This window comes from Kushneria sp. AK178, from assembly GCF_053903105.1.
Genome location: NZ_CP096381.1, coordinates 287,156 through 344,826 on the forward strand (window position 1 = coordinate 287,156; position 57,671 = coordinate 344,826).

The following is a 57,671-nucleotide window of genomic DNA, read 5'->3' on the forward strand; positions in this document are numbered from 1 at the left end:
ATTCTGGTGTATGCCGCCGGTCAGGCGCTGGATGCCAACGAGGTGGCGCTGGACGCCCCGGCGGTCGCCATCGAGCTGATTCACGCCTATTCGCTCGTGCATGACGATCTGCCCTGCATGGATGACGATGACCTGCGTCGCGGGCGCCCCACCTGCCACCGCGCCTTTGACGAGGCCACGGCGCTGCTGGCCGGTGATGCCCTGCAGACGCTGGCGTTCGAAGTACTGGCCGATACCGGACAGCCGCGCGCGGCCGAGATGGTGGCAACGCTTGCCCGCTGCGCCGGACGCGCCGGCATGGCCGGCGGCCAGGCGCTGGATCTGGACGCCGTGGGCCGTCAGCTCGATGTCGAGGCACTGATGGCCATTCACCATCACAAGACCGGCGCGCTGATCGAGGCCGCGCTGTCACTGGGGGCGCTGGCCGCCCCGAACGTACAGCCGGTGCAGCTGCAGGCGCTTGGCGAGTACGCCCGCGCCATTGGCCTTGCCTTCCAGATTCAGGACGACATTCTGGATGTGACCGGCTCCACCGAGGTGCTGGGCAAGACCCAGGGGGCCGATGCGCTGCGCGACAAGCCGACCTATCCGGCCCTGCTGGGGCTGGAAGAGGCGCAATACCGGGCGCAGGCGCTGCTCGATCAGGCGCTGGCGGCCCTGGCGCCGCTGGGCGAGCGCGGCGACACGCTGGCAGCCCTTGCCCGCTACATGATCGAGCGCGATCACTGAGACGCCCCCGGCCCGCGCGCCGGAAAGACATTCTCGATGTCCCCGGATACAACAGGACCAGGGACAGGATCCTGACAGGCCATTGAGGCGCTATGAAGCTGTTTGACGATATCCCCACACAAAGACCGGCCACGCCGCTGCTTGATCGCATCGAAGCGCCCTCTGATCTGCGCAGTCTCGATGAGCAGCAGCTCTCGCGTCTGGCCGACGAGCTCAGGGCCTATCTGCTCTACAGTGTCGGCTGCACGGGCGGTCACTTTGGCGCCGGCCTCGGCGTCATCGAGCTGACCGTCGCGCTGCATCAGCAGTACAACACCCCGCACGACCGGCTGGTGTGGGATGTGGGGCACCAGACCTACCCGCACAAGATTCTGACCGGGCGGCGCGAGTCGATGGACTCCATGCGCCGCTATCAGGGGCTGGCGGCCTTCCCGCGTCGCGAGGAGTCGCCCTATGACACCTTTGGCGTGGGCCACTCCAGCACCTCCATTTCGGCGGCACTGGGCATGGCGCTGGCGGCGCGCACCCGCGGCGACAGCCGGCGCGTGTGCGCCATCATCGGCGACGGCGCCCTGACCGCCGGCATGGCGTTCGAAGCGCTGGCCCATGCCGGCCACGTCGATGCCAACATGCTGGTAGTGCTCAACGACAACGAGATGTCGATCTCGGAAAACGTCGGCGGCATGGCCACCTATCTGGCGCGCATCCTCAACAGCGGTCCCTATGTGGCCGCGCGCGAGGGCAGCAAGCGGGTGCTGTCGCATCTGCCCGGCGCGCTGGATATCGCCCGGCGCACCGAAGAGCACGTCAAGGGCATGCTCACGCCCGCCACGCTGTTCGAGGAGATGGGATTCAACTATGTCGGCCCCATCGACGGTCACGATCTGCCGCTTCTGATCCGCACCCTGCGCGAACTGAAAAACCGCAAGGGGCCGCAGTTTTTGCACATCGTCACCCGCAAGGGCAAGGGCTTCGAGCCGGCCGAGGGCGACCCGATCGGCTATCACGCCATCACCAAGCTCGAAAAGGACAAGGTCGAGGCGCCGCCGGTGCCCGCGCCGAAAAAGCTCAAGTTCTGCAACGTCTTCGGTGAGTGGCTGTGCGATACCGCCAGCCTTGATCCGCGCCTGATCGGCATCACGCCGGCCATGCGCGAAGGCTCCGACATGATTCGCTTCTCGAAGGAGTACCCGGAGCGCTACTACGATGTGGCGATCGCCGAGCAGCACGCGGTAACGCTGGCGGCCGGCATGGCCTGTGAGGACGTCAAGCCGGTGGTGGCGATCTACTCCACCTTCCTGCAGCGCGGCTATGACCAACTGATTCATGATGTCGCCGTCCAGGGCCTCGATGTCACCTTTGCCATCGACCGTGCCGGCCTGGTCGGCGAGGATGGCGCGACTCACCACGGCGCGCTGGATCTCTCCTATCTGCGCTGCGTGCCCGGCATGGTGATCATGGCGCCCAGTGACGAACGCGAGTGCTATCGCATGCTGACCACCGCCTATCAGTACGAGGGCCCGGCGGCGGTGCGCTATCCCCGCGGGACCGGTCCGGGCGCCGCCTTCGAGCCGGGGCTCGAACCACTCGAGATCGGCCGCGCCGACCTCCGGCGCGAGGGTCAAACGGGCGATGAGGGTGTGGTTCTGCTGGTCTTTGGCAGCCTGCTGACGCCGGCCCTCGAGGTCGCCGAGCGCCTCGATGCCACGGTCTACGACATGCGCTTTGTGAAGCCGCTGGACAGCGAGGCCGTACTGGCCGCGGCAACAGAGCATGGTCTGGTCGTGACGCTTGAAGAGAACGTGATCGCCGGCGGTGCCGGCAGCGGCGTGGGCGAGCTGCTGGCGGCCTCCGGCATGCGCACGTCCCTTTTGCATCTGGGCATTCCCGATCATTTCATCGAGCACGGCACGCCGGGCGAGCTGCTGGCCGAATGCGGGCTGGATGCCGAGGGCATCGAGGCGTCGATTCGCCGGCGCCTGGATCGCTGACTCCCCCCATCAACCGGAAATAGAACCGCCTCATGCTGATCGTTATCTTCATTGCCGCCATGATCGGCTACGCCGTGGCCCGGCTGCCCGGCCTCCTGATCGGGGGCCTGCTGGGCTATGTGCTGGTGCGCTGGCTGCGCGCCAGGCTGATTGGCAAGCTGGCCGAGCGCCAGACCCGTTTTCTCTCCGCCACCTTCTCGGTCATGGGCGCCATGAGCATGGCCAACGGCGAGGTCTCCGACCGCCAGCGTCAGAGTGCCGAGGCGGTCTTTGACCGGCTCAATCTCAACGATGCCCAGCGTGACAAGGCCCGTGCCGATTTCGAGCGCGGCCAGCGACAGGATTTCGATCTGGAAACCGAGCTGGCCGCCCTGCGCCGGATTGTCGGTGCGCAGCGCGGGCTGTTGCAGGTCTTTTTCCAGGTGCAGCTGGTGGCGCTGGCCGCCGATGGTCAGGTCGAGCAGGCCGAGCGCGACATGCTGCTGCGCGTGGCACAGGGACTGGGCTGCTCACAGGAGGAGCTGTCGCAGCTGGAAGCGATGCTCAACGCCGCTGCCAGCGGCGGCGGGACGCAGGAGAGCGCCCAGCCGCTGGACGAGGCCTATCAGGTGCTGGGGGTGTCGTCCGAGGCCACCGATGCCGAGATCAAGCGCGCCTATCGCAAGCTGATGAGCCAGAACCACCCCGACAAGCTCGCCGGCAAGGGCATGCCCGACAGCATGCGGCGCATGGCCGAGCAGCGTACCAGCGAGATCAGCAACGCCTACGAGCGCATTCAGCAGGCCCGCGGCCAGGGGTGACCCCGGCCGCGCCCCGGCGACGGCCGGGGTTATTGAGCGCTTTTTTGATGTCGTATGTCATGAAAGCGCTGCTCCATCTCACGACGCAGCTCGCGACGCCTCAGCCCCGATTCAAAGCGCTGGCGCTCGACGTCGGTGGCCGGTTCGAGCTGGGGCACCTCGACGGATTTGCCGTCATCATCGACCGCCACCATGGTGAAGTAGCAGCTGTTGGTATGGCGGACCACCCCGGCGCGGATATCCTCGGCGATCACCTTGATGCCGATCTCCATCGACGAGCGTCCGGTGTAGTTGACCGAGCCCAGGAAGGTGACCAGTTCACCGACATGGATGGGCTGGCGAAACATGACCTGATCCACCGACAGCGTCACCACATAGTGGCCGGCCCAGCGGCTGGCGCAGGCGTAGGCCACCTCATCGAGATACTTCAGCAGCGTGCCGCCGTGAACCTTGCCGGAAAAGTTGGCCATGTTCGGGGTCATCAGCACGGTCATGGTGGTCTGGTGGCGCGGTGTGTCCATTCCCTCTCTCGCTTGTGGTCATGTTGTTGTGGTCGACTTATCGGGGCCGAGCATAACGCATCGGCAGCGGTCAGCAGGCCGTGTCGTTATGGGCAATCGCTGTCGGCATGACCAGCATGGCGTGCCGGCTGCCCATCGGGCGCCGGCGATACCGGGCGGCGGCCGGGGGACGTGACGCCGTTACAGGTGGGCTCGAGTGTCGGGGCGCCCTTGCTGGTGCGCTACAGTCTGGACCCGCTTCGGGCGCTGAATCTGGCGGTGGGCATGGCCCTGCCCGGCGCTGTCGGACCGTGTGTCAGCCCCGGTGGCGTGGTCTTCGCTGTCCTTGCCGCGCCATCCCGGCCGGGCCGTTTTTCCCCGGCGCATCGCCGGGGCGTTCGAAGGGGCGAGTCCGGTTCAGGGGCGTTCGCGATCCACGTGGCTGGCGGTCTCGAACTCATCGAGGGCCATCATGTGGCCGAGCTTGCCGGCCTTGGTCGACAGATACTGCTCGTTGTGGGCATTCAGCCCGGTGGTCAGCGGCACGCGCTCGCTGATTTCGATACCTGCCTGCTGCAGGGCAATGACCTTGCGCGGGTTGTTGGTCATCAGTCGCAGCCGGGCGATGCCCAGCTGTTCAAGCATCGGGATGCAGAGGTCATAGCGGCGCATGTCGGCGTCAAAGCCCAGCGCCTCGTTGGCCTCGACCGTATCGGCGCCGCCGTCCTGCAGGTGATAGGCGCGAATCTTGTTCATCAGCCCGATGCCGCGGCCTTCCTGACGCAGGTACAAAAGCGCCCCGCGGCCCTCCTCGGCGATGCGCTTGAGCGCGGTCTGAAGCTGATAGCCGCAGTCACAGCGCATCGAAAACAGGGCATCACCGGTCAGGCACTCGGAGTGCACCCGGCCGAGAACGGGCTCGCCATCGGCCACATCGCCCAGGGTGAGGACAACATGATCCTTGCCGGTCTCGTCATCCTCGAAGCCATGCATGGTAAACGTGGCCCAGGGCATGGGCAGACGAGAACTGGCGATAAATCTGATCGTCACGGTAACCTCATGAAGTATTGGTGAGCCATCCCATGGCTGCCAAAGCGTAGCCTGGCAGGGCAGGTTGCATTTATCTACGCGCAGGACGCGGCGCCCGGTCAGCGCTCGCAGCAGGGGCGTCACCGATTATATTGCACCATGATGACCTCTCCTGCAGCCGTGCTGTCTGAGCTACAATGAAGCGACATTTTGCCGCCGGATGATCTTGTCTGCATGACTCTCGAAAATGATCGCTTTTTGCGCGCCCTGGCGCACCAGGACGTTGACCGTACACCGGTCTGGATGATGCGCCAGGCCGGGCGCTATCTGCCCGAATATCTCAGGGTGCGTCAGCAGGCGGGCAGCTTCATGGATCTGTGTCGCAATCGGGACATGGCCTGTGAGGTGACCCTGCAGCCGCTGGAACGCTTTGACCTGGATGCGGCCATTTTATTCTCCGACATCCTCACCATTCCCGATGCGATGGATCTGGGGCTTTACTTCGAGCCGGGGGAAGGGCCGATGTTCAAGCGCCCGGTCCGGGACGCGGCGGCCATCAATGCCCTGAAGGCGCCCGATGCCGAGCGCGATCTCGACTATGTCATGAACGCCGTCTCGACCATCCGTCGTGAACTCAACGGTCGCGTGCCGCTGATCGGCTTTACGGGCAGCCCCTGGACGCTGGCCACCTACATGGTGGAAGGCGGTCCCAGCAAGGACTTCCGCCACATCAAGGGACTGCTCTACGGCGATCCGGCGGCGCTGCATCAGCTGCTGGACACGCTGGCCACCGCCGTCACCGACTATCTCAACGCCCAGATTCGTGCCGGCGCCCAGGCGGTACAGATCTTTGACACCTGGGGCGGGGCGCTGTCCACGCCGGCCTACAAGGCTTTCTCGCTGGCCTACATGGAGAAGATCGTGCGCGGCCTGATCCGTGAGCACGATGGCCGCCGCGTACCGGTGATCGTCTTTACCAAAAACGGTGGTCAGTGGCTGGAAAGCATCGCCGACATCGGTGCCGACGGCGTGGGGCTGGACTGGACCACCGAGATGGGTGACGCCCGGGCCCGCGTGGGCGACAGGGTCGCGCTGCAGGGCAATCTCGACCCGTCGGCGCTGTTCGGCTCGCCGCAGGTGATCCGCGACGAGGTCGCCCGCATTCTGGAAAGCTATGGCCCGGGCAACGGTCACGTGTTCAATCTGGGCCACGGCATCTCCCAGTTCACGCCGATCGAGAATGTCCAGGCCTTCATCGAGGCACTGCATGAACTCAGCCCCCGGTACCACCAGCAATAGCACCACCGCCCCGCCAGCTGATCCGGACTGGCCGGGTCAGCTGGTGGTGTTTGACGGCGACTGCCCGCTGTGTCGCCGTGCGGTGCACTTTATCATTGCCCGCGAGGCGACGCCGGTGACCGGTCTGGTGACCCTGCAGTCCCCCCTGGGCCATCGGCTGGGCGCGCACTTCGGCGAGGATGCCGATGATCTCGACAGCATGTGGCTGATCCGCGACGGCGCCCTGCATCGCGACAGCGACGGGCTCTGGCGCACGGCGCAGTCGCTGCAGCCCCCCTGGTCGGCAGGAGCCGGCCTGCGCTTCGTGCCGGCGCCCATGCGTGATGGCGTCTATCAGCTGGTGGGGCGCTACCGCAAGCAGCTGGCCAGCGACCCCGGCATGGGCGGCGACGTGCAGTCACGCCTTCTGGAAACACTGACCCGCGCGCAGTGTGAGCGCCTCTCCCTGCCGGCCGGCCTGGCCGAAGACTGATAGCCTGCCGGGTCCCTGGCACCCGGCGGGTCTTTTCCCTCCAGGCATTTCCAGAGGAGCGTGCCCGCTCAAGTGACAGGCCTGTAATGTCGTTAATCAATGAATCTTTTCGGTTCATGATGCAACAGAAGGCCTTTCTCATGCGGCGCTCCATCGGCACCCGTCTTCAATTGATCTGTATTGCCCTGGTGATCACGGCACTGGTGGTCACCGGCGGCACCATCTATGTGGCCAGTCGCGCCGCCCAGCTCGAGGAAACCCGTCACAGCGTGGCGGCGCTGGGCGGCAGTGGCGCCGACGCCATGGCGCAGTGGTTCGAGGCGCGTCGCCGCATTGTCGAGTCGATCGCCCGTCACCTGGACGATGGCGATGCGATGGCCGGGCTGGTCAAGGGCAACGACGCCGGTGGTCTGCTGGCCACCTATGTGGCCTGGCGCGATGGCCGCACCCTGTTTTCCGATCAGTGGGAGGCGCCGGCGGACTATGTCGCCACCGAGCGGGACTGGTATCAAAGCGCTGCGGCGGCCGGGCGTACCGTGGTCACCGAGCCCTATATCGATGCCACCTCCGGGGGACTGGTGGTGACCTTTGCCACGCCGGTCGCGGCAGACGGGCAGACCACGGCGGTGGTGGCGGCGGATGCGGTCATGGATCAGGTCAGTGCGCAGATTTTGAAACTCCGGCCGACCCCATCGAGTCTGGTCTTCATTACCGATGCCGCCGGCCGGGTGATCGTCCACGCCGATGCCGAGCGCATCCTCGAGCCCGCCACCGACATGGCGGCTTCCCTGACGCCGTCGGCACTGGCGGACATGGCGCGTCGCGACGCTCTCACCGAAGTGGACATCGACGGTCATGACTACCTGCTTGCGGCCACCCCCATCCCGGGCATGGACTGGCAGCTCAATATTGCCCTGGATCGCAGTGACGCGCTGGCGGGGCTGGCCTCGATTCGCAACACCACGCTGGCGGCGCTCTTGATCAGTACGCTGGTGGCGGCACTGGTGCTGTGGCTGGCGCTCAAACCGGTGCTGGCCCGCCTGCGTCGCGCGCGCGAGGCGATGGAGAACGTCGCCAGCGGCGAGGGTGATCTGACCCGGCGTCTGCCGGTTGAAGGGCGTGACGAGATTGCCGCCATTGCCACGGCGTTCAACGCCTTTGCCGATCGCATGAACGACACGCTGATCGAGATTCGCGATGCCTCGAGCCAGGTCGAGAACGCCGCCGGCGAAATCTCCTCGGGCGGGCATGATCTCTCCCGGCGCACCGAACAGACGGCGGCCAGTCTGGAAGAGTCGGCCGCCGCCATGGAGGAGCTGACCAGCACCGTCGAGCACTCGGCGACGTCCACGAAAGAGGCCAACGGTCTGGCCCATGAGGCGGCCACCATGGCCCGCGGCGGCGGCGAGCAGATGAATAACGTGGTGGCGACCATGTCGCGCATTCGCGAGACCTCCGGGAAGATCGAGTCGATCGTCGATGTGATCGACGGCATCGCCTTCCAGACCAACCTGCTGGCGCTGAACGCCTCGGTCGAGGCGGCGCGGGCCGGTGAGCAGGGTCGCGGCTTCGCGGTGGTCGCCCAGGAGGTGCGCAATCTGGCCAACCGCAGCGCCCAGGCGGCGACCGACATCAAGGCGCTGATTGCCACCTCGAGTCACGAAACCACCAGCGGCGCCGAGCTGGTAGAAACGACCAGCCAGGCGATGGGCGAGATCGTCGAGCGGGTCGAGCGTGTCAGCACGGTGATCGATGAATTGAGCCGCGCCACCGGTGAACAGTCCACCGGCATCGGTCAGGTGAATCAGGCGATTACCCAGCTCGATGACATGACCCAGCAGAACGCCGCGCTGGTCGAGCAGTCGGCCGCCGCGGCCGAGTCGCTCAATCAGCAGGCGCAGCGACTGGCGACCACGGTGGGCGCCTTCAGGCTGCGCGAGCGCGGCGTGTCCTGAGAGTGTGCCGCGCTCGGACCCCGGTACGGCGACGCCGTATCGGGCATCCTTGATGACGTCCGGTCGGGGTCAAGCGGGAAGCGGTCGGTGCCGTTATGACACGACAGCCGTGCTGTACAGCTTCTCGCCAACGACAAGAGACCCTTCCGTGTTGACTTCCATTCGTACCCGCATTCTGGTGTTCTGTCTGATCATCGTGCTGCTGGCCCTGACGCTGACCGGCGTCGCCACGTACTACGTCACCAGCCAGTACAACACCCAGTCCATGACCCGCTCACAGGCGGAAGTCGCCGAAGGCTATACCATGGCCATCAGTGACTGGAGTCAGTCCAAAAAGGCCGTGGTGGAAGCCGCCGGCCGTCAGGCGCTGACCGAGAATGCCCTGTCGCGGTTTGTCCTGGCCGCTGATGCCGGCGACATGATCACGGTCTATGCCGGCTTCAGCGACGATCGCTATATCACCAGCGACGTGGACTGGGAGATCCCGCCGACTTACCGGCCGACCCAGCGCCCCTGGTATCAGCAGGCCCTGGCCGCCGACCACACCATCGCCACGCTGCCCTACCTGGATGCCTCTTCCGGCCGGATGGTGGTCTCCTTTGCCGCGCCCATCGTGCGGGAGGGCCGGACGGTCGGTGTGGTCAGCTCCGATGTGGGCATGGAAAGCGTCATCAATACCGTCAACGGGGTTGATCCCACGCCGAACAGCTACGCCTTCATGGTCAACGCTGACGGCACCATGATCGCTCATGCCGACAGATCGCTGATTCTGAAGCCGGCCACCGAGCTGGATGCCGGCCTGACGCCCGATGCCCTGTCACGGATGACCGGTTCGGACCGGCTGCGCGAGATGACCCTGCAGGGGCAGGACGTTCTTGTGTCGGCGGCGCCGATCGAGGGCACCCACTGGACGCTGGTCATGGCACTGGATCGTGACGAGGCCATGGCCGGTATGACGAGCCTGGTCAAAACCACCATCGTGGCCCTGGCGGTGGTGGGGATTCTTGCTGCGCTGTTGATCTGGGCGCTGCTGACGCCGATTTTCCGCCGCATGCATGAGGTGCGCGATGCGATGCAGGCCGTCAGCGAGGGCGAGGGGGATCTGACCCAGCGGCTGCCGCTGTCGAGCCGCGATGACGAGGTCAACCAGATTGCCCGCTCGTTCAACCGCTTTGTCGATCGTATCGATCACGTCATGAGCGACGTGCGCGACAGCAGCGAGAACGTGCGCATGGCCTCCTCCGAGATCTCGACCGGCAGCATGGACCTGTCCCGGCGCACCGAGACCACCGCTGCAAGCCTCGAGCAGTCGGCGGCCGCCATGGAGCAGCTGACCAGTACGGTGGCCAATTCCACCGAATCCTCGCGCCATGCCGCACAGCTTACCGCTCAGGCCACGCAGGCGGCCGAGGAGGGCGGGCAGGTCATGAGCGAGGTGGTCGGCACCATGAATGACATCAGCACCTCATCGGGCGAAATGGCCAGCATTATCGAGGTCATCGACTCGATCGCCTTTCAGACCAATCTGCTGGCACTCAATGCCTCCGTCGAGGCCGCGCGGGCCGGTGAGCAGGGGCGCGGCTTTGCGGTGGTGGCGCAGGAGGTGCGAAGCCTGGCCAATCGCAGTACCCAGGCCGCTCGGGACATCAAGCAACTCATCGACGGCTCGGTGGAGAAAACCACCAATGGCCAGGCGCTGGTCCAGAGGGCCGGCGAGCGCATGGAAGATATCGTGCATCAGATCAAGCGGGTCAATGACCTGATCAACGAGGTCACCACCGCGGCCAGCGAGCAGAATACCGGGATCTCCCAGGTCAATCAGGCCGTCACGCAGCTGGATCAGATGACCCAGGAAAACGCCGCTCTGGTCGAGGAGTCCGCGGCCGCTTCGGATTCGCTCTCTCAGGAGGCGCAGCGACTGACACGGATCATCGGTGTGTTCCGGCTCAGCGAACGAACGCCCGCCTGAAGCCATCGTTTTAAAACGGCCCTGCGGGGCCGTTTTTTAATACGGGAAAGCGCACAGGCCTCAAGCCCGATCCCGACCGCGTCGTTAATCTCCTCTCATGGGGCCGTCACATCCGAGGGCTCCCCATCCTTGATCAGCGGCGGTCAGGTGCCCTGGCAGCAGGCCGGCTGACACACCATGGTGGTGCATCGTGATGCAATTCAGGTCCATTCGTAACTTTGTCACCGTCACCGCCGGCGCCTGTCTGCTGGCGGTGGTGGTCGTGCTGGTGCTGTATTCGCTGGTGGCCATGACCCGCGCCCAGCAGCAGACGGCCGATCGTACCCAGACGCAGCTCGAGGATGCCATTGAAGCGCGCCTGCAGGCGCTGGGTCGGGCACAGGCCGGCGACATCAGCGCGCACCTGGAAGGCGCTTTGCAGATCGCCGAAGAGCTGGCGCAGACCAACGCCATGATGGCACCGGGCAGTGAGGGGACAGCAACGCTTGCCATCGATCGTCGCGACATGTCGCGTATCGTGCGCCAGCGCGTGGTGGATAACCCCGAGCTGCTCGATGCGTTTATTGGCTGGGAGCCCAACGCCTTCGACAACGATGCCGACTACCAGGGCCGGACCGAGCTGGGGTATGGCGAGAACGGTCGCTTCATGCCCTGGTGGTATCGCACCGAGTCGGGCAGCGTGGCAGTGCTCGGGCTGGGAGACACCATGGAGAGCACAGCGACCCAGCCCAACGGCATTCGTGAAGGGGAGTACTATCTGTGTCCGCGCGAGACCGGCCGTGCCTGCGTGATCGACCCGGCGCCCTATGACTTCAACGGCACCACCATTCTGGTGACCTCGTTCAATGTGCCGATCATGGTGGACGGCACCTTTCGTGGCAGTGCCGGGGTGGATCTGTCGCTGGCCTTCATTCAGGGCATGCTCGTGGATGCCAACCAGACGCTCTACGACGGGGCGGGCAGCATCGCGCTGGTCTCGACCAACGGCACCATTGTGGGCTATTCGGGCGACGCCCGGTCCCCCGGCCAGCCGGCGGGGCAGATGTTTGATGACGCCACGGCCCGTCGGTTGACCGGCGGCGTGGACAGCGCCGTCATGACCACCAGCGGCGATGATCTGAGCCTGCAGCTGCCGGTCAATATCGGCGACAGCGCCCGCTGGCAGCTGCTGCTGCGCGTGCCCAAAAGCGCGGCCTATGCCGATTTCAATGCGCTGCAGGACGAGCTGGCGGACCAGCAGCGTCAGGCACTTGTCACCATGGCGCTGGTGGGGCTCGTGGTCAGTGCGCTGGGGCTGGCCGCGATCTGGCTGGTGGGCCGACGCATCGCCCGGCCGCTGAAACACCTGGCCGAGCGCATGCGCCAGATTGCCAACGGCGATGGTGATCTGACCCAGCGCCTGCCGGTCATGGGGCGTGACGAGCCGGCGCAGCTGGCGGAAGCCTTCAATCAGTTCGTCGATCGCATGGAGACGGTGCTGATCGACATTCGCGACTCAAGCCATTCGGTGCAGCTGGCGGCGGCCGAAATCTCCTCGGGTGGGCATGATCTCTCCCGGCGCACCGAAACCACGGCGGCCAACCTGGAAGAGTCGGCGGCGGCGATGGAGGAGCTAACCAGTACCGTCGAACACTCGGCGTCCTCCACGAAGGAAGCCAACGGCCTGGCTCACGAAGCGGCGACCATGGCCCGCGGCGGCGGCGAGCAGATGAATAACGTGGTGGCGACCATGTCGCGCATTCGCGAGACCTCCGGGAAGATCGAGTCGATCGTCGATGTGATCGACGGCATCGCCTTCCAGACCAACCTGCTGGCGCTGAACGCCTCGGTCGAGGCGGCGCGGGCCGGTGAGCAGGGTCGCGGCTTCGCGGTGGTGGCTCAGGAGGTGCGCAATCTGGCCAACCGCAGTGCCCAGGCGGCCACCGACATCAAGGCGCTGATCACGACCTCGAGTCACGAAACCACCAGCGGCGCCGAGCTGGTAGAGACCACCAGCCAGGCGATGGGCGAGATCGTCGAGCGGGTCGAGCGTGTCAGCACGGTGATCGATGAATTGAGCCGCGCCACCGGTGAACAGTCCACCGGCATCGGTCAGGTCAACCAGGCGATTACCCAGCTCGATGACATGACCCAGCAGAATGCCGCCCTGGTCGAGCAGTCGGCCGCCGCGGCCGAATCGCTCAATCAGCAGGCGCAGCGACTGGCTACCACGGTGGGTGCCTTCAGGCTGAGCGGGCATACCGCGTCCTGACAGGCGGCAGTGTGGCTGTTGACAGGCCCCGGGCGGTATACCGTCCGGGGCCTTTTCATGGCGGCGTGACCGGCGGTGGCGACACTGATGTCATCTGCAACCTTGGTCGCGCTCCATCAAGATCGGTCCGGTCGGGCCGTTATCTCCTGTAGGCACGACCGGTGGTTCAGCCGCATCACCTGACGGGTCGGACTATCCGGGGGTTGTTATCAGCCATTGAAAGCCATGGTGAGCCATCATGCTGCAGTTCAGATCCATTCGTCATTTTGTCACCGTCACCGCCGGCGCCTGTCTGCTGGCGGTGGTGGTTGTACTGGTGCTGTATTCGCTGGTCGCCATGACCCGCACCCAGCAGCAGACCGCCGACCGTACCGAAGCGCAGCTCAGCGAGGCCATTCAGGCCCGTCTGCAGGCGCTGGGGGAGGCGCAGGCCAGCGATATCAGCGCCCGTCTTGACGGCGCTTTGCAAACGGCCACCGAGCTGGCCAATACCAACGCCATGATGGCGCAGCCGGCCACGGGCGAGGCGCTGTTGCCGATCGACCGGGAGGTGATGTCCAGGATCGTGCGCCAGCGCGTGATCGATAACCCCGACCTGCTCGATGCCTTCATTGGCTGGGAGCCCAACGCCTTCGACAATGATGCCGATTACCAGGGGCAGACAGGGCGGGGCTACGGCGCGGACGGCCGTTTCATGCCCTGGTGGTATCGTACCGAAAGCGGCAGCATCGAGGTGCTGGCATTGGGCGAGGGGATGGAAAGCGAGACCGTGATGGAGAGCGGCATTCGCGAGGGCGAGTACTATCTGTGCACCCGCGAGACCGGCCGCCCCTGCGTGACCGATCCGCACCCCTACGACTACAACGGCCAGACCCTGCTGGTGACCTCATTCAACGTGCCGATCATGGTGAACGGCGCGTTTCGCGGCAGTGCCGGGGTGGATCTGTCGCTGGACTTCATCCAGGGCCTGCTCGTGGAGGCCAATCAGACCCTGTATGACGGCGCAGGCAGCATTGCGCTGGTGTCGGACGTCGGCACCATTGTGGGCTACTCGGGCGATGCGAACAGCCCGAGTCGGCCGGCCGGTCAATTCTTTGACGCCGACACCACACGGCAGCTGGTCAACGGCAGCGACCGCGCCATCATGACCACCGTGGGTGAGGAGCTGAGCCTGCAGCTGCCGGTGGACATCGGCGAGGCCGCCCGCTGGCAACTGCTGCTGCGCGTGCCCAAAAGCGCCGTTTATGCCGACTTCAACGCGCTGCAAAGCGAGCTGGCGGATCAGCAGCATCAGGCGCTCGTCACCATGGCGCTGGTGGGCCTGCTGGTCAGTGCGCTGGGGCTGGCCGCGATCTGGCTGGTGGGCCGACGCATCGCCCGGCCGCTCAAGCATCTGGCCGAGCGCATGCGCCAGATCGCCAATGGTGACGGCGATCTGACCCAGCGCCTGCCGGTGATGGGGCGCGATGAGCCGGCGCAGCTGGCGGAAGGCTTCAATCAGTTCGTTGATCGCATGGAAACCGTGCTGATCGATATTCGCGATTCGAGTCATTCGGTGCAGCTGGCCGCCGCCGAAATCTCGGCCGGCGGGCATGATCTTTCCCGGCGTACCGAAACCACCGCGGCCAATCTGGAAGAGTCGGCGGCAGCGATGGAGGAGCTGACCAGCACCGTCGAGCATTCGGCCACCTCCACGAAGGAGGCCAACGGCCTGGCTCATGAAACCGCCACCATGGCCCGCAGCGGCGGCGAGCAGATGAATAGTGTAGTGGCCACCATGGCGCGCATTCGCGAAACCTCGGGCAAGATCGAGTCGATCGTCGATGTGATCGACGGCATCGCCTTCCAGACCAATCTGCTGGCGCTCAACGCCTCGGTCGAGGCGGCGCGGGCCGGCGAACAGGGTCGCGGCTTTGCGGTGGTGGCGCAGGAGGTGCGCAATCTCGCCAACCGCAGTGCTCAGGCGGCGACCGACATCAAGGCGCTGATCACCACCTCGAGTCACGAAACCACTGGCGGTTCGGAGCTGGTGGATGCTGCCAGCCACGCGATGGGTGAGATCGTCGAGCGGGTCGAGCGGGTGAGCACGGTGATCGATGAATTGAGCCGCGCCACCGGTGAGCAGTCCACCGGTATCGGTCAGGTGAATCAGGCGATCACCCAGCTGGATGACATGACCCAGCAGAACGCGGCGCTGGTCGAACAGTCGGCGGCGGCGGCCGAGTCGCTCAATCAGCAGGCGCATCGGCTGGCGACCACGGTCGGGGCATTCCGTCTGAGCCAATAGCGCTGCTGCAAAAGGGTCCGGGGCCACATTTCGATGTGGCCCCTTTTGGTTTGGCCCCTTTTATTGGTGGGCTCATCGACCCCGTTCACTGGTGTCAAAGGCGCGCGCGTGCCGTGACGCCCGCGGGCGCAATGTCTAGAATGGGCGCACTGATCCATTGCAAATGCGACCCATTGTCAGGGAGTTCTCCAACGTGTCCAGCAAGTTTGCTACCACCGAAGTCCTGAGCGTTCATCACTGGAACGATTCGCTGTTCAGCTTTTGCACCACCCGCGAGGACAGCCTGCGTTTCAAGAACGGCCAGTTCGTGATGATCGGGCTCGAGGTCGATGGCAAGCCGCTGACGCGCGCCTACTCGATCGCCAGCCCCAACTGGGAAGAGCATCTGGAGTTCTTTTCGATCAAGGTGCAGGACGGCCCGCTGACCTCGAGGCTTCAGCACCTGCAGGTGGGCGATTCGCTGCTGGTCAGCCGCAAGCCGACCGGCACGCTGGTGCTCGATGACCTGAAGGAAGGGCGCCATCTCTACATGCTCTCCACCGGCACAGGGCTGGCGCCATTTCTAAGCCTGATTCAGGACCCGGAAGCCTACGAGCGCTTTGACAAGGTGATCCTGATTCACGGCGTGCGCACCGTCAGCGAGCTGGCCTATCAGGAATTCATTACCCGTGACCTGCCCAATCACGAGTTTCTGGGCGAGGAGATCAGCGACAAGCTGATCTACTACCCGACCGTCACCCGTGAGGACTTCCACACCATGGGCCGACTAACCGATCACATCCGCTCCGGCAAGCTGGCCGCCGATATTGGTCTGCCGCAGCTGGACCCCGAGCACGACCGCGCCATGATCTGCGGCAGCCCGGCGATGCTCGAGGAGAGCAGCCAGGTGCTGGACGAGCTGGGCTTTACCATCTCGCCGCGCATGGGCGAGCCGGGCGACTACGTCATCGAGCGCGCCTTCGTCGAGAAGTAGGCAACGGGGCGCAAAAGGCGCGGCCTTGATGGTCGCGCCATTCGATTAAAACGAATGCAAAACGGCAATGTTTGCGCTTCACAGTCGATTTGATGAGCCTGTAAAGTCACGCCACTCGCCTTTTGGGCGCCACTTTTCCGGATGAACGCATGTCAAACGCACTGATTCTCAAATCCAGCATTCTTGGTGAACACTCCCAGTCCAGCCAGCTGGCGGACTATCTGATGGATCGTTTCGAAAGCCGTCACGGCGCCGGCAGCGCCACCGTGCGTGACCTGGCCGCCACGCCCGTCGAGGTGCTGGACGCCGAGCTGATGGCCGCCCTGCGTGGCAGCGTGGCCGAGCCGACACCGGCTCAGGAGGACGCGCTGGCGCTGTCGGATACGCTGGTCGAGGAGTTGAAGAATCATGACACCATCGTCATCACGGCGCCGATGTATAACTTCAATATCCCGACCCAGCTCAAGACCTGGTGTGACTTCGTGGCACGGGCCGGGGTCACCTTTCGCTACACCGAGCAGGGCCCCGAAGGCTTTATCACCGGCAAGCGCGTCATCGTTTTGACCACGCGGGGCGGGCTGCACCGCGATACCGAACAGGACCTGGTCACGCCCTATCTGCGCACTTTCCTGGGCTTTCTCGGCATGACCGACATCGAGTTCATCTACGCCGAGGGGCTGGGCATGGGCGAGGAGGCGGTCAGCACGGCGCGCAGTTCGGCGCGTGCGGACATCGACGCCCTGTCGCTGTAAGCCGCGTCACATGATCATGAAAAAAACCCGCCGATCGGCGGGTTTTTTCATGGCCGTACCCCGGGCGACGATCAGACGGCGTCCTGACCGGTCTCGCCGGTACGGATACGGATGACCTGCTCCAGCGGCGCCACGAAGATCTTGCCATCACCGATCTTGCCGGTGTTGGCCACCGAGGTGATGGCGTCGATGATCTGATCGACCATGGCATCGTCCACGGCCACCTCGATCTTGACCTTGGGCAGGAAGTCGACCACGTACTCCGCGCCGCGATAGAGCTCGGTATGGCCCTTCTGACGACCGAAGCCCTTGACTTCCGTGACGGTAATCCCCTGTACGCCGACCTCCGAGAGGGACTCACGCACGTCGTCAAGCTTGAAGGGTTTGATGATGGCAGATACCAGTTTCATCTTTCGTGTCCTCACCTGATCGTCTTTGATTTGGGCAGGGCCGGCGCCCCTGTCGCTCAAGCATACAGTGCCGGTTGCCGGTTTGAAAAAGCATGATTGCACCCGGAGACCAGATCCTGCTGCCATGTGACCATGGTGGCGGCGGCCTTCATGCGCCAGCCCATGGCAGGGGCACCCGCAGGGGTGCCCGAGCCGTACAGCGCCTAGCGCTTGCCGCCGGTGAATTCAGGATAGGCCTCCAGGCCGCATTCAGCGACATCCACGCCTTCATACTCTTCCTCCTCGCTGACGCGCAGCCCCATGACCAGCCGGATGACCAGCCAGACGGCAAGGCTTGCCCCGAAGGTCCAGATGAAGATCACCGCCATGCCCAGCAGCTGCGCACTAAAACCGGCGGCATCATCGGTCAGCGGCACGGCCAGCAGTCCCCAGATACCGACGACGCCGTGCACCGAGATGGCGCCGACCGGATCATCGATGCGCAGCTTGTCGAGCGCCACGATGGCGAACACCACCAGCAGCCCGCCGACGGCGCCGACCAGGGTGGCGGCCAGGATGCTCGGAGCCGAGGGGCCGGCGGTGATGGCCACAAGACCGGCCAGCGCGCCGTTGAGGCCCATGGTGAGATCGGCCTTGCGAAACCACAGACGGGCCAGGATCAGCGCGGCAATCACGCCGCCGCTGGCCGCGGCATTGGTATTGGCAAAGACCTGGGCGACGGCATTGGCGCTGCTGATGTCGGAGAGCTTGAGTTCCGAGCCGCCGTTAAAGCCCAGCCAGCCCAGCCACAGGATGAAGGTGCCCAGCGTGGCCAGCGGCATGTTGGCGCCGGGAATGGCGTTGATGGCGCCGTTCTTGCCGTATTTGCCCTTGCGGGGGCCCAGTACCAGTACGCCGGCCAGTGCCGCGGCCGCACCGCACAGATGCACGATGCCGGAACCGGCGTAATCGCTGAAACCGGCTTCATCCAGAAAGCCGCCGCCCCAGGACCAGTAGGCCTGAACCGGGTAGATCAGACCGGTCATGAACACCGCAAACAGCAGAAAGGACCAGAGCTTCATGCGCTCGGCCACGGCCCCGGAGACGATCGACATGGCGGTGGCCACGAACACCACCTGAAAGAAGAAGTCCGAGCGGGCGGCATAATAGGTATCGCCCCCGCTCGAGAGCACGCCGTCCACGCTGTTTTCGGCACCGATCAGAAAGCCGAAATCGGGCAGGATGCTGCCGCCATCGCCCAGATAGACGATGTGGTAGCCGATGAGCATGTACATGGTGCTGGCAATCGCAAACAGCGCCATGTTCTTGGTCAGGATCTCGGTGGTGTTCTTGGCCCGGACCATGCCGGCTTCCAGCATCGAGAAGCCGGCGGCCATCCACAGCACCAGCGCACCGCAGATCAGAAAGTAAAAGGTATCAAGTGCGTACTGCACTTCTACAAGTTCGTTCATGTGTTTATATCCTTGCAGCCGGGGTCTGGACGGCGTCAGTACCACGCGCCGGTACGAAGTCGGATGACACGGGACATGTCATGAAAGGCGTCCCATCAGGGGGCACGGCCGCCGTGATGCGCGCTGCGCCCTGGTCCTGATCAGGCTGACCGACGCCTCCCATGGCATGGCAGGCAGTGTGCCAGTCTCTCGTCATGGCTTTTAAAACAGCGGGTTACGAAGAGTGCAAGGTGTCGGTAACGTTGTGTAAGCACCATCATTGCGCATAAGGGCACCCGGAGCGCACTAAAATGGCATGGCCGCCACCCCGAAGCGCCCACTTTTGGTGCGATGCGGTTTTTGGGCGTTTCGCCGTCATGTTGCGTATCCTGTAGGCAGGTACTGTCGGCATGCCTAGCGGGGTGCGGTGTGGCCGACCCTCTCATTTCGGGAACGCAGACAATCAAAGGAAGGGCAGACATGGCAAAGCACGATATTTTTGGACGCATGGCGCAGCAGGTGGGCGAGCGGCTGCAGGACGTCTCCCGCGGGCCTGAAGAGATCCAGCGCACGGTACAAAGCGCCATGCGCAGCGCCTTCGATCGCATGGAACTGGTCTCGCGCGAGGATTTCGATGTCATGATGGAGGTGCTGCAGCGCACCCGCTCGCGCGTGGAGGATCTTGAAAAGCAGGTGGCCCGACTGGAAGCCGCGCTCGACGAGCGTGATGGTCAGTCCACTGCCGGCGCCACGCCCTCCGAGATGAGTGCCGCGGCTGCCCCCGGCGGTGCCAATACGGCCGCCGAAGCCGAGCGTCTGGCCGGTGAACACGACGCGCCGGCTGCCGCAGTCGATTCGACCGACAAGGCCGCCGACAGCGATGATGCGCCGACAAGCGCCGCCGGCAAGACGACCGCCGGCGCTGCGGCGTCAAAATCGACCGGCAAGACCACCCGCGGCAGCGGCAAGCGCGCCTCCGGTGCCGACGACCAGAGCGGTCAGGGCACGGCGGACTGATAACGCTCGATAAGCCCGGTTTGCCAGCACCGCCCCCGGGCGGTGCTGTTGTGTCATGCGATGGCGCGATGCATTGGTCACGGCCTCACATGACCGTCGGGGCTCGGCGCAGGCCCTGCCAATGAAGTGACCCCCTCCTTACGACATGTCTCAAGGCCTGAAAAGTTTTCCGGGCACCGTCACGGTGCGCGCCAGTGATGACGGCGATACTCCTGCGAAACGGCCCGCCTGTCGGTACTGGTGCCGGGGAGCCGGGGATAGTGGCTGTGGTCTGTATTGCCTTTTATCGACGCATTGTGGCTGCCCGCGCGTAACCCGGCCGGCGGCGATCACCGCAGTGCTGCCGGGCGTCGGCGGCGCTGGCCTGGCCCAGCCTTATCGCGTCAGGACAGTAGTATGCGACTTCTGGATGATGCGCGGTTCGTTCGTCCGCTATCCTTTCGGGGCCGTAGCCGATTACAAGAGTCGTGACCCATGCTCCACCTGATGACTGCTCTGCCCTGGTGTATTGTCGTTCTTCGCTGTCTGGCGCCGCTGACGGCGCCCCTCTGGATCAAGCTGGCGCTGGCGCTGGTACTGCTGGCCGTGGCCGAACAGCATCTGATCAGCCGCTGGGTCACCGGCTCGATCTTCTCGCCCGAGGTGCCCCGGCCCCTGTCGATGGTGCTGAACGTCCTGTTCGGGGCGCTGATTTTGCTGGCGGTCTTTCAGCTGCTGCTGGACCTGGTCATGCTCATCACCATGCTGGTCAAACAGCAGCGCCTGGCCGCACCGGATACGGTGCGCTACGTGTTGGCGGCCGTGGCACTGGGGCTGGGCATCCTGGGCGTGCAGCAGGCCACCCGCGTGCCGCCGGTCAAGGATATCGAAGTGACGATCCCCGGGCTGGCGCCGGCCTTCGAGGGCTACCGGATCGTGCAGCTCACCGATCTGCACATCAGCGGACTGTTCCCCGAGTCCTGGGCCCGGGCGGTAGTCGAGCGCACCAATACGCTGGACGCCGACGCCATCCTGATCAGCGGGGATCTGATGGACGGCACCCTGGACAACCGCCGCGTTGATGTGGCGCCGCTGGCCGGGCTGCAGGCCCGCGACGGGGTCTTCGTCAGTCCCGGCAACCACGAATACTATTTCGGCTACGAGCAGTGGATGCAGCACTACGTCTCGCTGGGCATGACCCGGCTCTCCAACGCCCATGCTCTCATCGAGCGCGACGGCGCGCGGCTGGCCGTGGCCGGCGTCAATGACCCGGCCGGTACCAGCCGCGGCCTGCCGGGCCCGGATGTGGCGGCCGCCGTCGAGGGCGTGCCCGGGGACGTGCCGATCATTTTGCTCGATCACCAGCCCAAAAACGCCCGGGAAGCGGCGCGCGAAGGCGTGGCCCTGCAGCTCTCCGGGCATACGCACGGCGGCATGATTGTCGGCATGGATCGGATCGTGGCGCGCGCCAACGAAGGCTTCGTGTCGGGGCGCTATGACGTGGACGGCATGACGCTTTACGTCAGCAACGGCACGGCGCTGTGGATGGGCTTTGCCCTGCGCCTGGGCAAGCCTTCCGAGATTACTCGCATTACGCTGCGCGGGGAGATGTGAGGCGCTGCCCGGGACCTGCCTCGGGTCTTGCATCAGAGAGCGGTATCACGCCCCGGTCTGCGTTTCGCGGCGTGCGGTCTGACGGCTGACGTAGACAAAGGCCACGATGAACACGAGCGTGTAAAGCAATACGATGGTGGGCGCCGGCGCGCTGTCGATAAAAAACGACAGATAGACGCCGAGAAAGGCAATGACCACCGACAGCGCCACGGCGAGCAGCAGCATGGCGGCAAAGCGTCGGGTCAGCAGAAAGGCGACCGCCCCCGGTGCGATCAGAAGCGCGATGGCCAGAATAATCCCCGCCGCCTTCAGTGCCCCCACGATGGTCAGAGAGATCAGACACAGCAAACCGTAGTGCAGCCAGCCGGTACGCAACCCGGCGGCGCGCGCCTGGGCCGGATCAAAGGCGTGCAGCAGCAGATCCTTCCACTTGAGGGCGATAACGCCGGTGGTCACCAGCGCAATCAGGGCGGATTCGATCATGTCCCGGGATGTGGTGCCGAGAATGTCGCCGAACAGGATATGGTCGAGATGCAGCGAAGAGTCGATCTTCAGATAGAGCACCAGCCCCAGCCCGAACATGCCCGAATAGACGATGCCCATGACCGTGTCCTGCTTGATGCGGCTGTTCTCCTTGAGAAAGCCGGCGGCGACGGCAAAGAGCATGCCGGCGCTGAAGGCGCCCACGGCGAAGGGAATGCCGATGACATGGGAGATCACCACGCCGGGGAAGACCGCGTGCGAGATCGCATCGCCCATCAGCGCCCAGCCCTTGAGAACCAGAAAGCACGACAAAAGCGCCATGGGCACGGCCACCAGCACCGCGATGACCATGGCGTTGATCATGAAGTCGAACTGAAAGGGAAACAGCAGCCAGTCGGTGACGCTCATGCGGTGTCCTCCCGGGCCTCGGCGTTACCGTCCGGTTGCAGTGCCCGGGCGGCGCGCCGGCGCGCCGCCAGCATGCCGTGCTTTGGCGCCAGCAAAAACGCGATCAGAAAGATCAGCGTCTGCAGCACCACGATCACGCCGCCGGTGGCGCCGTCCAGGAAATAGCTGATGTAGGCGCCCACAAGGCTGGTCAGCGAGCCGATCGCCACGGCCAGCATCAAAAGCCTCGGGAAACGATCAGAGAGCAGGTAGGCGGTGGCGCCCGGGGTTACCACCATGCAGATCACCAGAAAGGCGCCCACGGTCTGCAGCGCCGCCACCGTCGAGGCCGACAGCAGGGTGAAAAACAAAATCTTGAGCGCCGTGGGGTTGAGCCCGATGGAGCGGGCGTGGTGCTCGTCAAAAAAGGTCACCATCAGATCCTTCCACTTGACGATCAACACCGCCAGCGACACGACGCCGATGATCACCAGCTGCAGCGTGTCGGCGGGCGTGATGGCCAGCACGTTGCCCAGCACGATGGACTGAATGTTCACCGAGGCCGGCGACAGCGACACCATGAAAAGCCCCAGGCCGAAAAAGCTGGTAAAGATCAGCCCGATGATCACATCCTCTTTCAGCTTGCTGCGCTGATTGAGAAAAAGCATCACGGCCGAGGCCAGCGCGCCGGAGAAAAAGGCGCCCAGCGAGAAGGGCAGGCCCAGCATGTAGGCGCCGGCCACCCCCGGCACGATGGAGTGCGACAGCGCATCGCCGATCAGCGACCAGCCCTTGAGCATCAGATAGCAGGAGAGAAAGGCGCACACGCCGCCCACCAGCGCCGAGACCCACATGGCGTTGCGCATGTAGCCGTAGGCGAAGGGTTCCAGCAGCAGCTCCAGCATCACCGCTCTCCGGCGTCACTGACGGCGACCGGGGTGTCCTCGACTGCCGCGCCTTTCCCGGCGGGCGGCTCGAACATGACATGGCGCAGCACGCCGCCGAAGGCCTGCTCCAGGTGCGTGCGGGTAAACACGTCTTCGGTGGGGCCGCTGGCCAGTACGGTGCCCTTGATCAGCACGGTGCGATCGCAGAACTCGGGGACCGAGCCCAGATTGTGGGTCGATACCAGCATGACCCGGCCCTCGTCGCGCAGTTCGCGCAGCAGCGCGATGATCTGCTCCTCGGTCTTGATGTCCACGCCGGTAAAGGGCTCGTCGAGCAGGATGACGCGGCTGTCCTGCGCCAGCGCGCGGGCGAGAAAGATGCGCTTGCGCTGGCCGCCGGAGAGTTCACCGATCTGGCGCTTGCGAAACTCGCTCATGTTGACGCGCGACAGTGCCGCATCGACCGCCTCATGGTCCTGCCGGCGGGGGCGGCGCAAGATGCCCATGTGGCCGTAGCGGCCCATCATCACCACGTCCTCGACCAGCACCGGAAAGTTCCAGTCGACCTCCTCGGACTGGGGCACATAGGCCACCAGATGGCGCTTGAGCGCGGTGTTGACCGGCAGGCCCAGAATGCGGATATCGCCCCGCGCCAGGCGCACAAAGCCCATGAGCGCCTTGAACAGCGTCGACTTGCCCGACCCGTTGACGCCCACTAGCGCCGTGATGGTGCCGGTGGGCGTGTCAAAGGTGGCATCGCGCAGGGCGGTGTGGCCGTTGCGATAGGTCACCGTGGCAGCGGTCACGGTGATCCCGCTTTCCCGGTCACGGTGAGGGTCATGCGCTGGCGCGTCGCTGGTCGTCATTGCCTGACTCCTTCTGCGAGCCCCTCGGCGATGGTGCCGGCGGTCACCCTGATCAGGTCGAGATAGGTGGGCACCGGGCCGTCCGGGCCGCTCAGGGAGTCCACATACAGTTCCCCGCCATAGTGAGCACCGGTCTCGCGGGCGACCTGACGCGCCGGCTTGTCGGAGACGGTGCTCTCGCTGAACACGGCCGGGATGTCATGCTCGCGGACGGTGTCGATGACGTGGCGTACCTGACGCGGCGTACCTTGCTGGTCGGCATTGATCGGCCACAGATAGAGTTCCCTCAGGTCGAAGTCCCGGGCCAGATAGGAGAAGGCGCCTTCGCTGGTAACCAGCCAGCGGCGATCGTCGGGAATGGCGGCCAGCGACTCGCGAATCGGCGCGATCTCGGCTTCGATCTGTGCCTTGTAGCGCTCAGCGTTGTCGCGGTAGACGTCGGCGTTGTCAGGATCGTGCTCGATGAAGGCGTCGCGAATGTTGTCAACGTAGATCAGGGCATTTCGCGGCGACATCCAGGCGTGTGGGTTGGGCGTGCCGTCGTAGGGCCCGGCGGTAATGCCGATCGGCTCGATGCCCTCGGAGGCCACTACGCCGGGCACGTCATCCAGATGCTGAAAGAAGCGCCTGAACCAGCGCTCCAGGTCCAGGCCGTTCCAGATGACCAGATCCGCCCCCTGGGCGCGCCTGATATCGCCCGGGGTGGGCGAGTAGTCGTGAATCTCGGCGCCGGGACGGGTGATGGAGGTTACGGTCGCCGCATCGCCTGCCACGTTCTGCGCCATGTCGGCAATCACCGTAAAGGTGGTGACGGCCTTGAATTTCTCCCCGGCCGTGGCCGGCAGTGCCAGCAGCAGGGTGCTCAGGAGTGCACCGATTACCGCAAGCCGACTCCGGCGCCGAAGACTGCGACTGATCATGGTCCCTCTCCCTGAAAGCCGTTTTTAACCACGGTTTAACTATGTTCCATGAGGTTCTTTTTATAACACTGCGATAAAAGGATGTGAAGCAGCCCCTTCAGGCTCGACTCAACCGCGCCGCGTGCCCGGGATCGTGCGCCGGGCCGAACCGGGCCGGGCTTGAATCAAGGCCCTTGACCACCGAGGATGGGCCCGCCCCGCCACCCGATGGTCCCACCGCCGAGCGAATCGACCGTCGATCCCGGACGTGTGGCTACCGACCTGCCGGAAACACCCCGGGAATTTCAACCCCGCGTGGCGGCCGATGGCCGCTGCGCGGCGATATTGTGGAGATTGAACGGCATGACGACCTGGCGCCAGACCCTGGAGATGCAGCCCGCGGACACGCCCGAGCGCGAGGATTTTATCGCCCGGCTTGAAACCATCGTGGGCCGGGACTTTGTCCTCGGTGACGACATCAGCACGAGGCGCTATCGCACCGGCTTTCGCAGCGGTGGCGGTCGGGCACTGGCCGTGGTGCGCCCGGGCACCCTGGTCGAGCAGTGGCAGGTGCTGAAGGCCTGCATGGCCACCGATCGCATCGTCATCACCCAGGCGGCCAATACCGGTCTGACCGGCGGCTCGACCCCGGATGGCGATGACTACGACCGCGAGATCGTGATTGTCAGCACGATGCGTTTGAACATCATCCGGCCGGTCGACGAGGGCCGCCAGGTGATCTGCCTGCCCGGCGCCACGCTGGATCAGCTGGAGAAGGCGCTGGCCCCGATGGGGCGTGAGCCGCACTCGTTGATCGGCTCCTCCTGCATCGGCGCCTCGGTGTTCGGTGGCGTGTGCAACAACTCCGGCGGCTCGCTGATCAAGCGCGGCCCGGCCTATACCGAGATGGCACTCTATGCGCGCATGAACGACGCCGGCGAGCTCGAGCTGGTCAATCATCTGGGCGTGCGGCTGGGTGATGACCCCGACGCCATTCTCGAGCGGCTGCAGCGCGGCGATTACAGTGACGCCGAGATCGACCACACCGGAGCGGCCGGCTCGGACCCGGACTACGACCGGCACGTGCGCGATGTCGATGCCGAGACCCCGGCGCGCTTCAACGCCAATCCGGACCGGCTGTATGAAGCCTCAGGCTCCGCCGGCCGGCTGATGGTGTTCGCCCTGCGGCTGGACACCTTCGAGCAGGAGAACAATCCGAGGGTGTTCTACATCGGCACCAATGAGGCCGCCGAGCTGACCGACCTGCGCCGGCGGATTCTGACCGAGTTCGAGACGCTGCCGATCGCCGGCGAGTACATGCATCGCGGCGCCTTCGACATGGCCAAACGCTACGGCAAGGACACCTTCCTCACCATCCACCATCTGGGCTCCCATCGGCTGCCGGCGCTGTGGGATCGCAAGAACCGGGTGGATGACCTCTGTGACCGGCTGGGCTTTCTGCCCACCTACACCTCCGACCGTCTGCTGCAGGGGCTGGGCCGGCTGTTGCCCGACCATCTGCCCAAACGGATGAACGACTACCGTGACCGTTTCGAGCACCATCTGATGATCAAGGTGGGCGAGGAGAACGTGGCACATGCCCGGACGCTGCTCGAAGAGTACTTCGCCACGTGCGAGGGCGAGTACTTCGAGTGCAGCGACGAGGAGGGCCAGAAGGCCTTTCTGCACCGCTTTGTTGCCGCCGGCGCCTCCATGCGGTATCGCCTTCTGCACGAGGACGAGGTCGAGGACATCGTCGCCCTCGATGTGGCGCTCAAGCGCAATGAGCGCGACTGGTTCGAGACGCTGCCCGAGGACGTGGACGCCCAGTTGAGCCACAAGCTCTACTGCGGCCACTTCTTCTGCCACGTCATGCATCAGGACTACATCGTCAAAAAGGGCACCGACTGTCAGGCGCTCGAACACCGCATGTGGGCACTGCTGGATGCGCGCGGCGCCGAATACCCGGCCGAGCACAACGTGGGGCACCTCTATAAGGCCAAGCCGGCGCTGCGCGAGTTCTATCAGCAGCTTGACCCATGCAACTGCTTCAACCCCGGCATCGGCCAGACCAGCAAGCAGCGCCACTGGGGCGCGCAGGCGTCCCGAGAACCGATCCCTTCCTCGGGGCGCTGATCCATCGTGGCGGATCGGCGCCGCGTGCCCTGCATCAGCAACTGGCAATGGGATGATATCGCTTTCACAATGATCGTCTGATGTAGCGCCGACACCCGCATGACAGGCCAGCCCATCCTGTTGTCCGATGTTCTCGCCCTTGTTCGATCAATCGATAACCTGGTGCGTCGAGACCCGGCTCATGGCGTGCGGTGGCCGGCCTGCCGGAAACACGTTGATGATTCAGTCCCGTGGGGCGGCCGGTGGCCGCTTCGACGGGGTGATATTGCGGAGAGTGATTGTCATGACGACCTGGTACCAGACCCTTGAAATGCAGTCCGCCGACAGCCCCGAGCGCGGGGCATTTGTCCATCGGCTTGAAACGATCGTGGGGCGGGATTTCGTGCTCAGTGACGAGGTCAGTACCCGACGCTATCGCACCGGCTTTCGCTTTGGCACCGGCCGGGCGCTGGCGGTGGTGCGCCCGGGCACGCTGCTGGAGCAGTGGCAGGTACTGAAGGCGTGCATGGAAAGTGATCGCATTGTCATCACCCAGGCGGCCAATACCGGTCTGACCGGCGGCTCGACTCCGGATGGCGATGACTACGACCGCGAGATCGTGATTGTCAGCACGCTGCGCATGAACATCATCCAGCCCATCGACGAGGGGCGTCAGGTCATCTGTCTGCCCGGCGCCACGCTGGATCAGCTCGAAAAGACACTGGCCCCCATGGGGCGCGAGCCGCACTCGGTGATCGGCTCATCGTGTATCGGCGCCTCGGTGTTTGGCGGCGTGTGTAACAATTCCGGCGGCTCCCTGATCAAGCGCGGACCGGCCTATACCGAGATGGCGCTCTACGCGCGCATGAACGACTCGGGCGAACTGGAACTGGTCAACCATCTGGGCGTGCGACTCGGCGATGACCCCGATACCGTGCTTGAGCGCCTGCAGCGCGGTGACTACCGCGCTGCCGATGTCGACAAGAGCGAGGCGTCAGCCTCTGACCCGGACTACCACCAGCATGTGCGAGATATCGACGCCGACACCCCGGCGCGCTTTAATGCCGACCCGCGCCGTCTGCATGAGGCGGCAGGCTCGGCCGGGCGGCTGATGGTATTCGCTCTGCGCCTGGACACCTTCGAACAGGAGAAAAACCCGAAGGTCTTTTATATCGGCACCAACGAACCCTCGGAGCTGACCGACCTGCGCCGGCAGATATTGTCTGATTTCGAGACGCTGCCGATCGCCGGCGAGTACATGCATCGCGACGCCTATGACATCGCCAGGGACTACGGCAAGGACACTTTCCTCACCATTCAGTACCTGGGCACCCATCGCCTGCCGGCGCTGTGGGATCGCAAGAACCGCATTGATGACTTCTGCAATCGGCTGCGCTTTATGCCCGACTACGTCACCGACCGCGTGCTGCAAAAGCTCGGTCGGCTCTTCCCTGATCACCTGCCATCACGCATGAACGAGTATAGGGATCGCTTCGAGCACCATCTGCTGCTCAAGGTCGGCGAGGAGAACGTGGCACGCACCCGCGCGCTGCTCGATGAACACTTCGCCACACGCGAAGGCGAGTACTTCGAGTGCAGCGATGAGGAGGGCAAAAAGGCCTTTCTGCACCGCTTTGCCGCGGCTGGGGCGGCCGGGCGCTATCGCATCATCCATGATGATGAGGTCGAGGACATCGTCGCCCTCGATGTAGCGTTAAAGCGCAATGAGCGGGACTGGCTGGAAGTCCTGCCGGATGACGTGGATGCGCCAATGATCCACAAGCTCTACTACGGCCATTTCTTCTGCCACGTGATGCATCAGGACTACATCGTCAGAAAGGGCACCGACTGCCTGGCGCTTGAGCACCGCATGTGGGAGCTGCTGGACGCCCGTGGCGCCGAATACCCGGCCGAACATAACGTGGGCCATCTCTATAAGGCCAAACCGGCCCTGCGGGAATTTTATCAGCAGCTTGATCCGTGTAACTGCTTCAACCCCGGCATCGGCCAGACCAGCAAGCAGCGTCGCTGGGGCGAGCACGAGGCGACAGAGACCGCCGCCTCCTGATTAAAGTCACGCCCGGGCACGGCCGATTCTAAAGGAATATCTAATGCACGCCGCGGGCGGCGGCGTGTCGATTTTCCTGCCCGGAGCCCTGCATGCTTGCCATCATCCCCACCCGTGCCAGCGTTGGGCTGGCGGCCCCTGAAGTTGCCGTCGAGGTGCATCTCTCCAACGGCCTGCCGGGGCTGGCCATCGTGGGGCTGCCGGAAGCCGCAGTGAAGGAGAGTCGCGAACGGGTGCGCAGCGCGCTGATCAACGCCGGCTTCGAGTTTCCCGCCAAGCGTATCACGCTGAATCTGGCCCCGGCCGATCTGCCCAAGGAGGGCGGGCGCTTCGACCTGCCGATTGCGCTGGGCATTCTGGTCGCCTCGGGCCAGATTCCGCAGGAAGCGGTCGGCAAGCTGGAGTGCGTGGGCGAACTGGCCCTCGATGGCCAGCTGCGCGCCGTGACCGGGGTCCTGCCGGCCGCGCTGGCGGTAGCCGAGACCGGGCGGCAGCTGCTGCTACCCACCGCCAACGCTGATGAAGCCGCACTTGCCGGTAATCTGGAGGTGCTGCCGGTCTCCAATCTGCTGGAGGTGGTGGCCCATCTCACCGGCGAGCAGCGCATCGCCCCGCACCAGCTGGACGCGCCGCCGGCCGCAACGCTTGCCGCGGCGGACCTGTGTGACGTGCGCGGCCAGCATCAGGCGCGCCGGGCACTGGAAGTCGCCGCGGCCGGTGGCCATAACCTGCTGTTTGCCGGCCCGCCCGGCACCGGCAAGACCATGCTGGCAAGCCGGCTGGCCGGCATCCTGCCGCCGCTGACCGACAGCGAATGCCTGGAGGTCGCGGCGATCCGCTCGGTCTGCGGGCTCGATATTCTCGAGCGCTGGGGCCAGCGCCCGTTTCGCGCCCCGCATCACGGCGCCAGTCCTGCCGCGCTGGTGGGTGGCGGCTCAAGGCCCCGCCCCGGCGAAATCTCGCTGGCCCATCAGGGCGTGCTCTTTCTCGATGAGCTGCCGGAGTTTGATCGCAAGGTGCTGGAAGCCATGCGCGAACCGCTGGAGTCCGGTCGCGTTCACATCGCCCGTGCCAGCCAGCAGCGCGAGTACCCGGCCCGCTTTCAGCTCGTGGCCGCCATGAACCCGTGCCCCTGCGGGCATCTGGGCGACCCGCGCCAGCAGTGCAGCTGCACCCCCAACCAGATTCAGCGCTATCAGGCGCGCCTTTCGGGGCCGCTGCTTGATCGCATCGATCTACAGATCGAAGTGCCCGCACTGCCCGCCGAGCAGCTCACCGCCAACACGCAGGGCGAGGATTCCGCGACCTTGCGCGAGCGCGTAATGGCCGCGCGAAAGGTGCAATACGCCCGCGGCGGGCTCAACGCCCATCTCTCCACCAGCGAACTGGAAACCGCCTGTGCGCTGGGCGATGACGAACGCGCCTGGCTTTCCGGCGTGCTGGCGCGGCTCAATCTCTCGGCGCGGGCCTATCACCGCGTGCTCAAGGTCGCGCGAACCATCGCGGATTTAAACGGTGAGGAAACGGTCGAGAAGGGCGCGCTGATGGAGGCGATCGGCTATCGCCAGCTGGATCGGATGATGGGGCGGGGGAACGTATAACGATCTTTTATTAAAAACTGTTCTTGTACGAAGTGCCGTCATAAAGTTCTGAGAAGGATCGAGAGAAGATGAAAGCCAACAATGTAAACGGAATTGACATAATAGAGCTTAAAAGTGGCTATGAATGTTTATTGTTTTATGGGAAGCATTGTCTTAAATGATAAGTCACGTTTAGTGATGACTTTTAAGTCGTCAGTTCTGTTTTTGGTTTGCTTTAAAATTTTTCCGGCGGCTGTAGACATAAAGCCTATTACATCGTCAGGGTCTGTAGCATTTTCATCCAAATGCATGTCTAGCTGCTCGCATGTACTGATAATAAATTCGTTCAATGAGTTTATGATTACTACTGCCTCCTCACTTATAAATACTTGGGACATTATCATTCTGTTGTTGATGTTGTAAGCTTCGTTGCCTATAGTAAAAATTTTCCCATATTCAAAATTCTTGTAATCTTGTCTTCTGTCTGCTTCCTCTAATTCTGAGATTAACTTGGAGCAGTTGGTTATTACTATGCCGTAAGAATTCATTATCTCTTGGTAATGGTCATGCTTTTTATTCCAATATTGTTGTTTGTGGTAGACATATAAGCCCGATATTAATGTAATTGCGGCTAGCAAGATATTAGTCATTGTTACTCGCCTCCCCCATGTTTATTCATCCTTCCTGAATCAGATTCTTTTTTCAAGCTCTGTCCTTTTGTAATCTCTAACTTCATTCCAGAATCCTATAAATTTCGGCAAAAGATGATTATAGCAGTCTTCAAGGAATGTTTTTACATTCTCATTCAGCACGCTTTTTGACTGCTTACCATATTCATAAGTGAAGCTATCAAAGAGCAAGGTTTTCGAGTTGTTTTTTATTCTTACTATATGTTTATGCTTTATTCTGTTGTTCAATGATTTAAGCTTTGCAAAAGTTTCATCTTCATGTATAGCCATCAAAGAGACATTGAAAGGATATTCTTTATACTTGGAAAGGAATTTTTTTTCCAACCTATCCAAGGTGCTTCAGTTTTTACACAAACCGTGATGAAAATGTTTAATGCATAAGGAAGGGAGTCTATTAGTGCATGAAGGTTTTGTATAAAAGCAAAAGTGTTTGCTTCGTATATCGTTCTTATAAGTATTTCATCGCTTTTAGGGGTAGATAATCGGTCTATAAGCAAAGTTTTTTTATTTGTAACTTCTTCTATTTCTGAATAGTGGTATTCGCAATAGTTGGTGCGGTGCTGGATTGATTGTAAGGTTAGATAGAGTTTATGGGTATCCTCGTTTTTTTCGCTTAGCTCTCTTTCTTTAAGATCGACTATCTCTTTTAGGTTCATAGAATGGACTTTGGCTGCCATTTCGATCTCCCATCTTTCTAGCACAAGTAGTTTTAACTTCAATTTGCGCTAATTTAATACGTCCTGCCTTTAAAATCTACGGTCTCTCAAAAAACAAAAAACCGGCACGGGGGAACGTGACCGGGTATCGGTGAGGAAGGAATTCTTCAAGGAACAGCGTCGATAGGTTCACCCCCACCATCCTGTCAATGGCTATGTCGACAGCGTTTCAGGTGTTTTTAGGGAAAGTATCAGGTTTTTTGAATGCTTGCCGATATGACTTTTTTCAACGTCATGAGGGAGGTGTCATGGTTCGTAAGACTCGCAGCGATTGCACAGTCGGTAGCTTTGAAAAGTCGAGGGGATTGCCGCCTGGCTCAATCAGGAACGAAAACGGGCGCGATACCCGTTCCGACAAGCTGATCGGTACAGTCAGGAAAGAAGCAGAGAAGAAAAAGTAACCTTTGATGCGGGGAAGATAGAGGGTGAGCATTCATCCTCTTTTATCCCTATGACCAAGCGTACATGTTGTTCATCATTTCTTGACATACTTCCAGCTCGTGGCTGCCATGAATCCGTGCCCCTGCGGACATCTGGGTGATCCACGCCAACAGTGCAGCTGCACCCCCAACCAGATCCAGCGCTATCAGGCTCGCCTCTCCGGCCCACTGCTCGATCGTATCGATCTACAGATCGAAGTGCCGGCGCTGCCCGCCGAGCAGCTCACCGCCAACACGCAGGGCGAGAACTCCGCGACCGTGCGCGAACGCGTGATGGCGGCGCGAAAGGTGCAATACGCCCGCGGCGGGCTCAACGCCCATCTCTCCACCAGCGAACTGGAAACCGCCTGTGCGCTGGGCGATGACGAACGCGCCTGGCTTTCCAGCGTGCTGGCGCGGCTCAATCTCTCGGCGCGGGCCTATCACCGCGTGCTCAAGGTCGCGCGAACCATCGCGGATTTAAACGGGGAAGAGAAGGTCGAGAAGGGTGCCCTGATGGAAGCGATCGGCTATCGCCAGCTGGATCGGATGATGGGGCGGGGTGTGTAGGTAAACCATTGCCTGCCCCGATATTCAAAAGGGTCAGGAGTTGATGGCGCGTTCCATGCGGTCAAACACCAGCGCGCACTGGCCGTGCCAGTAGCTGTTGAAGTCGAAGTCGCCCTGCTCGCTTTCATACCAGCGGTAGGCATCCGCCTCCAGATTGGCGGCCTGACGGCTTTTCATGTTGGCGCCGCGCTGGCTGAAGGCCGAACGCAGAATCTCGAATGCCTCGGGTTCAAAGCCCTGTTCGACGCCGGTGACCGCGCAGGTGTAGATCGCCACCGCCTCGCTGCCGGGGGTGTTGAACTCGTCGCTGATATAGCCCTGTGCCATGACGTTAAAGGAGCTCGTCAGCAACAGGGCGCCGGCCCATAGGGTTTTCATGATCAGCCTCGTGCTATCTGGCTCGTGGAATACAGCATCTCGACGCCGGTCCTGTCGGCATCCCTGCGGTTATCGGCGTTTTGTATACATAACTTTACACTGACGGGCGAGAGCACGAGTCAAAGGCGAAGCAGCGGGGCATGCTGAAAGAGAGGTGACATGAAAGGCCGCCGCACATCCCTGTGAGGCGGCTCGGTTGAGGGCGATAGCGTCGGCTTAAACCGGCTCCGGCGTTTTGATCGGCTCATTCAGGGTGATGCCGGGCAAATTGCCGGTCATGGTCTCCTGCGGCTGGTAGTGAATGACCGAGCGGATCGCCTCGCCGCGATGGAGCAGATCAAAGGCCGTATTGAGCTGATCATGCGTCATGTTGTGGGTGATGTAGGGGTCGACATCGAAGTGGCCGGAGAGCCATTCATCGACCATGCCCGGCAGCTCCGAGCGGCCCAGCACGCCGCCAAAGGCGGAGCCTTTCCAGACGCGCCCGGTGACCAGCTGGAAGGGCCGCGTCGAGATCTCTTCGCCGGCGCCGGCCACGCCGATGATGATGCTCTCGCCCCAGCCCTTGTGGCAGCACTCGAGCGCGGCGCGCATCAGGGTCACATTGCCCACGCACTCGAACGAGAACTCGACGCCGCCGTTGGTCATGTCGATGATCACTTCATGCAGCGGCTCGGGGTGATCGTTGGGGTTGAGACACTCGGTGGCCCCCAGCGACTCCGCCAGCGCAAACTTGGCCGGGTTGACGTCGATGCCGATGATGCGCCCGGCGCCCTGCAGCTTCGCCCCCTGAATCACCGCCATGCCGACCGCGCCCAGACCAAAGACGGCCACGGTATCGCCCGGGCGTACCTTCGCAGTATTGCGCACCGCACCGATGCCGGTGGGCACCGCGCAGCCCATCACGCAGGCTTTTGCCAGCGGCGCTTCCGGACTGATTTTCGCCACCGCGATCTCCGGCAGTACGGTGTACTCGCTGAAGGTGCTGGTGCCCATGTAGTGGCGAATGGTCTTGCCTTTGTAAGAGAAGCGGCTGGTGCCATCCGGCATCAGGCCCTGCCCCTGGGTCTTGCGAATCGTCTGACACAGGTTGGTTCGGCCCGACTGGATGTAGGGGCAGTCGGGGTCTTCCGGGGTATAGAGCGGAATGATGTGATCGCCCGGTTTGACCGAGGTCACGCCCTTACCGATCTCTTCGACGATTCCCACGCCCTCATGACCGAGCACGCAGGGAAAGAGCCCTTCGGGGTCGCGCCCGGACAGGGTGAACATGTCGGTGTGGCACAGGCTGGTGGTGACGATACGCACCAGCACCTCGCCCGCCTTCGGGCCTTCCAGATCGATCTCTTCGATCTCCAGCGGGCGGTTCGGTTCCCAGGCAATGGCGGCACGCGTTTTCATGAAAACCTCCAGAAAGGATGGCAGGGCCGTAACGACCCTCAAGGCATGTGCAGGGCAAAACGGTCATGTATCGGCCGTTTAATGAAACGTTATAACATAACAAATAAGTGCGCAATTCGTTTTCCGGGCACCAGGGTGATGGATTGATGCTACACCCAATGGCGGGTCGCGCTTTGATAGGGTTGCGCTAATATGAAGGCCGGCATTACCGGGACGTTTTCAGACAGTCAGGCGACAGGGACAGGAGAGTCATCATGCAGGGAGTGGCATCGAAAGGCGCGGTGGGTCGCATTCTGACAGGGCTGGTGCTGGCATGGGCACTGGCCGGCTGTGCCAGCAGTGGCGGCACAAGCGGCGATCCAAAAACCGCCGCGCAGTCGCCGGAGCGCGCCTGGGGGCCGGTGATGGTCGCCATTGCCGAGGCCGGGCTGTATGAGGATGAAAAGACGGTGGTGGATCTGATCCCGCAGCGCGAACCGGGTGAGATCGTGGCGGATTATCGCTCGCGCACTGCGGACGGCCCGCTCTCCCGATCAGCGCTGCAAGCGTTCGTGAGTGACAACTTCGACGAGCCGCCCGAAAACGAGGCGCGGCTGTCGGAGGATGCCGGCACGCCGATCGATGAACACATCAGGAATCTCTGGCCCTATCTGACCCGCGACCCGGCGGCCACCGACGAGGGGCAGTGGAGCAGTCTGGTGGTGCTGCCGCATCGCTACGTGGTGCCGGGCGGGCGCTTCAACGAGATGTTCTACTGGGACAGCTTCTTTACCATGCTGGGGCTGGCGCACAGCGACCGGTATGACCTGGTGCGCGACATGGTGGACAACTTCGCCTGGCTGATCGATCAGTACGGCTTTATTCCCAACGGTACCCGCACCTACTTCCTGACCCGCAGTCAGCCGCCGTTCTTTGCCTCGATGGTGGGGCTTCTGGCCGAACGTGACGGCGATGAGGTCTATCAGCGTTATCTGCCCGAACTCGAACGCGAATACGACTACTGGATGCGTGGGGCGGAAACGCTCCAGCCCGGGCAGGCCAGCGAGCACGTGGTGAGACTGGAAGACGGCACGCTGCTCAACCGCTATCACGGCAGCGAAAACACGCCGCGACCGGAGTCGTATGCCGGAGAAATTGAACTGGCGGACAAGGCATCACATCGACCGGCACCGGAAGTCTATGGGGCACTGCGCGCCGCCGCCGAGAGCGGCTGGGACTTCAGCTCGCGCTGGATGGCAGACGGCAGCCAGCAGAGCACCATCGCCACCCGGGAGGTCCTGCCGGTGGATCTCAACGCGCTGCTGTTTCATCTGGAGAAAACGCTGGCCCATGCCTGGCAGCTCGAGGGCAACCGCGAGTGGGCCGAGCAGTTCGAACAGCGCGCCGCGACCCGCCGCGAGGCGATCAATCGGATCTTCTGGGACGCCGATCGCGGCCTGTATACCGACTACGAGTGGCGCGATCAGCGCCTGAGCGAGGTGGTCTCCGCCGCCATGGTCTATCCGCTCGCCTTCGGCGTGGCCGATCAGCCCCGTGCCGAGGCCACCGCCGCGGCCGTCGAGCGGGAGCTGCTGCGCCCGGGCGGCATGGTGACCACCAACCGCCATACCGGCGAGCAGTGGGATGCGCCCAACGGCTGGGCACCGCTGCAGTGGCTGGCGGTAGAAGGGCTGTCGCGCTATGGCCAGACGCGGCTGGCCGCCACCATCGCCCGGCGCTGGATCGACACCAATCAGCGCGTCTATGACCAGACCGGCAAGCTGGTCGAGAAGTACAACGTGGAAAATCCCGGCGTGGGCGGCGGCGGCGAGTACGAGGTGGTCGATGGCTTCGGCTGGACCAACGGCGTGCTGCTGGATCTGATGGCACGCTATCCGCAGGCGGCCTCAACGCCCTGAGGGGCCACTGTGTTATCCACACCTGCCTGCAGGCAGGTGTGACCTGGTGCCCGTGTGTCAGCAGGCATGGTCGCCGGGAAAAGTCTTGTGCATCGGGGCCCCTGCCGGCGCGGCCGGCAGGGGCCCTGGCAGGTCTGCAGTAGACAACTACCGGGCGTCGCGCGGCTTGTCCGGATCAACGCCCACCAGGCAGTTCACGGTTTCGCCGCCCTGGTCGTTGATCAAGGCGCCTTCGGGGCGACGGCGCTGGCCGGACAGTTCGAGCGAGGCGGTCAGCCAGCCGACCAGCGTATCGCCCAGGTCGAGCGCTTCCCTGGCGCGCTGCTGACTGAAAAAGGTCAGCAGTTGTTGCGCCTCGTCACGCTTGTCCTGCTCGATCAACGTTCTGGCGGAGGCTTCCACCCAGTTCAGATCGTCGAAGCTGGCCTGTTCGAAGCCCTCCAGCAGCTCGGTCACGCCATCGTAAAAGCGTTCGGGCTGTTCGCACATCAAATACATCACCTGCTTGAAGCGCCGCCCGGCGAAGTCGCTGGCTTCCTGCACCTGAAAATCCGGATTCAGAAAGGAGGAAGCGGCGCCCTTGAACAGGTAACGATGCTGGCCGTATTCCATCGGCACGTCCTGAACGCCCAGCCACCAGGGAACGAAAGGCGCGGCGACCGACCCGGTAGGGGCCACCCAGATGCGCTGCATGTCCGGGTCGGTGTCGGGCTTCAGGGTCGTGACCTGACCGTAACCTGCTTCGTCATCGGCAATGCGACGATCGCGGACCATGTCCATCATGTCGCGCTCGGTCAGGGGGGCCCGCTCGCCGAGCGCCTCTTCGACATCCGCCTGCGACATGTATTTGTAGCCACCAGTACGCGCCTGAGCGTCCTGACGGCCGTAAGCGGCAAACACATTGAAAGTGTCCCCGCTGTCATGCCAGCCCTGCTCTTCGGCAAAGGAAATGAGATTTTCAGACCCCATGTAATCAGGGTTCTGGTCGAAATAGGCGGGGAAATCCTCGATATATCCCGGATAAAGCACGCGAATATCGTCATCGCCCAGACGCTCTGCCGCCCAGAGCCCCTGACTGCCTGCAAACTCCCACACGACCCAGCCTTCATTGGCATCGGCAATCAGATGCGTGTTGCCCCCGTAGGTGGAGTAACCGTATTGCTCGATGAGATTGCCAATCAGTTCGACCCCCTCGCGGGCGGTCGTCGCACGCTCCAGTACCAGCCGGGCAAGATCACTGTACTGCGGCCCCCGCTGTGGTGTCCGGGTCATGTCGACCAGTTCCTTGCGATTGGTCGCCCAGACATCCCGAACGGCCACGCCGTGCTCATTGATGCCGCCGTTGGTCAGCGGGGCCGGGAAGCCCTTGTAATCCGAATACGACATCGTGAGATAACGAAAGGTATGTTCGACCTGAGGAATGTCGATCAGCTCGCCGGGCATGGCCGCTTCAGGCGTGACGCCAACGCTGACGTGATCGCTCGCGTCATGGTCGGCAGCGGGGACAATCTCGAGCCAGTGGCTGGAGACCTCTTCACCGGTACCGCCGATCATCACCGCACCTTCTTCGGTATGATTCTTGCCCACATAGTAGGCGTAGCTGGCCCAGGCGGAGGAGCTGAAGGCGAGCAGTGGAAAAATCAGGGTGATTGTCTTGAAAGCGGCAATTCTTGTCATGTCATGTACGCCAGTTCTTGTCATTGGACTTGTATTGAAAAACCCCGGCATCGCCGGCGAGCGTCACGTCGGGGCATCGCAAAGTGCCTGACCCCCAACGTTTTTTGATCCTACTACGTTAATGACGCTGTCATCACCTGTTCGAATGACATCAACCATGGTCGACGTCGGACAAGGGGCTGTCGCAGGCAGGAGGGCCACGGGGACATTGTCGATTGCAGGGGCCAAACGCATGTTTCGAACTTTCCGAACGCTTTCGCCATACGGCGCCCATGAATAGATCGGCGCCGCTTCAGGGCAGCATCACCGTCACCGGTAGGCTATCCTGCACCCTCCGTTGACAGGGTACGGAGGCGTTGCGATGCAGTTGATTCATCTTCAGGGCGCGCAGATCCGCCAGTGGCTCGACGAGCTGGCGGCGCTGCGCATCCGTGTCTTTCGTGAGTTCCCTTATCTCTACGATGGCTCGCCCGACTACGAGCGCGACTATCTGGAGACCTACGCGCAAAGCGACGACAGCCTCTGTGTGCTGGTGCTCGATGATGATCGGGTCGTGGGCATGAGCACGGCGCTGCCGCTGGCCGACGAGGATGAAGCGTTCATGCGTCCCTTTCGGGAGCAGGGCCTTGATATCGATACCGTCTGCTACTTTGGCGAGTCGATTTTGCTGCCCGAATATCGCGGTCAGGGCCTTGGCGTGCGCTTTTTCGAGGCGCGCGAGGCGCATGCGCGAACGCTTGCCGGGGTTCGTCATACGGCGTTTTGCGCCGTGGAGCGCCCGGCGGATCATCCGCGTCGCCCGAGCGACTATCAACCGCTGGATCGTTTCTGGCACAAGCGCGGCTACACGCCCCGGCCCGAGCTTATTGCCCACTACGAATGGCAGGATATCGACGCCGAAGCGCCGGATCACAAGACCCTGCGCTTCTGGCTCAGGACGCTCGATTGATTTGATGTCCGCTTGTCGGGGCATCGACCCTGATTGTCCCTTTTATTGAGGAGTGCCCATGCACCTGGCCCTGTGTCAGTACGCCATCGAGCTGTTTGAAGACTCGCACGACTATCAGGCACACCTCGAATCGCTGATCGAGCAGGCCGCCGTCCGCGGCGCCGAGCTGCTGGTCATGCCGGAATACTCAAGCCTGGTCATGACCGGACAAATGCCGCCGGAGGTGCGCGGTGACCTGCACGCGTCCATCGAGGCCCTGCAGCCGATGCTGCCGGCCTGGCTTGAACAGTGCGAGGCGCTGGCGAAGCGGTTCGGCATCTATCTGGTACCGGGCAGTGCGCCGGTGCGTGATGACGATGGCATCTACCGCAATCGCGCCTGGCTTTTTGGCCCCAGCGGGCTGATCGGCACCCAGGACAAGCTGATCATGACGCGCTTTGAGCGCGAGCACTGGGGTATCGAAGGCGGCAGCGGCCTGCGGGTGTTTGACACGGCGCTTGGAAAGCTCGGCATTCTGATCTGCTACGACAACGAGTTCCCCATGGCGGCGCGCCTGCTGGCCGAGCAGGGGGTGGATCTGATCGTCTCGCCGAGCTGCACCGATACCGAATCCGGTTACTACCGGGTGCGCACCGGGGCCCGGGCCAGGGCGCTGGAGAACCAGATCGCCGTGGCGGTGTCGCCCACGGTGGGCGAGGCGGCCTGGTCACAGGCGCTGGACTACAACTACGGCCGCGCCGGGCTTTATGTGCCCGCCGATATCGGCATGCCGGCCAGCGGGGTGGTGGCGCAGAGCGAGAACCTCACCATTGATCGCAGCTCGTGGCTGCACGTGGAGCTGGATCTCTCTGCCATTGCCGCCCTGCGCGAGGAGGGGCAGGTACTGCTGCGCCGTGACTGGCCGGAGCAGTTCGATCCTGCGCGAATGTACATTACCGACCACTGAGACAGACTGCTCCACTGATACGGTAGGGCCTGCCCGACGGCCGTGATGAGACTGTCATAACCCAATGGGGACTCTTTCATGCCAGCGTTTCTTGATGAATTGTCACTGATGGCGGCGCTGGGTGTTTTTGCCCTTTGTGCGCTGATCATCGGCACCGTGGGCACCCGGCTGACCGGGATAGTCGATCATCTGGCCGATCGAACCGGGCTGGGCGAGGCGATTGCCGGCTCGGTCATGCTGGGGGCGGCCACCTCGCTGTCCGGCATCATGGTGTCGGTGGCTGCCGCCGCTCGCGGTCAGCCGGAGCTTGCCATGAGCAATGCGCTGGGCGGCATCGCGGTACAGACAGCCTTTCTGGCCCTGGCCGATATCACCTATCGGCGTGCCAACCTGGAGCATGCGGCGCCCTCGATCGGTAATCTGATGCAGTCGACGCTGTTGATCTGTCTGCTGTCGCTGCTGCTGCTCGGTGGCTGGACGCCGCCGTTCACGATTCTGGGCATCCACCCGGTGACCGTGCTGATGTTTGCCGGCTACGGTTATGGGCTGCTGAAGGTGCGCGACGCCCAGAACGATCCCATGTGGCGGCCGAAGCGCACTCGTGAAACCTTTGAAGATACGCCGGACACCGAAACCGATCGGCGCAGCATGATGATGCTGTGGGGTCAGTTTCTGGGGCTGGCGCTACTGCTGGGGCTGACCGGGCTGGTACTGGAGCGGGCCGCCTCGGTGATTGCCACACAGTCCGGCCTGTCGGCGACGGCGGTCGGGGCGCTTCTGACGGCGGTGGCCACGTCGCTGCCGGAGCTGGTGACCTCGCTGGCCGCCGTGCGCCGCGGGGCGTTGACGCTGGCCGTGGGCGGTATCATCGGTGGCAACGCCTTTGACAGTCTTTTTGCCGCGGCCTCGGACATCGCCTACCGTGATGGCTCGATCTATCATGTCATGTCCGATCAGGTGATGCTGTGGGTGGCCGTGACCCTGTTGATGACCGGGGTGATGCTGATGGGCCTGATTCGTCGCGAGCCCCAGAACTGGGGTGGCATCGGTTTCGAGAGTGTGGCGATACTGGTCCTTTATGGCCTCGGGGCGGCTCTGACCCTGATCGGGTGAAGCCGCTGGCAAACGGCATTGCCGGGCCGGGCAATGGAGACAGGAGGACGCATGAGCGCAACATCGTCGAATACCGATACCCCGACAGCCCTGGAAGAGTGCCACGCAGGTACCCTGCGCGCGCTGTTCGAGTCAGGCCGGGCCTCGCCGGTCGAGGCGACCCGGGCGGCGCTGGCACGCATCGAGCGCTTCAACGGGGAGGTGAACGCCTTTTGTCATGTGGATCATGACGGGGCGCTGGCGGCCGCCCGCGACAGCGAGGCGCGCTGGCAGCGCGGCGAACCGCTGGGACCGATCGATGGCATCCCCACCTCGATGAAGGATCTCTCCGAGGTGGCGGGTATGCCGGTACGTGATGGCTCACTCACCACCGGTAACGAGATCTGCGATCACGACGGTCCGCCGGCGCAGTTCCTGCGTGAGGCGGGTGCCGTGCTGCTGGGCAAGACCACCACGCCGGAGTTCGGCTGGAAGGCCACCACCGACAGCCGCGTGACCGGCATTACCCGTAATCCGTGGAACACCGAGCTGACGCCCGGCGGCTCCTCCGGTGGCGCGGCCGTGGCCGCAGCGCTCAACATGGGCGTGCTGCACCAGGGCGGCGACAGCGGCGGCTCGATTCGCATTCCGGCGGCCTTTACCGGCGTGTTCGGCTTCAAGTCGACCTACGGCTGGGTGCCGCAGTGGCCGCCCAGCACCATGGCCTCGCTGTCCCACATCGGCCCGATCACCCGCACGGTCGATGACGCCATCGCCATGCTCAACGTGATCGGGCGCTTTCATGGTCATGACTACTTTTCGGTGCCGGGGCAGCCGACGGACTGGGGCGAGCAGTGTGATGACGCGGGGCGTCTGGACGGCCTGAAGATCGCTTTCTGCCCGGCGCTGGGCACGGCGGCCCGCGATGACGAGATCTCTCACTGCGTGGGCCACGCCGCGCATCGTCTGGAAGAACTCGGCGCGCAGGTCGAGCGCATCGAGCCGGAAGTGGAGAGTTCGCTGGAAACCTATCGCATTCTGTGGGCCTCGGCATCGGCCACCCAAGTGGCCGACATGACGCCGCAGCAAAAGGAACAGCTCGACCCGGGCCTTGCCGAGATCGCCGAATGGGGACGTGCCTTCTCGGCCGTGGATCTGCTGCGCGCCCAGACCATGCGGACCCGGCTCAACCGCCACATGGACCACTTTCTGGGCAGCTATGATCTGATCCTTACGCCCAGCGTGCCCATCGCCGCCTTCGAGGTCGGTCATGAAGTGCCGCCGGGCAGCGGCATGCGCGACTGGATGGAGTGGACGCCCTTTTCCTACCCGTTCAACCTGACCCAGCAGCCGGCCGCCTCCGTGCCCTGCGGCTTCACCGCCGCCGGTCTGCCGATCGGCCTCCAGATCGTCGGCGCCCGCTTTGACGACGCTCGGGTACTGCGCGCCTGCCGGGCGTACATGAACGCCTTTCCGCCGCGCTTTCCCGAAGGGCTCAATGAGAGCCGGCCATGAGGGCCGGTTGCTGTGCGCATTCAGGAGCGTGGGGTTGACTCCGGTTTGGAGGGCTCGGCATCAAGTGACGGGTCATCAAATTCATGCTGCGGATCGACACCGCGTTTCATCTGCCAGCGATAAACCATGAGCGCCATTACTGGTGTCAACAACGCTGTGGTCACTACCGAACCGGCAATCTGGGCGGTGGCCGCGGCTTCAATGGCGCGGTAGGCGGGGTCGACGGCGACCACCACGGCTGGTGTGGCAACGGCGGCGCCGGCGGTAGAAGATTCACAGGCCCCCGAGATCAGATTACGTCGGGCAGGCGGGCGTCGCCGAATGCGATGCACAAGGTGGAGCAGCAGCATGGCGCCGCCGCCCGAAACGACCAGGGTCAAAAGACCCAGCAGCACCCCGGGCAGCCCCGCCTCAATCAGGGTCTTGAAATCGATGCCGGCCCCGAGCGGAAAGGCGAAAAAGGGGATCAGGATGCGCTGACCCGGGGCAAGAAAGCGCCGCAGGTTTTCATCCAGATTGCCCAGGATAAAGCCCAGGATGACAGGCGTGACTACCCCGATAAAGGTCAGCAATGGGATGGACGCCAGGCCCGCCGCCCCCAGTACCACCATGGTCAGAAAGGGGCCGTCGTTGAGCGAGATGACCGAGACGGCGCCCTTGTCAGTCGTGTTGCCGAACTGCTCGGTCAGGGCGACATAAAGCCCGCTGTTGGAGTTGGTCATGGCGGCCACGATGGCCAGCGGCGTCAGGGCAAAAAGTGTTCCGGAAGGCATCAGAAAGGCCGCAATCAGTGCGATCAAAACGCCGGCAAACAGTTTGCCCAGCAGGATGGCAAACCCCTTTTCCAGAATGGGGCCGGTCGCTCTGATAGGAATCTGGGCCCCCATGCAAAAGAGGAAAGCGCCGATGATAGCCAGCGCTCCATCCTTGAACAGTGCCTGGGTAAAGCCGCCAATTTCCAGCATTCCCGGAAAGAAGGTATTAACGGTTGCGCCCATCAGCAGCGGAACGATCATGATGCCGCCGGGCACCCTTTCGATGGCACCGAGAATATTCATGCCAGCCTCGTTGGGCGACCTGCGGTCGCCTGCAGGGAAATTGCTGCAGCGTTGCCCCGCACACTCGGTGGCATGCTGCGCCTTGAAACGGATAGTGCTTGTTTAGTCGTTACGCTGTTTCTTCATGGCTGCCAGCGCCGTGAGATAGCCGTCCCGCCACGCCATGCGCTCATCGCGCTGCTCAACGGGCAGGGTTTCGCGGCGCGCCGCTTCCAGCTGATCGAGCAGCTTGTCGCTGTAGCCCTGTCGCGGCCTGGAAGTGTCGGCAATCTCCTGATACATCGGCCCCAGCCGGTTCATGTAGTCGCGCACACCGCCCGGGGCGTTAAGATCGATGGTCTCGATCGGGCCCATGAAAAACCAGCGGGCACCCAGACCGTCACTGACCACGCGATCAAGATCCTCGACGCTGATGTAGCCATCCTCGATGAGATTGAAGGCCTCATTGAGCAATGCGCCCTGTAAGCGGTTGACCGCAAAGCCGGGAATTTCGCCGCCGAGAGTAATGGGTGACTGACCGATGTCCTGCATCAGTTGGCGCGTGCGCTGGACGACCTCGTCATCGGTCCAGGGCGCCGGGATCAGTTCAACCAGCGGGATAAGGGCAGGCGGGTTGATTGGATGGGCTACAAGGCAACGGTGACGATGAGCCAGGTGTTCGGTAAAGCTTGACGCGGTAATGCCCGAAGTGGAGCTGGCCAGTACGATATCCGGTGCGGCCAGTTCATCGAGTTGTGCAAATATTTCCCTTTTGACCTCGACGCGCTCCGGTACGTTTTCCTGAACGTGAATGGCCCCGGTCAGCGTGGCAGTCAGATCGCTGCTGGTGGAAATTCGGGCGAGCACTGTTTCGGGTGACTCATCAAGAAGCTGGTTGTCGGCCAGCTCTCCAAGGGTTTCGCCGACCAGCTCGCGGGCCCGGGGTAGCACGTCGGCATTGGTATCAAACAACACGACGTCCTTGCCGCCGCGTGCAAAGACACTGGCCCAGCTTCGTCCGATCAGGCCAGCGCCGATAATGGCGATATGATTCATAATGTTCTCCTTTAACAGGCAGGGAAGATTCCCCTGTGGGTCTGACATATGGCGCTCCATGTGCGAGCGCAGGTTCAGGGCTGCTTTTGTGACGTCTCTACCGAATGCAGCGGTGAGGCAGCGACGGCATCGATATTGATGTTTCTTTCCCGAATCGCCTCGAGTGCCGATTCAGCAAGACCGCTGTCGGTGACGATCAGGTCAAAATCCTCCAGCGTGCAGGCACGAAACATGCCGGTACGTCCGTATTTGGTGCTGTCGGCAACCAGGATGCGTTTGGACGCCGTCTGCAGCAGCTGCTGCTTGATCATGATCTTGGCGTCATCGGGTGTCGTGACACCGCGCTCCAGATGCCACGAGCTGCTGCTTAAAAAGGCGATATCGACATTGATGTGACGAAGAAACTCGACCACGGCCGGGCCCACGGTGGAGTGGTTGTCCGGGTTGACTCGCCCGCCGGTGTGAAAGAGCTCGATATGAGAGTGCTGGGCCAGCAGATTGGAGATGTGAAAATTGTTGGTGATGACCGACAGACGCTGGTGGCCGCTGAGCAGTCGCGCCATCTCATACGTCGTGGTGCCGGCATCCAGATAGATCGACATGCCGTCGTGAATATCAGCTACGGCCCGCTGGGCAATGGCCCGTTTTTGCAGCAGATTGGCACCGGCCTTTTCCTGCCACGGCGGTTCATGCCGGAACCCGGCGGCGCGCCTTACGCCGCCGGATACGGACATGACCAGCCCTTGGGCTTCGAGCTGTGCGATATCGCGTCGAACCGTCATGTGGGATACCGCCAGGCGCTCGGTCAGATCGTTGATACTGACTACCCCCTGGCGGTCCAGAAGTTTAAGCAGATAGTCCTGGCGGTGGACGGGAATCAAAGAGCTTTCTCCTTTTTGGAAGACAGGATTCGATGGTAATAAATGTAAGGATTTAACATTTATTACCGTCTGTTGATCATCGGCCCGGAAGCCTTCGGGGTCAAAGACTGCGCTGGTTTCTTTGGTCTTATGGACCATGGTGGAAGGGAGCAGATGAAGTGAGCTGACAATCGGGAATGTCAGCTCATACAAGATGGGAAGTTATGTGAAAAATCGGAATGTTACGGTGGGAATAAATATGCCATGGCCCGGGCTACCCAGTTAGCAGGCCGGCATTATTGGTTGATCGCACGAAACGTGGCCCGCGTCACGGCGTTGTAGCAGCAGCCGTGATCGTTCCTGCTCGTGGCCGCGATCGTCCCGGGCGCGTACCTGAAGGACATGCGCTCCGGCGTCCACCCGACAGGTCAGTGACCAGCAGACCCAGGCGCCGGCGATGTTGGGCGTGTGCAGGGTGGCGCGCTGCCACTCACCGTCATCGAGGCGGCATTCAACAGCGGTGACCTGCCCCTCGCCGGAAAGTGCCCGCCCGCGCAGGGTCGCGGCGCCGGCCGGCAGGCGGGCATCGTCTTCCAGCTCGATCATGCTCATGACCGGCATGGTGGTGATGGGAACGCCGTCGGCCTCGCCTTCGGCCGGGTAGTCGGGGCCGGCCAGGGTATAGTCCTGCGTGTTCCAGTAGGTGTTGCGCGCCTCGCGCGAGACCTCGATGCGCCCCAGCCATTTGATGCTGGCGGCCCCCAGCCAGCCGGAAACCACCAGCCGTGCCGGAAAGCCGTGATCGATCGGCAGCGGTTCGCCGTTCATGGCCAGCGCAATGAGGGTGTCATCAGCGAGCGCCTTGTCGAGCGGCAGCGGCCTGGCAAAGCGGCCGCTGTCGAGCCCTTCGGGCAGGACATGAAAGGCGTCGTCCCGTACGCCGGCCAGAGCCAGCACGTCGCGCAGGCGCACGCCGCTCCACTCGGCCACGCCGACGGCTCCGGTGCCCCACTGCGCGCCTTCGGCCGCCGTGCCGAAATCGCGGGCAAAGAAGGCGCGGGCGTTGCCGGCGCACTCGATGGCGCGAGTGACGCTGACGCGCGGCAGACGCTCGAGATCGCTCAGGCGCAGGGTCTGTTCGTGCGCCAGGGCGTCGCCGGTAAGCGTCAGCTGCCAGTCGGTGGCAGTGATTTCAGGGATGTCAAAGTGGCTGCGTACGAAGAACTGACGGTTGGGGGTGAGATAGCCCGGCAACCGGGAGAGGCGTGTTTCGGCGTTGGTGGCACCGCCACCTTCGGGATGGTGGAAATGCTCGCCGGGCAGGGGCTTGAAAATGCCGGGATGATGGCTCATGACAAAACGCTCCGGACAGACCGTGAATGACGACTCTGTTGAGCGTAGCGGCTTTTGGCGTCAGGTCATGGCCGGGTGGCGTTACCGGCTCGAATAGAGCGGCACGTCGTCGGGCAGAGCCGGGTGGTTATGCTCCCAGGCGATGGCAGAGACGTCGGCGTTTTTCTTCGAGGCGCGTACGGTCTTTTCCAGAGAGGGCCCGTCGATATTGACGAAGGGGGCCGTGACCAGCTTGCGACGTGACAGATTCTTGCTTAGGCGATAGCGCAGCGACAGCGCCAGCAGGGTGTCGGTGGCATCACTGACGCCCTCCGGACCGGCGATGCGGCGCTGCATGGCGCGTGCCCGGGCGTAGAGCGTGTTGAAATCCGCCTCATGGCGGCCGTAGAGCTCGCGCAGCATCTTGCCGATCTGCAGCGCAGTGGAGATCGCCGGCTGGGTAACCCGGGTCGTCATGCGGGCGCAGTCGATCGCGCGCAGCGGCGCCTGCGCTTCCCGGGTGGAGACCATCAGGTTGCCGGTGTTGATATCCAGATGGCAGATGCGGGCGTGATGAAAGGTGCGCAGCAGATCTTCAAGGCGCTGCAGCAGCACCTCACGACGTGGCTCGTCGGCGGCGGCAAAGGCCTCGCCCAGATTGACCCACCCCTCGAGCCAGGGCTGGATCAGCAGCTGGCGTACTGGAATGCCGCCGCGCAGGTACTCGCCCAGACACAGGACCTCAAGACCCTGATGGGTCCGCTCGTTGAGGATGAGGGTGTTGTCGACTTCGGCACTGCCGTGATCGTGGCCCAGAAAGGTGTTCTGAACGCCCAGCCAGGCGCCCAGACGCTTTCGTAGCGTCTTCAGGGCGATCTCCTTGGCAAAGAAATCGCCCTGATCGGCATGAAGGCGAAAGATGCTGCGGCCCTTGCGCTCGCGCAGGGTCGTGACGTCCTTGTCCTCGCTGCCGCCGAGGTGTTGATCCATGCGCCGGGCCGCTTCGTGGGCACGCACGTCATCGGCCAGCCACCACTGCCAGGGGGAGCCGGGGAAGCGGATGGGGCCATGAAAGTGGCGCTGCAGGACGTCGGGGCGTCCGCGGCGGCGCTGGCGATCGGAGATGTTCATGAGGAAGTACCGGTACGGATCCCGGGTGGGCGGGGGATCACGACTTCGTTAACAGGCTAAATCTTTTTATTAATATAAGAACACTGTTCGCTTATGTCCAGTGCCGTTTAACATGATTTTCATAATGTCATGGTAGGGCGTCGACGCGGCGCATGGCGTCCTGTTGGTCGTGGTGGGGGCGCCCTGCCTCTGTAAAAGGACAGGGCGAAAAGGGGGGGGACGGCGTTAGCGCTGCAAAACGCTCTGGAGCATCGCCAGGCGGGCCGGGGCGAGGGCATTTTCGACAGCGGAGATGCGAAGGACATGGCCCAGCGCCGGATGCGGGGGGCGGTGAACGATGATGTCGTTGGCCAGCAGGGTCTGCTGCGCCTCGAAGGCCTGATCGGCATCCGGCAGGCGCACGGCCAGAAAGTTGGTGGCCGAGGGCAAAACGTCGACGCCCCACTGCGTCAGCTGCGCTGCCAGCCGCTCGCGCCTGTCGATGACGTCACGCACATGCTGTTCGACCTCGTCATCATGACTCAGCACGATGCCTGCGGCGGTCAGGGCGACTGATGAGACCGCGTTGTGGATGCGGACCTTGTGCATGACCTCGATCAGCTCGGGGGTGGCGATGGCGTAGCCCACGCGCATGCCGGCCAGGCCATGGGCCTTGGAGAAGGTGCGAAGGCGCACCACGCCTTTCATGGGCCGGCTGTCGCTGCGCTCCGGACGAAACTCGTAATAGGCCTCATCAAGGAGAAGGTGGCACGTCGGCGGCAGGTTTTCGATGAGGTGGGCGATGTCGGCCTCCGTCAGGCAGTGGCCGCTGGGATTGTCCGGGTTGACCAGATACACCAGCTTGGCGTGGTGCAGCCAGGCCGCCTGCACCAGGGCGTCGACATCGGGCGCCAGTGTGCCGGCGGTGTCCTGATAGGCCACTTCGACCAGGTGACAGCCGTGGCCCTCGGCAAAGTAGCGAAAGGTCGGATAGGTACCGGCACTGGTGATGACGGTGGTGCCGGTATCGCACAGGGTGCGCAGGGTCAGCGCGATCAGGCTGTCGGCGCCGGCATCCACCAGCAGGGCCTCAAGGGGCGTGTCCAGCCGCTCGACCAGCTGGTGGCGCAGATCAAGGGCCTGCGTGTCGCCATAGGTGCGCGCCAGCTCGGCTACCGGAGCGCCCAGGGCCTCGGCCAGTGCCCGGTGCGGCATGTCCAGGCTTTCATTGGAGCCCAGCTGATGGGGCAGGGGCCGGCCCAGGCGGCGTTCCAGGGCCTTGTGCCCCGGGAAGGGGTTGTCCGGTCCTTCGCGATCAAGATGAGATGCACGCACGAAACAGTCTCCGGTTCAGGGGTGGTAGGTAATCAGGTCAGTGAGCGGTGATCAGGGGGCCGGGGTCACGGCCGCCGCGGACAGGGGCAGTCCCAGCTCGTCGAAGGCGCCGTCGATCTCCCTTTGCCACCAGATATCGTCACTGTCGCCGCGTCGGAGCGTCAATGTCAGCGTATAGGGGTACAGCTGTCGATCCGACAGCGTGATGGTGCCCAGCGGCGCTTCCAGCAGGGAAAAAAGCCGCCACTGGTTGGCGGGCGCATCCGCCTGCGCCGGCGCCCTTGCAACGGAAAGCACCTGCGGCCCGTCCCGGGCGCTGAGCAGATGGCGGGTCAGGGCGTCGTTGAAGCGGGCATCAGCCCGGCGGCCGAAGTCGGCATCGGCCTGAACGGGGATGACCAGGATGACGCGGTTACCCGCCTCATCCGGCCAGGGCGCCTCCTTGAGCACATCGGCGGCAGCCGTCCGGCCCAGGTTTTCCAGCGGCGTGCGGTGGCGCGAGGGGTCGCGGTCCATCCCGGCGCAGCCTGCCAGCATGAGCATCAGCAGCACGGCAGGTAGCCATCGTGTCATGAGGGGGCCTCGGGCGTATCGGCCGGCGTAACGCATGAGCCGTCGGTTTGTGTGATCAAAAAGTGATGCAGCGCCCGGAACAGGGTCCGGCGAATATCCGGTGATTCGTTGACCAGGTGGTGTCGGGCCGTTTGATGATAGACGATCCTGGCGCCGGGCAGCAGTTGTCGCAGCACTTCAAGGTTCCAGCGCCAGTCCACGGTGGCATCCTGCTCGCCCTGCAGGATCAGGGTCGGCAGCTCATTGGGCGGCAGCCGGCGCACGTGCGTTATCCAGTCGCGCATGGCGCCGACCCAGACCAGCGGCAGGGTGTTGGTCTGCAGCGGATCCTCGCGGTGCAGAAAGTCGGTAAAGGCCAGGTTGGTGGTATTGGGGCGGTGACTGCGCGGAATGCTGCGAATGAACGGTGTGGCCAGCCGGTGCATCAGACGCGAGCGCTGCCACTTGCAGGGGCGCACCAGCGGGGCCAGCAGCACCAGCGACTGCCACGGGTGACGGCCCGGACGCTCCAGCACATCGGTGGCGAGAATGGCCGCGCCGGTGCTCTGGCCGATGCCGATCAGCGGCGTCTGGATCAGCGCCCTGGCGTCGAGATGGGCGATCAGGTCACGCAGACACCGGGTATAGGTGGCGAAGGCATCGATGGCGGCGCGCTCGCCGCTGGAGAGGCCGTGCCCCGGCAGGTCCCAGAGCACCACGCGAAAGCCGCTGTCCAGCAGCAGGCGCAGCAGATGGCCGTAAAGCCCCAGATGGTCGAAATAGCCGTGAACGATCAGTACCGTACCGCGGAGCCCCGACGCTGGCGGCGTCCAGACCTGGGTCCAGAGGCGAAACCCGTCGACCTGCACATACCCCGACTCGATGGCACCGGCCTGCTCCATCAGCGCATCCAGCTCGTAGTGGCGAAAATACTGCCCCAGCGCGCCGGTCGGCGGCAGGGCCAAAGGCGCCAGCGGGCCGGCACTCAGCAGATCGGAAAAGTCGGGTAAGGCCATTGTCAAAAACGCTCATGCTTGCGCCACGCCGCTCGCGCCGCCAGAGGTCAATTATGAGGACTCGGGGCGTCGGCGCAAGGCAGTCACCCCCAGTACCCCCCAGCCGGTCATCATCACCAGCCCGCCCAGCGGCGTGACCGGGCCCAGCAGGGCAGGGCCGCCCAGCGCCAGCACATACAGCGACCCGGAAAAGAGCACCACGCCCACGCTCCACAGGGCCAGCACCAGCCGCTGACCCTTGAGGGCCACAACGTCGCGCCAGACGAGGATCAGCATGACGGCGAGCGTGTGCCAGGCCTGATAGCGCACGCCGGTATGCCAGGCGTTGAGGGCGGCGGCATCCAGCCGGTCGGCCAGGCCGTGGGCGCCCCAGGCGCCGAGCACCACCACACACAGTCCGGAGAGGGCGGCCGCAAGCCAGAAAAGGCGCGATGACATGGGGCGTATGCTCCTATCGAATTGGGCATTTTGACGTGAATCCGTGTATGGTCGCACGCACGCGCCCGGGCCACCAGGTGCTGCTTCGGGGTGGTGGCTCTGATCAATAACACACCACAAGAGTAATGCCTCCGTAACCGCGGGGCATGGCGGGGAACTCCCATGGAATTTATTACTAGCATTGAAAATGCCGCTTATGCCGTGATGAATCCGATCAGCGGCTTTATCTGGTCGTTCATCCTGGTCTATCTGCTGCTCGGGGCCGGTCTCGTCTTTACCGTTGCGACCCGGTTCATGCAGGTTCGTCTGCTGGGCCACATGGCCCGCGTCACCTTTACCAGCCGGGGCAGCGGTGAGGGTGTGAGTGCCTTTCAGGCCTTTGCGACCTCGCTGGCTGCGCGCGTGGGCACCGGCAACCTGGCCGGCGTGGCGCTGGCCCTGTGGGTCGGCGGCCCCGGTGCCATCTTCTGGATGTGGATGACCGCCATCATCGGCCTGGCCACGGCCTTTATCGAGTCCACCCTGGGGCAGGTCTACAAGATCGAGCACAAGGATGGGGTCTTTCGCGGCGGGCCGGCCTACTATATCGAGCGCGGGCTGGGCCAGCGCTGGATGGGCTGTCTGTTTGCCGTCTTTCTGATCATCGCCTTTGGCCTGGCCTTTTGCGGCGCGCAGGCCAACACCATCGCCCAGGCGGTCGACGGTGCCTTTGCCGTACCGACCTGGATCACCGGGATCGTGCTGGTGGCTCTGACCGCCCTGGTCATCTATGGCGGCATCAAATCGGTGGCGCGCACGGCCGAAAAGATCGTGCCGCTGATGGCGATCGCCTATCTGCTGGTCGCGCTCTACGTCCTCTTTGCCAATATCACCGCCGTGCCCGACATGCTGGCGCTGATCGTCAAGAGTGCCTTCGGCTTCGGCCCGGCCATCGGCGGGGCGGCCGGCTACTCCATCAAGGTCGCGATGGAAAACGGCATCAAGCGCGGGCTCTTTTCCAACGAGGCCGGCATGGGCTCGGCGCCCAACGCCGCGGCCACGGCCACCGTCAAACACCCCGCGGCGCAGGGGCTGGTGCAGTCCTTTGGCGTGGTCATCGATACCCTGATCATCTGCACCTGTACCGCGGTGGTGATCCTGCTCTCCGGCGTCTATGACACGCTGATGACCACCTCGCCGGGCCAGTCGATCGAAGGCATCACCCTGACCCAGGACGCGATGGTGGACCACCTGGGCAGCTTCGGTGAGATCTTCATCGCCGTGGCGATCTTTTTCTTTGCCTTCACCTCGATCCTGGCCAACTTCGCCTACAGCGCGGTCAACGTCGAGTATCTGTTCCCGCGCCACGGCGACCGGGCGGTATCCGTCATTCGCGTCATGATTCTGGCCATGGTGATGATCGGGGCGGTCGCCAACCTGACCTTCGTGTGGAACTTCGCCGATCTGGCGATGGGGCTGATGGCGACCACCAACCTGATTGCCATGCTGCTGCTGGCGCCCGTGGCCATCCGCGTTCTGAAGGATTACGAGCGCCAGCGCAACAGCGGCGTCAAGGAGCCGGTCTTTGATCCGAGCGTGCTCAAAAATCCCGAGCGCCTGGCGAAGGGGGTCTGGACAGCGTCTGAAGAGGCCGCGAAACGCTAGGAGCGCTTCCGGCCTCAACGTTATACTGCATGCTCCCGAGACCAGTGCAGGATGTGACATGCAGCTATACATCAACGGGGAAGCGCGCCGGGTTGATCAGGTCAGCAGTGTGGCTGACCTGATCGCAACGCTTGATCTGACCGGACGGCGCATTGCCGTGGAGGTCAACGAAGCCATCGTGCCGCGCACTCGCCATGCGACCACGACGCTCAATGAGGGCGATCGTGTCGAAATTGTTCATGCCATCGGCGGCGGCTGAGACCGCCGCCCCGACGGCCATCGCATCGATACCCGCCCGGCGGGCTCGAGGAGAGCATCATGAGCACTGATTCCCAGTGGGACACCCCTTTGCAGATTGCCGGACGCAGTTTCGCCTCGCGTTTGCTGGTCGGTACCGGCAAGTATCGTGATCTGGAAGAAACCGGTGCGGCGGTCGAGGCCAGCGGCGCCGAGATCGTGACGGTCGCCGTGCGCCGTTCCAATATCGGCCAGAATCCGGACGAGCCCAACCTGCTCGATGTCATTGATCCCGCGCGCTACACCATCCTGCCCAATACGGCCGGCTGCTATAACGCGCGGGATGCAGTGCGCACCTGTCAGCTCGCCCGTGAGCTGCTCGACGGTCACAACCTCGTCAAGCTCGAGGTGCTGGGCAACGATCACACGCTCTATCCCAACGTGATGGAGACCCTCAGTGCGGCGCGCACGCTGGTCGAGGACGGCTTTGAGGTCATGGTCTATACCAGCGACGATCCGATCGTGGCGGCCGAGCTTGAATCGATCGGCTGCTGCGCGGTCATGCCGCTGGGCTCGCTGATCGGCTCGGGTCACGGCCTGCTCAATCCGCATGCGCTGTCGCTGATCATCGACAGCGCCCGGGTGCCGATTCTGGTCGATGCCGGTATCGGTACGCCCTCTGATGCGGCCATGGCCATGGAGCTGGGCTGCGATGGCGTGCTGGTCAACTCGGCCATCGCGCACGCCCGCCAGCCGGTGCTGATGGCCCGTGCCATGAAAAAGGGTGTTGAAGCCGGACGTGAGGCCCGTCTGGCCGAGCGCATGGGCAGAAAGACCTATGCCGCCAGCCCTTCATCGCCTACGGAAGGCCTGATCACCGGCTGATTTCGTTCCACCGTTTTTGACGATACTTGTGATGACAGAAGAGACAACGCCGGGCGCTGATGCCGGTGAGCAGGCGCCGCACCGCGGCATCAAGAGTTACGTGGTGCGCAGCGGCCGCATGACCCAGGCCCAGCGTCGCGGTCTGGAGGAGGTCTTCCCGCGGCTGGGGCTGACGCTCGAGCAGGGGCGGCTGGACCTGGAGGCGCTGTTCGGGCGTCGGGCGCCGTGCGTGGTCGAGATCGGCTTCGGCATGGGCGGGTCGCTGTTCGAGCAGGCGCTGGCCCATCCGGAGACCGACTTCATCGGTATCGAGGTGCATCCGCCGGGCGTGGGCAAGCTGCTCGATGACGTCGACAAGGCCGGCCTTTCCAACGTACGCGTCTATCGCGAGGATGCGCTCCGGGTGCTGGATGACTGCCTGCCGGCTGAATCGATCGATACGCTGCAGCTGTTCTTTCCAGACCCCTGGCCCAAAAAGCGCCATCACAAGCGCCGCATCGTGCAGCCGGCCTTTCTCGAGCGCGTGCATCGCGTGCTGCGTCCGGGCGGCTGCTTTCACATGGCCACCGACTGGCAGCCCTATGCCGAATACATGGTCGAGACCATGAACGAGGCGCCCGGTTTTGAAACGCTGGCGCGCGATGGCGATTATGTGCCGCGTCCGGACTTTCGACCGTTGACCAAGTTCGAGACCCGCGGTGAGCGGCTGGGACATGGCGTGTGGGATCTGATGTATCAGCGCCGCGCCTGAGCCGGACCGGTGCCGACCCCGGGCACCACGCCCTGTTGCGGGCATAAAAAAGCCGCCCCGAAGGGGCGGCTCAAGGACCGTGACTAACTTGATGAGGAGATGAACCACTCGATACCTGACATATCGGGTTGTTCATGTGGTGACTGGCGATCACCACATATCAAAGATAACCATTCTCATTTGGCCGGTCAAGACAAATGAGAATATTTTTTAAATGAATGCCTGCTGTTATTGGGCCGCCGCCAGCGCCCGCTGGCCGATACCTGCTCGATCACCGGACGCCAGCCATGTCGATACCCGCGTCATCCTCTCAAATGCCCTCGCTTCGCTGGCTCAACACGCTGGTCGTGGTCACGCTGATCACGGTCACCGTGGCCATTACCTATCTGGGCTATTACTACGTGGGGGCCGGCAGCCGCTCGAAGGTAACCTGGTTTGCCGCCGAACTGGAGTGTCGGCCGCTGGAAGAGCGCTGCTTTACGGCGCTGGGACGCTTTGGCGAGATGAATACCCGGTGGCACTATCGCGATGGACAGCTGAGTGTGGACACGACGCTGGCAGGCCTTGACGCCGACCGGGTCACTGCCCGGCTCGAGAAGACCGGCAGCCACGGAGGCAGTACGACCACGACCCTGGTTGCCACGGCGCCCGGTCACTATCGCGGCACGTTTGATGCCGCCCTGTGTCGTGGCGATACCCACCGACTACGCGGCAGTCTGGTAGTGATGACCTCCAGAGGCATGCTGGGCAGCTGGTACGATCTGTCGCTGCCGTGTCGCTGATGCATAATGTCACTACCGCTGGAACATGAATTTTCCTATCAATTATCCACACGGCGTTGGGAATTTTTGCTTGACAGAAGGCGGGGCGGCTCAATACCGGGTGTATGGCCCCATAGCGTGGCGCCTTTTAAAATAACGAGCGACAACAGCTTGTTATAATCATTTCAGCAATTGTCTATACCGTATCGATGACGAATTGAACAGGCGGGTGCGACATTTATGCACAGGCTGTTCGACGTTGATAAAACAGTACCTCACAACCTTATCCACAAGGTCTTTCCCCCTGATTTATCCATCGGCTGTTACACGATGGCAGGTACAACAACACGGGGGCCAGACATAAAAAACCACCGGGCGATCAGGCCCGGTGGCTGGCTGCTTCACACTGCGCTGCTACATTAGCCGGCCGGCTGTGTCTCGACACCGTCGGCCTGAGCAGCGGCATCATTGCCTGCGGCACTGGTGGCATCATCGCCCACGCCCAGCAGTTCCACCGTGAAGATCAGGGTCTGGTTCGGCTCGATCGGGCCGGTGCCCGCTTCGCCATAGGCCAGATCGGACGGCACGTAGATTTCCCACTTGTCGCCCGGGTGCATCATCTCCAGCGCTTCCTGCCAGCCGGGAATGACCTGATTGGTCTGGAAGGTGACCGGCTCACCACGCTCGTAGGAGCTGTCAAAGACCTCGCCGTCGATGGTACGGCCTTCATAGTTGACGAGAACCTGCTCTTCGGCGCCGGGCTGGGGACCGCTGTCGTCACCTTCCTCCATGACGCGGTACTGAAGACCGGAGTCGGTGGTTTCAACGCCATCCTTGCCGGCATTCTCTTCAAGGAACTGCTGGCCGGCCTGAGCATTTTGCTCGGCCTGTTGCTGCATCTGCTGCTGCTGCTCGGCGATCATCTGCTGCTGATACTGCTGCAGGGCATCGCCGATCTGCTGATCGCTCAGGCGGATGTCGTCGCCGTCGTAGACATCCCTGATGCCATCGGTGAAGTTATCAACATCCAGATCCTGCATGTCTTCCTGGAGGTTGCGGGCCAGCGTGACCCCCACGGCATAGGCCAGGCGCGCCTCGTCGGATTCGAAATCGTCCTGCTGCTGCGCGTTGTTGTCGTTGCCGTTTTGCTGGGCCTGCTCCTGCTGCGTGGCCTGGTCATCGGCGCTGTTGTCCTGACTGTCGTCGGCGTCGGAACAGCCGGTCAGTACGATCAGCGTGCTCAGAGTGACCGCGCTCAACAGTTTATTCATGAAAGCTCCTTGTACACATGGTCATCAAGGGATGTTGGACAACACACCGTGAAAAAAATCACGCCAACCCCTGAAGGAATTTCGGCTGTCTTTCAACGCACTATCCGCACGATGGGGGCGCCATGTTCTCACTTTCAAGCCGTAGATGGGAAATCAGCTGCTGATGACGGGGCTCGAGCTCGCCGGTCAGGGGCCTTAAAAGCGTCTCGGGGCGCGAATGTGCCGGGCGCGGGATGGCGGCGGACGCGCCCAGCGTCTCAAGCCGGCGCAGGGTTTCGCGCTCGCTTTCAAGCTCGGCCCTTTTAATATGCGTACGCATCGCTTCAAGCCCCGGCTGTTCGATGGCGCGGGCCTTGAGGTCGCGGCGCAGCTGGCGCAGCGGCTGCGTATAGTG

General features: G+C 63.2%; 50 protein-coding genes and 1 pseudogene (2 of these 51 running past the window's edge). 27 read left to right on the forward strand and 24 right to left on the reverse strand.

Annotated elements, in window-relative coordinates:
• From ispA to djlA, 3 genes are all read left to right on the forward strand, one after another.
• Positions 1–729: the 3' portion of a (2E,6E)-farnesyl diphosphate synthase gene (gene ispA / locus M1D97_RS01315; RefSeq protein WP_456268940.1), read on the forward strand. Its footprint begins 171 nt before the window's first position; 729 of the gene's 900 nt are visible here — the last part of the coding sequence; its start codon lies off the left edge, out of view; its stop codon occupies positions 727–729.
• A 92-nt stretch (positions 730–821) separates the two neighbouring features.
• A complete protein-coding gene (gene dxs, locus M1D97_RS01320) occupies positions 822–2,720 on the forward strand; it encodes a 1-deoxy-D-xylulose-5-phosphate synthase (protein WP_456268941.1) in 1,899 nt (632 codons plus the stop codon).
• 32 nt (positions 2,721–2,752) lie between these two features.
• Positions 2,753–3,520 (forward strand): co-chaperone DjlA, encoded by a 768-nt coding sequence (gene djlA, locus M1D97_RS01325; RefSeq protein WP_456268942.1) that lies wholly within the window; start codon positions 2,753–2,755, stop codon positions 3,518–3,520.
• A gap of 29 nt (positions 3,521–3,549) precedes the next feature.
• On the opposite strand, the gene M1D97_RS01330 is transcribed toward djlA, so the two are convergent.
• Together M1D97_RS01330 and ribA are read right to left on the reverse strand one after the other, a co-directional pair.
• Positions 3,550–4,041, reverse strand: a complete 492-nt coding sequence (locus M1D97_RS01330) for an acyl-CoA thioesterase (RefSeq protein WP_456268943.1) — start codon at positions 4,039–4,041, stop codon at positions 3,550–3,552.
• A gap of 396 nt (positions 4,042–4,437) precedes the next feature.
• Positions 4,438–5,070, reverse strand: a complete 633-nt coding sequence (gene ribA / locus M1D97_RS01335) for a GTP cyclohydrolase II (RefSeq protein WP_456268944.1) — start codon at positions 5,068–5,070, stop codon at positions 4,438–4,440.
• A gap of 213 nt (positions 5,071–5,283) precedes the next feature.
• On the opposite strand from ribA, the gene hemE reads away from it, so the two are divergent.
• The 8 genes from hemE (at position 5,284) to M1D97_RS01375 (ending at position 17,007) form a co-directional block, all read left to right on the forward strand.
• A complete protein-coding gene (gene hemE / locus M1D97_RS01340; RefSeq protein ID WP_456268945.1) occupies positions 5,284–6,348 on the forward strand; it encodes a uroporphyrinogen decarboxylase in 1,065 nt (354 codons plus the stop codon).
• Positions 6,317–6,820 (forward strand): thiol-disulfide oxidoreductase DCC family protein, encoded by a 504-nt coding sequence (locus M1D97_RS01345; protein WP_456268946.1) that lies wholly within the window; start codon positions 6,317–6,319, stop codon positions 6,818–6,820. The genes hemE and M1D97_RS01345 overlap by 32 nt, the downstream gene beginning before the upstream one ends.
• Before the next feature lie 116 nt (positions 6,821–6,936).
• Positions 6,937–8,775 (forward strand): methyl-accepting chemotaxis protein, encoded by a 1,839-nt coding sequence (locus M1D97_RS01350; RefSeq protein ID WP_456268947.1) that lies wholly within the window; start codon positions 6,937–6,939, stop codon positions 8,773–8,775.
• A gap of 148 nt (positions 8,776–8,923) precedes the next feature.
• On the forward strand, positions 8,924–10,744 hold the full coding sequence (locus tag M1D97_RS01355) for a methyl-accepting chemotaxis protein (protein WP_456268948.1): 1,821 nt from the start codon (positions 8,924–8,926) through the stop codon (positions 10,742–10,744).
• 193 nt (positions 10,745–10,937) lie between these two features.
• Positions 10,938–12,995 (forward strand): methyl-accepting chemotaxis protein, encoded by a 2,058-nt coding sequence (locus M1D97_RS01360; protein ID WP_456268949.1) that lies wholly within the window; start codon positions 10,938–10,940, stop codon positions 12,993–12,995.
• Between the two features lie 238 nt (positions 12,996–13,233).
• Positions 13,234–15,282, forward strand: a complete 2,049-nt coding sequence (locus M1D97_RS01365) for a methyl-accepting chemotaxis protein (protein ID WP_456268950.1) — start codon at positions 13,234–13,236, stop codon at positions 15,280–15,282.
• Between the two features lie 163 nt (positions 15,283–15,445).
• Positions 15,446–16,255 (forward strand): ferredoxin--NADP reductase, encoded by an 810-nt coding sequence (locus tag M1D97_RS01370; RefSeq protein WP_456268951.1) that lies wholly within the window; start codon positions 15,446–15,448, stop codon positions 16,253–16,255.
• Between the two features lie 149 nt (positions 16,256–16,404).
• Positions 16,405–17,007: an FMN-dependent NADH-azoreductase gene (locus M1D97_RS01375; RefSeq protein WP_456268952.1), complete on the forward strand. Its 603-nt coding sequence runs from the start codon at positions 16,405–16,407 to the stop codon at positions 17,005–17,007.
• A 71-nt stretch (positions 17,008–17,078) separates the two neighbouring features.
• Here the strand turns inward: M1D97_RS01375 and glnK are convergent, their stop codons facing one another.
• Complete coding sequence (gene glnK, locus M1D97_RS01380) at positions 17,079–17,417, reverse strand: P-II family nitrogen regulator (RefSeq protein WP_456268953.1); 339 nt, start codon at positions 17,415–17,417, stop codon at positions 17,079–17,081.
• A gap of 203 nt (positions 17,418–17,620) precedes the next feature.
• The gene (locus M1D97_RS01385) at positions 17,621–18,868 is read right to left on the reverse strand and encodes an ammonium transporter (RefSeq protein WP_456268954.1); all 1,248 of its coding nucleotides are present in this window, start codon (positions 18,866–18,868) and stop codon (positions 17,621–17,623) included.
• Between the two features lie 459 nt (positions 18,869–19,327).
• On the opposite strand from M1D97_RS01385, the gene M1D97_RS01390 reads away from it, so the two are divergent.
• Together M1D97_RS01390 and M1D97_RS01395 are read left to right on the forward strand one after the other, a co-directional pair.
• Positions 19,328–19,864, forward strand: a complete 537-nt coding sequence (locus tag M1D97_RS01390; RefSeq protein ID WP_456268955.1) for an accessory factor UbiK family protein — start codon at positions 19,328–19,330, stop codon at positions 19,862–19,864.
• 474 nt (positions 19,865–20,338) lie between these two features.
• Entirely contained in the window at positions 20,339–21,457 is a 1,119-nt protein-coding gene (locus M1D97_RS01395; protein ID WP_456268956.1) for a metallophosphoesterase, read from the forward strand.
• 45 nt (positions 21,458–21,502) lie between these two features.
• On the opposite strand, the gene M1D97_RS01400 is transcribed toward M1D97_RS01395, so the two are convergent.
• From M1D97_RS01400 to M1D97_RS01415, 4 genes are read right to left on the reverse strand one after another with little or no spacing between them, the layout of a single operon-like run.
• Positions 21,503–22,348 (reverse strand): metal ABC transporter permease, encoded by an 846-nt coding sequence (locus M1D97_RS01400; protein WP_456268957.1) that lies wholly within the window; start codon positions 22,346–22,348, stop codon positions 21,503–21,505.
• On the reverse strand, positions 22,345–23,232 hold the full coding sequence (locus M1D97_RS01405) for a metal ABC transporter permease (RefSeq protein ID WP_456268958.1): 888 nt from the start codon (positions 23,230–23,232) through the stop codon (positions 22,345–22,347). Before M1D97_RS01405 ends, M1D97_RS01400 begins: the two co-directional genes overlap by 4 nt.
• Complete coding sequence (locus M1D97_RS01410; protein WP_456268959.1) at positions 23,232–24,080, reverse strand: manganese/iron ABC transporter ATP-binding protein; 849 nt, start codon at positions 24,078–24,080, stop codon at positions 23,232–23,234. Before M1D97_RS01410 ends, M1D97_RS01405 begins: the two co-directional genes overlap by 1 nt.
• Complete coding sequence (locus tag M1D97_RS01415) at positions 24,077–25,000, reverse strand: metal ABC transporter substrate-binding protein (protein WP_456268960.1); 924 nt, start codon at positions 24,998–25,000, stop codon at positions 24,077–24,079. Before M1D97_RS01415 ends, M1D97_RS01410 begins: the two co-directional genes overlap by 4 nt.
• Before the next feature lie 342 nt (positions 25,001–25,342).
• Here M1D97_RS01415 and dld (M1D97_RS01420) point away from each other — a divergent pair, with 342 nt between their 5' ends.
• The 3 genes from dld (M1D97_RS01420) (at position 25,343) to M1D97_RS01430 (ending at position 30,763) form a co-directional block, all read left to right on the forward strand.
• Complete coding sequence (gene dld, locus M1D97_RS01420; RefSeq protein WP_456268961.1) at positions 25,343–27,115, forward strand: D-lactate dehydrogenase; 1,773 nt, start codon at positions 25,343–25,345, stop codon at positions 27,113–27,115.
• Between the two features lie 283 nt (positions 27,116–27,398).
• Positions 27,399–29,162 (forward strand): D-lactate dehydrogenase, encoded by a 1,764-nt coding sequence (gene dld, locus M1D97_RS01425; protein WP_456268962.1) that lies wholly within the window; start codon positions 27,399–27,401, stop codon positions 29,160–29,162.
• Positions 29,163–29,254: 92 nt separating this feature from the next.
• Entirely contained in the window at positions 29,255–30,763 is a 1,509-nt protein-coding gene (locus M1D97_RS01430) for a YifB family Mg chelatase-like AAA ATPase (protein WP_456268963.1), read from the forward strand.
• A gap of 128 nt (positions 30,764–30,891) precedes the next feature.
• On the opposite strand, the gene M1D97_RS01435 is transcribed toward M1D97_RS01430, so the two are convergent.
• Positions 30,892–31,392 carry a hypothetical protein gene (locus tag M1D97_RS01435; protein ID WP_456268964.1) on the reverse strand — a complete coding sequence of 167 codons (501 nt, stop codon included), beginning with the start codon at positions 31,390–31,392 and terminating at the stop codon, positions 30,892–30,894.
• A gap of 308 nt (positions 31,393–31,700) precedes the next feature.
• On the reverse strand, positions 31,701–32,108 hold the full coding sequence (locus M1D97_RS01440; RefSeq protein ID WP_456268965.1) for a hypothetical protein: 408 nt from the start codon (positions 32,106–32,108) through the stop codon (positions 31,701–31,703).
• Between the two features lie 530 nt (positions 32,109–32,638).
• On the opposite strand from M1D97_RS01440, the pseudogene M1D97_RS01445 reads away from it, so the two are divergent.
• Positions 32,639–33,136: pseudogene (locus M1D97_RS01445) on the forward strand (magnesium chelatase subunit ChlI family protein); the annotation flags it as partial.
• A gap of 33 nt (positions 33,137–33,169) precedes the next feature.
• On the opposite strand, the gene M1D97_RS01450 reads toward M1D97_RS01445, so the two are convergent.
• Both M1D97_RS01450 and M1D97_RS01455 read right to left on the reverse strand, forming a co-directional pair.
• Positions 33,170–33,514: a hypothetical protein gene (locus M1D97_RS01450; protein WP_456268966.1), complete on the reverse strand. Its 345-nt coding sequence runs from the start codon at positions 33,512–33,514 to the stop codon at positions 33,170–33,172.
• A 216-nt stretch (positions 33,515–33,730) separates the two neighbouring features.
• Complete coding sequence (locus M1D97_RS01455; RefSeq protein WP_456268967.1) at positions 33,731–34,915, reverse strand: S-(hydroxymethyl)glutathione dehydrogenase/class III alcohol dehydrogenase; 1,185 nt, start codon at positions 34,913–34,915, stop codon at positions 33,731–33,733.
• Positions 34,916–35,169: 254 nt separating this feature from the next.
• On the opposite strand from M1D97_RS01455, the gene treA reads away from it, so the two are divergent.
• Positions 35,170–36,813 carry an alpha,alpha-trehalase TreA gene (gene treA / locus M1D97_RS01460; protein WP_456268968.1) on the forward strand — a complete coding sequence of 548 codons (1,644 nt, stop codon included), beginning with the start codon at positions 35,170–35,172 and terminating at the stop codon, positions 36,811–36,813.
• 147 nt (positions 36,814–36,960) lie between these two features.
• On the opposite strand, the gene M1D97_RS01465 is transcribed toward treA, so the two are convergent.
• The gene (locus M1D97_RS01465) at positions 36,961–38,490 is read right to left on the reverse strand and encodes a C69 family dipeptidase (RefSeq protein WP_456268969.1); all 1,530 of its coding nucleotides are present in this window, start codon (positions 38,488–38,490) and stop codon (positions 36,961–36,963) included.
• 361 nt (positions 38,491–38,851) lie between these two features.
• On the opposite strand from M1D97_RS01465, the gene M1D97_RS01470 reads away from it, so the two are divergent.
• The 4 genes from M1D97_RS01470 to M1D97_RS01485 all read left to right on the forward strand — a co-directional run bounded on the left by M1D97_RS01470 (position 38,852) and on the right by M1D97_RS01485 (position 42,992).
• Positions 38,852–39,439: a GNAT family N-acetyltransferase gene (locus tag M1D97_RS01470; RefSeq protein WP_456268970.1), complete on the forward strand. Its 588-nt coding sequence runs from the start codon at positions 38,852–38,854 to the stop codon at positions 39,437–39,439.
• Positions 39,440–39,497: 58 nt separating this feature from the next.
• Positions 39,498–40,385, forward strand: a complete 888-nt coding sequence (locus tag M1D97_RS01475) for a carbon-nitrogen hydrolase family protein (RefSeq protein WP_456268972.1) — start codon at positions 39,498–39,500, stop codon at positions 40,383–40,385.
• Between the two features lie 78 nt (positions 40,386–40,463).
• On the forward strand, positions 40,464–41,498 hold the full coding sequence (locus M1D97_RS01480; protein ID WP_456268973.1) for a sodium:calcium antiporter: 1,035 nt from the start codon (positions 40,464–40,466) through the stop codon (positions 41,496–41,498).
• A gap of 51 nt (positions 41,499–41,549) precedes the next feature.
• Positions 41,550–42,992, forward strand: a complete 1,443-nt coding sequence (locus M1D97_RS01485) for an amidase (RefSeq protein ID WP_456268974.1) — start codon at positions 41,550–41,552, stop codon at positions 42,990–42,992.
• A 20-nt stretch (positions 42,993–43,012) separates the two neighbouring features.
• On the opposite strand, the gene M1D97_RS01490 is transcribed toward M1D97_RS01485, so the two are convergent.
• The 9 genes from M1D97_RS01490 to M1D97_RS01530 form a co-directional block, all read right to left on the reverse strand.
• Positions 43,013–44,050 (reverse strand): 2-keto-3-deoxygluconate permease, encoded by a 1,038-nt coding sequence (locus tag M1D97_RS01490; protein WP_456268975.1) that lies wholly within the window; start codon positions 44,048–44,050, stop codon positions 43,013–43,015.
• 102 nt (positions 44,051–44,152) lie between these two features.
• Positions 44,153–45,085, reverse strand: a complete 933-nt coding sequence (locus tag M1D97_RS01495; protein WP_456268976.1) for a 3-hydroxyacyl-CoA dehydrogenase — start codon at positions 45,083–45,085, stop codon at positions 44,153–44,155.
• 74 nt (positions 45,086–45,159) lie between these two features.
• The gene (locus M1D97_RS01500; protein WP_456268977.1) at positions 45,160–45,966 is read right to left on the reverse strand and encodes a DeoR/GlpR family DNA-binding transcription regulator; all 807 of its coding nucleotides are present in this window, start codon (positions 45,964–45,966) and stop codon (positions 45,160–45,162) included.
• Positions 45,967–46,227: 261 nt separating this feature from the next.
• A complete protein-coding gene (locus tag M1D97_RS01505) occupies positions 46,228–47,298 on the reverse strand; it encodes a sulfite oxidase (protein WP_456268978.1) in 1,071 nt (356 codons plus the stop codon).
• Positions 47,299–47,379: 81 nt separating this feature from the next.
• Complete coding sequence (locus tag M1D97_RS01510) at positions 47,380–48,408, reverse strand: lipopolysaccharide kinase InaA family protein (protein WP_456268979.1); 1,029 nt, start codon at positions 48,406–48,408, stop codon at positions 47,380–47,382.
• Between the two features lie 225 nt (positions 48,409–48,633).
• Positions 48,634–49,722 (reverse strand): pyridoxal phosphate-dependent aminotransferase, encoded by a 1,089-nt coding sequence (locus M1D97_RS01515; RefSeq protein ID WP_456268980.1) that lies wholly within the window; start codon positions 49,720–49,722, stop codon positions 48,634–48,636.
• Positions 49,723–49,773: 51 nt separating this feature from the next.
• A complete protein-coding gene (locus M1D97_RS01520; RefSeq protein WP_456268981.1) occupies positions 49,774–50,295 on the reverse strand; it encodes a hypothetical protein in 522 nt (173 codons plus the stop codon).
• Complete coding sequence (locus M1D97_RS01525; protein ID WP_456268982.1) at positions 50,292–51,290, reverse strand: alpha/beta hydrolase; 999 nt, start codon at positions 51,288–51,290, stop codon at positions 50,292–50,294. The genes M1D97_RS01520 and M1D97_RS01525 overlap by 4 nt, the downstream gene beginning before the upstream one ends.
• Positions 51,291–51,341: 51 nt before the next feature.
• A complete protein-coding gene (locus tag M1D97_RS01530) occupies positions 51,342–51,728 on the reverse strand; it encodes a DUF423 domain-containing protein (protein ID WP_456268983.1) in 387 nt (128 codons plus the stop codon).
• A 162-nt stretch (positions 51,729–51,890) separates the two neighbouring features.
• Here M1D97_RS01530 and M1D97_RS01535 point away from each other — a divergent pair, with 162 nt between their 5' ends.
• The 5 genes from M1D97_RS01535 (at position 51,891) to M1D97_RS01555 (ending at position 56,027) form a co-directional block, all read left to right on the forward strand.
• Positions 51,891–53,372, forward strand: a complete 1,482-nt coding sequence (locus tag M1D97_RS01535; RefSeq protein WP_456268984.1) for an alanine/glycine:cation symporter family protein — start codon at positions 51,891–51,893, stop codon at positions 53,370–53,372.
• A gap of 58 nt (positions 53,373–53,430) precedes the next feature.
• On the forward strand, positions 53,431–53,631 hold the full coding sequence (gene thiS, locus M1D97_RS01540; protein ID WP_456268985.1) for a sulfur carrier protein ThiS: 201 nt from the start codon (positions 53,431–53,433) through the stop codon (positions 53,629–53,631).
• A 59-nt stretch (positions 53,632–53,690) separates the two neighbouring features.
• A complete protein-coding gene (locus tag M1D97_RS01545; RefSeq protein ID WP_456268986.1) occupies positions 53,691–54,494 on the forward strand; it encodes a thiazole synthase in 804 nt (267 codons plus the stop codon).
• A gap of 31 nt (positions 54,495–54,525) precedes the next feature.
• The gene (gene trmB, locus M1D97_RS01550) at positions 54,526–55,245 is read left to right on the forward strand and encodes a tRNA (guanosine(46)-N7)-methyltransferase TrmB (protein WP_456268987.1); all 720 of its coding nucleotides are present in this window, start codon (positions 54,526–54,528) and stop codon (positions 55,243–55,245) included.
• Between the two features lie 287 nt (positions 55,246–55,532).
• Complete coding sequence (locus M1D97_RS01555; protein WP_456268988.1) at positions 55,533–56,027, forward strand: hypothetical protein; 495 nt, start codon at positions 55,533–55,535, stop codon at positions 56,025–56,027.
• 398 nt (positions 56,028–56,425) lie between these two features.
• Here M1D97_RS01555 and M1D97_RS01560 read toward each other — a convergent pair whose 3' ends face one another.
• Positions 56,426–57,277 (reverse strand): FKBP-type peptidyl-prolyl cis-trans isomerase, encoded by an 852-nt coding sequence (locus tag M1D97_RS01560; protein WP_456268989.1) that lies wholly within the window; start codon positions 57,275–57,277, stop codon positions 56,426–56,428.
• 100 nt (positions 57,278–57,377) lie between these two features.
• Positions 57,378–57,671, reverse strand: partial view of a TIGR02444 family protein gene (locus M1D97_RS01565; RefSeq protein ID WP_456268990.1) — the 3' portion only. The gene runs 216 nt beyond the window's last position; only the last 294 of its 510 coding nucleotides appear in the window; its start codon lies beyond the right edge, outside the window — the gene reads right to left on this strand; the stop codon is at positions 57,378–57,380.

Coding starts and splice junctions, on each gene's coding strand:
- M1D97_RS01415 (WP_456268960.1), bottom strand. CDS start 25,000: ATGATCAGTCGCAGTCTTCGGCGCCGGAGTCGGCTTGCGGTAATCGGT.
- M1D97_RS01360 (WP_456268949.1), top strand. CDS start 10,938: ATGCAATTCAGGTCCATTCGTAACTTTGTCACCGTCACCGCCGGCGCC.
- M1D97_RS01405 (WP_456268958.1), bottom strand. CDS start 23,232: ATGCTGGAGCTGCTGCTGGAACCCTTCGCCTACGGCTACATGCGCAAC.
- M1D97_RS01440 (WP_456268965.1), bottom strand. CDS start 32,108: ATGGCAGCCAAAGTCCATTCTATGAACCTAAAAGAGATAGTCGATCTT.
- M1D97_RS01330 (WP_456268943.1), bottom strand. CDS start 4,041: ATGGACACACCGCGCCACCAGACCACCATGACCGTGCTGATGACCCCG.
- M1D97_RS01470 (WP_456268970.1), top strand. CDS start 38,852: ATGCAGTTGATTCATCTTCAGGGCGCGCAGATCCGCCAGTGGCTCGAC.
- M1D97_RS01455 (WP_456268967.1), bottom strand. CDS start 34,915: ATGAAAACGCGTGCCGCCATTGCCTGGGAACCGAACCGCCCGCTGGAG.
- trmB (WP_456268987.1), top strand. CDS start 54,526: ATGACAGAAGAGACAACGCCGGGCGCTGATGCCGGTGAGCAGGCGCCG.
- M1D97_RS01545 (WP_456268986.1), top strand. CDS start 53,691: ATGAGCACTGATTCCCAGTGGGACACCCCTTTGCAGATTGCCGGACGC.
- hemE (WP_456268945.1), top strand. CDS start 5,284: ATGACTCTCGAAAATGATCGCTTTTTGCGCGCCCTGGCGCACCAGGAC.
- M1D97_RS01505 (WP_456268978.1), bottom strand. CDS start 47,298: ATGAGCCATCATCCCGGCATTTTCAAGCCCCTGCCCGGCGAGCATTTC.
- thiS (WP_456268985.1), top strand. CDS start 53,431: ATGCAGCTATACATCAACGGGGAAGCGCGCCGGGTTGATCAGGTCAGC.
- M1D97_RS01365 (WP_456268950.1), top strand. CDS start 13,234: ATGCTGCAGTTCAGATCCATTCGTCATTTTGTCACCGTCACCGCCGGC.
- M1D97_RS01490 (WP_456268975.1), bottom strand. CDS start 44,050: ATGAATATTCTCGGTGCCATCGAAAGGGTGCCCGGCGGCATCATGATC.
- glnK (WP_456268953.1), bottom strand. CDS start 17,417: ATGAAACTGGTATCTGCCATCATCAAACCCTTCAAGCTTGACGACGTG.
- M1D97_RS01560 (WP_456268989.1), bottom strand. CDS start 57,277: ATGAATAAACTGTTGAGCGCGGTCACTCTGAGCACGCTGATCGTACTG.
- M1D97_RS01395 (WP_456268956.1), top strand. CDS start 20,339: ATGCTCCACCTGATGACTGCTCTGCCCTGGTGTATTGTCGTTCTTCGC.
- M1D97_RS01370 (WP_456268951.1), top strand. CDS start 15,446: ATGCGACCCATTGTCAGGGAGTTCTCCAACGTGTCCAGCAAGTTTGCT.
- treA (WP_456268968.1), top strand. CDS start 35,170: ATGCAGGGAGTGGCATCGAAAGGCGCGGTGGGTCGCATTCTGACAGGG.
- M1D97_RS01390 (WP_456268955.1), top strand. CDS start 19,328: ATGGCAAAGCACGATATTTTTGGACGCATGGCGCAGCAGGTGGGCGAG.
- M1D97_RS01485 (WP_456268974.1), top strand. CDS start 41,550: ATGAGCGCAACATCGTCGAATACCGATACCCCGACAGCCCTGGAAGAG.
- M1D97_RS01410 (WP_456268959.1), bottom strand. CDS start 24,080: ATGACGACCAGCGACGCGCCAGCGCATGACCCTCACCGTGACCGGGAA.
- M1D97_RS01520 (WP_456268981.1), bottom strand. CDS start 50,295: ATGACACGATGGCTACCTGCCGTGCTGCTGATGCTCATGCTGGCAGGC.
- M1D97_RS01430 (WP_456268963.1), top strand. CDS start 29,255: ATGCTTGCCATCATCCCCACCCGTGCCAGCGTTGGGCTGGCGGCCCCT.
- M1D97_RS01510 (WP_456268979.1), bottom strand. CDS start 48,408: ATGAACATCTCCGATCGCCAGCGCCGCCGCGGACGCCCCGACGTCCTG.
- M1D97_RS01475 (WP_456268972.1), top strand. CDS start 39,498: ATGCACCTGGCCCTGTGTCAGTACGCCATCGAGCTGTTTGAAGACTCG.
- M1D97_RS01555 (WP_456268988.1), top strand. CDS start 55,533: ATGTCGATACCCGCGTCATCCTCTCAAATGCCCTCGCTTCGCTGGCTC.
- dld (WP_456268962.1), top strand. CDS start 27,399: ATGACGACCTGGTACCAGACCCTTGAAATGCAGTCCGCCGACAGCCCC.
- M1D97_RS01530 (WP_456268983.1), bottom strand. CDS start 51,728: ATGTCATCGCGCCTTTTCTGGCTTGCGGCCGCCCTCTCCGGACTGTGT.
- M1D97_RS01400 (WP_456268957.1), bottom strand. CDS start 22,348: ATGAGCGTCACCGACTGGCTGCTGTTTCCCTTTCAGTTCGACTTCATG.
- M1D97_RS01480 (WP_456268973.1), top strand. CDS start 40,464: ATGCCAGCGTTTCTTGATGAATTGTCACTGATGGCGGCGCTGGGTGTT.
- dxs (WP_456268941.1), top strand. CDS start 822: ATGAAGCTGTTTGACGATATCCCCACACAAAGACCGGCCACGCCGCTG.
- M1D97_RS01495 (WP_456268976.1), bottom strand. CDS start 45,085: ATGAATCATATCGCCATTATCGGCGCTGGCCTGATCGGACGAAGCTGG.
- M1D97_RS01435 (WP_456268964.1), bottom strand. CDS start 31,392: ATGACTAATATCTTGCTAGCCGCAATTACATTAATATCGGGCTTATAT.
- M1D97_RS01535 (WP_456268984.1), top strand. CDS start 51,891: ATGGAATTTATTACTAGCATTGAAAATGCCGCTTATGCCGTGATGAAT.
- dld (WP_456268961.1), top strand. CDS start 25,343: ATGACGACCTGGCGCCAGACCCTGGAGATGCAGCCCGCGGACACGCCC.
- M1D97_RS01450 (WP_456268966.1), bottom strand. CDS start 33,514: ATGAAAACCCTATGGGCCGGCGCCCTGTTGCTGACGAGCTCCTTTAAC.
- M1D97_RS01345 (WP_456268946.1), top strand. CDS start 6,317: ATGAACTCAGCCCCCGGTACCACCAGCAATAGCACCACCGCCCCGCCA.
- M1D97_RS01375 (WP_456268952.1), top strand. CDS start 16,405: ATGTCAAACGCACTGATTCTCAAATCCAGCATTCTTGGTGAACACTCC.
- M1D97_RS01465 (WP_456268969.1), bottom strand. CDS start 38,490: ATGACAAGAATTGCCGCTTTCAAGACAATCACCCTGATTTTTCCACTG.
- M1D97_RS01385 (WP_456268954.1), bottom strand. CDS start 18,868: ATGAACGAACTTGTAGAAGTGCAGTACGCACTTGATACCTTTTACTTT.
- djlA (WP_456268942.1), top strand. CDS start 2,753: ATGCTGATCGTTATCTTCATTGCCGCCATGATCGGCTACGCCGTGGCC.
- M1D97_RS01525 (WP_456268982.1), bottom strand. CDS start 51,290: ATGGCCTTACCCGACTTTTCCGATCTGCTGAGTGCCGGCCCGCTGGCG.
- M1D97_RS01350 (WP_456268947.1), top strand. CDS start 6,937: ATGATGCAACAGAAGGCCTTTCTCATGCGGCGCTCCATCGGCACCCGT.